The sequence below is a fragment of the Acinetobacter sp. YH12233 genome, assembly GCF_013417725.1.
GTDB lineage: Bacteria > Pseudomonadota > Gammaproteobacteria > Pseudomonadales > Moraxellaceae > Acinetobacter.
On the sequence record NZ_VPDK01000005.1, the window covers coordinates 1 to 57,671 of the forward strand.

A 57,671-nucleotide genomic window follows, 5' to 3' on the forward strand; every position below is an offset into this window, starting at 1 on the left:
TTGCTATAGACCACATTTAAGTTTAAATATGAACACCCCGAATCAGACGTATGAGCAAACTAAAACCGAGCTAATTGCTTAACTCGGTTTGAAGTGGAATACTGTCAATCTATTTCAGGACAAGACAGTTTACATATGCAGATAAGCATTTACATTGTTAAGCTGTTCAATAGAAGGCTCATGTCCTAATAGACTGCCTTTTTCCAGCCATTCACGGGCAATTGCAATATCACGTTCTACACCAATACCTTTGGTATATAAGCGCCCCAGATGACTATAAGCATCGGCATTCACCTGCGCAGCCGCTTTATGGTAGCACTGGATTGCCTGATCCAAATTAGCTTCAATACCAATGCCGTGTTCCAAAGCCTCACCTAAAGCATTTAATGCGAGACCATTATGCTGGCTCGCGGCCTGTTGCAGATATTTCAGTCCTAAAGCCGTATCCTGCTCCACCTTTTTGCCTTTTAAATACATTAAGCCTAATTCTTTCTGGGCTTGTGCATCGCCCAATTGAGCTGCCTGATGCAGATAACGTTTTGCCTGTTCCTCATTCACTTCAAAGACTGGATAAAAACCAGAATACGCTTGGTACAGATACCAGGCAGCCTTACTTGATCCTTTCGTCACCGCCTGATTCAAATATTGAATTGCCTTTTCTCGAGTCGGCAGCGGATATTCAGGCAAGCTATAAAAACGTCCGACTATATAAATCAGGTCAGCTTCAGACTGTGCTACAAGTTGCTCTTGCTGTGCAATTGCCTGAATCATTTGGGTAGCTTTAGCCGTATCTTTGGCTATACCTACTCCGTTTAAATAACAGAGTGCCAGGCCCATCTGACTGAAGCCATGATCAGGATCATTTTGCAAAGCATGTTGATAGAGTTCAAATGCTTTCTCCGGTTCATGTGCGACCAGATAGGATTCAAAATATAGTGCAGCAATCAGACTCAAGGCCTGAGAATGCTGGGTTTGTGCTGCTTCAGACCAGTAACGAAATGCCATGGTTTCATTTTTTTGTACATACCAGCCATGAAAATAAGCCAGACCGATCAGGGTTTTGGCCTGTGCATCTTTATGTTCTTTGGACTGCTGTAATAGATGCTTAAACACCCGTTGACGTTGATCAGGATCAATAGTACCGAGTAACACGCCGGCATAGTAATCATATAAACCACTCTGATCACCCAGATGAATACAGCGTTTAATGAAACTCAAAGCCTGCTGTTGATCTTTGGGCAAGATTTTGCCATTTGCATAGGCTTCGGCAATATCCTGATTGGCCGCCAAGTGGTCCTGCTGTGCTGCCAGAAACAGATAGTGAATACCCAGACTTAAATCTTGCGCTGCACCATCTGCCAAATAATATTGGGCTAACTGATACTGTGAATTGGCATGTCCCTGCTCGGCATTTTGAATTAACAGTTGCAGACGTTGCTGTTCTGCAGTGTCATGGTCAGATTCAGCCAGCTCAGTGATGCGATACTGCGCATCCAGATGACCACGCGCGACCGCATGCCGATACCAGTACAAGGCTTTTTCAGGATCATTTAATTGGTATTGATGACCATCATAGATCTGGCCTAAATGATAGGCTGCATCCTCACCACCTAAACTATAAGCTTTTTCAAGAAAGCTTATGGCTTTTTCTATGCTCTGCTCACGCCCTTGTCCGTTTAAGTGCATCAAGGCCATACCTACATAAGCCTGTGGCAATTCCTGCTGCTGGGCCAGTCCCTGATAAATTTGATAGGCACGTTCATAGTCTGGATGATGCGGATCCGTACTTAGACGCGTTGCATACTTCAATTGAGCATCAATCTGCTCAATCCATAGATCATGATGCACGGCTTTGGCCTGATCACGTTTCACCGGATCAGGACGTTTCCACATCCAGATTGCTAAAGCCCCAATCCCCAAAACCAGCACTAGCAAAAACCACATAGCTGCTCCAAAACCAAAAGATTGTTTTTGTTATATGTATAAAAATTCATTTTAAACTTAGCATAAAAAAAAGCACAGATCGTGTGCTTTTTTTTGACTCAATCAGGCTTTAAGTCTTTTACTATCGAGCTTTTTCAATACTTCCGATACCGCAACCATGGCGAAGCTAGATGTCACTACCACTGCAGACCCATAACCACCACAGCGTAAGCCTGCACTTGCACAAACATCCGCACTCGAGAATGGGTTATCGATAGAGTAGACACAAGTGATCCCAAATTTTTCTTTTGGCTTTTTACAGATGCCTTTAGCACGTAATTGCGCACGTAATTTTGCCAGCATTGGATCTTGTTCAGTTTTGGATAAATCGGCTACCCGGATTTTTAAGGGATCCAGTTTACCGCCTGCCCCACCTGACACAATCAAAGGAATCTTGTTAAAACGGCAATGCAGCATCAAGGCAAACTTTGCTTTGACGTCATCGATACAATCCAGAATGATGTCAGGATTTCCTGACAGAATTTCTTTCACATTTTCTGGTGTCAGATAATCGTCAATCAGATTGATCTTGATTCGGGGATTAATCAAACGGCAGCGTTCCGCCATGATTTCGATTTTTTCACATCCTAGCGTCGCCGTCATGGCTGGTAACTGACGGTTAATATTCGATGCTGCGACCACATCCATGTCGACCAGCGTTAGCTCGCCAATCCCGGTACGTGCCAGTGCTTCGACTGCCCATGAACCAACACCGCCAATTCCGATCACCATCACATGACTGTTTTCATAATGATGAAAGCTATCGTCACCATAAATTTTGGCTACACCCGCAAAACGGCGGTCATACTCATCATCTTGAAGCAGATCAGTCATAGGTCATCAATAGCAAGAAAAACACCAGAGCATTTTAGCAAAATCATGGACACTTTACTGCCACTAAAATTCAGATACAAAATCAGTCAAAAAAGCTTTCTTGTGCCATCGTTAACACACGTAAAATCGATCAAATTACCATCATAATAATCTTCACAATATTTCAATTATTATTGTCCTAAAGGGAGCCAGATCAGCATGCTATTTAACGCCCTTTTTGCCCTGATGGTTTTCCTGTTCCTGCTCTATCTTTACGGTTTAACCTTTAAAAAGCAGAAAAATTATTATCTCAGTATCATGATCCGTATCCTGACTTTGGGATTATTTGCTTTGATTATCTTGGATCAATATGAAACCCAAACCCATCTTGCTCTGGTGCTTCTGACCTGGGTACTGTTTGAAAGCAGTGAAAACTTTTATCACAAGAAACTTTCTGCCAAGCAATAAAAAAGAAGCTTTCGCCTCTTTTTTATTTGCTCGGATTATTTATTCATAATGAAGAAATATTCACGATAATATTTCAGTTCAGCAATCGAATCACGGATATCATCCATCGCTAGATGCGAAGCATTTTTCTTCAGACCACTCATGATTTCAGGGCGCCAGCGTTTTGCCAGCTCTTTTACTGAAGATACGTCTAGATTACGGTAATGGAAATACTGTTCCAGTTCAGGCATTAAACGGTGCAGAAAGCGACGGTCCTGACAGATCGAGTTACCACACATCGGCGATACTTTTGGATTGACCCATTTTTTCAGGAATTCAATCGTTTCACGTTCTGCATCCTGAGCAGTCAATTTACTGCGGCGTACACGCTCAATCAGGCCAGACTGACCATGCTGGCGAGTATTCCACTCGTCCATCGCATTCAGGATACGGTCAGATTGATGCACAGCTAGCACGGGCCCTTCGGCAAGAATATTTAGGTTATCGTCCGTTACAATCGTGGCAACTTCAATAATCTGGTCATTATCTGTATCCAGACCTGTCATTTCCAGGTCAATCCAAATCAGGCGGCTATCCGGGGTGCTGCTCATAAATGTGCAATCTTATTAGGCTATAAAACATTTATAGTAGCAAATTTATTACGTCGATGCTGTAACTGACACCCCGCTTCATGCTATTTTTGCCATCTCGCTCCCATGGTTTTTTAGGATTTGAATGGCTTTAATACGTAAACGTCGTTTAACTGAACAACAACAACGTCGTATTCAAAAACAGCACAAAACGCGTCAGGAAGAGATCGATACCTCTCAAGACCTGGAAGGACTGGTCGTGCAGCATTATGGCCGCCAGCTTGAAGTCCAGGCCTTGTCTGTACCTGAACAGCATCCTGAAAAACCGGTCGTGGCTGAAGGTGAACCTGAGCCATTCTGGAAGCCGATTGAACTAGGGAGTGTCTGGCGCTGCCATACCCGAACTAACCTGGAATTGCTGGTAACAGGTGACCGGGTCAAATGGCAGGCTGATCCCAATACCGGACTCGGCATTATTACAGCGATTCATCCACGTACCTCTTTGCTGACCCGTCCTGACCGTTACCACAAGGTTAAACCGGTTGCCGCCAATATTTCCCTGATTGTGATTGTCTTTGCGCCATTGCCTGAGCCAGCACCGGGTTTGATTGACCGTTATCTGGTGGCTTGCGCAGATGCAGAGATTCCAGCACTTTTAGTTCTGAATAAATCCGATTTGCTCAAGGAAAATGATCCGATTCTGGATTTGCTTAAAGAATATAAAGATTTGGGTTATGAAGTTATGCAAACCCAGTCCGATGGCGATCTGACAGAACTATCCGCTCGTCTGAATGAGGAAACTGTAGCGTTTGTCGGTCAGTCTGGTGTAGGTAAAAGCACGCTGATTAATGCGATCGTCCCGGATGCTGCACAGAAAACTAATGTCATTTCTGAAAACTCGGCACTGGGTCAGCATACGACGACCTCCACACGTCTGATTTCCTTTGGCGATGGCGCTGCTCTCATCGACTCACCAGGGATTCGTGAATTTGGTCTCTGGCATCTGACCTTGGATAAAGTCCAAAGTGGTTTTCCGGAAATTGAAAACTTGCTCGGTCACTGCCAGTTCCGTAACTGCACACATAAGCATGAAAAGCAGTGTGCCTTACGTCAGGCAGCATCAACAGGGGAAATTTTGCCGCGCCGACTGGAAAGCTATTTACGTTTAATCGGCGAAATTAACGAAGCGCAGCAAAAAAATTAATTTTCTTAAGGCTTAGCCCTTGAAGCGGTGATTTTGATCACCATATTTATGAGCTATACTCTTGGCAATTTTAAAATTGTAATTAGGTGAATTGTGGAACGTTGGTTCGAGTTTATGGGGAATCACCCCTTCTTGTTTGGAACACTCGCGGTACTCGTGGTTGTCTTCTTCATTATCGAAGGTCAACGTAATGGTCGCAAAATCTCTCCGCAATCGCTGGGAATTTTAGTTAAAGCAAAAAATGCCATGCTGATTGATTTACGTGATGCCAAAGACTTCCGTGAAGGTCACATCAGTGGTAGCCGTAACATTCCATATAGCCAAATTACAAAACACGTTGATGAGTTAAAAGCATCTGATCGCCCGTTGGTGTTCATTTGTAATCTTGGGCAAGTTGCAGGTTCTGCGCTTCAACAGGTAGGTCATGCAGATGCCTACCGTCTGGATGGCGGCATTACAAACTGGAAAGCTCAAGGTTTACCTTTGGTGAAAAGCAAATAATCTGCGAACAGGAGATTGATCATGGCTGAAGTTACTATTTATTCGACGACAGTATGTCCGTATTGTATCCGTGCAAAACAGCTCCTTGAGCGCAAAGGTGTTGCATTCAAAGAAATTAATTTATCGAATGAAGCCCCTGAAGTGCGTCTTGAATTGATGCAACGCACCAATCATCGTACCGTGCCACAGATTTTTATTAATGAACAATTTATCGGCGGTTTTGATCAACTTTATGCCCTAGAGCGTGAAGGCAAACTAGACGAATTATTGGCTTAATTTACTAAAACCTACCTCATATCAAGGATTAAAGAATGAGTGAAGAACAACAAGCTCAACCACAATTGGCATTAGAGCGTATTTACACTAAAGATATTTCTTTTGAAGTTCCTGGGGCACAAGTTTTTACCAAGCAATGGCAACCTGAGTTAAACATCAACCTTTCTTCTTCTGCAGAAAAAATTGATCCGACTCATTTTGAAGTGGCTTTAAAAGTTGTGGTTCAAGCAACCAATGAAGGTGATACAGCGTTTATCGTTGACGTGACTCAAGCAGGGATTTTCCTGATTGATGGCGTGGAAGAAGAGCGTCTGCCATACATTCTTGGTGCTTACTGCCCGAACATTCTGTTCCCGTTCCTTCGTGAAGCGGTGAATGATATGGTCACTAAAGGTAGCTTCCCGCAATTGCTGCTTACTCCAATCAACTTCGATGCTGAATTTGAAGCGAACATGCAACGTGCGCAAGCTGCTGCTGTTGAAGGTCAAGCTTAATCACTTGATCTTGAAGTTAAAAAAGACCGCAATTGCGGTCTTTTTTATGGCTTATTTAAAGGCTTGATGCCCCTGCTTTTTAATCTGATCCATTTTCACTGTGAGGGTTTGGGCTTTGGCTAGCTGATTGGCTGCAACAAGTTGCTCAGCTTGTTTAATCTCTTTCAATAAGTCAGTTAACAATCCCTGATAAGCCGTAACTTTTGCATCTTTGGATTTTAGCTTTTGTAGACCTGAGGGTAAATTTTTCTGGCAGACTTCCACAGATTTTTGCATGCCTTGCAATGCTGCCCGCGCCTCTTTGCTATCCTTGGCAGATTTGAAATTTTTTAAATGATGGTCAAGTTCATGCATATTGTCATGATAGTGATTGTCTGCTGCCATGCCCGACGTGGTGATCCCCACAGTTCCCATCACAAAAATCATGCTGATTAAAAAATTTTTAAACATCCTTAATTGTCCTGTATTGTTTTTATATTAAGCATCTTAGTGGGAAAGTCCTGAAAGATAAATTATTTTGATCCAAATTCTTGTATCACTTGTCATCAGACTTACATCATTAACAATTAGAGTTAAAAATAAAAAACCCTCAAAAACTTGAGGGTTTTTCTCTGCTGAGAATTAATCTCTTAAAGCGACTTATTCTGCATCCAGCATCAGTTCAGCACTCATGCCCACTGTATTATAACCAGCATCGACATACATGATTTCACCAGTAATCCCGTTCGCCCATGGTGAGCACAGGAACAATGCTGCATTACCGACATCTTCAATGGTCACATTGCGTTTTAGTGGAGCCACTTTTTCATTTAGGTCCAGCATTTTACGGAACGATTTAATACCAGACGCTGCTAATGTACGGATTGGGCCGGCTGAGATCGCATTGACACGAATACCTTCTGCGCCCAAGCTAGATGCCAGGTAACGTACACCTGCCTCTAAAGAAGCTTTCGCCAGACCCATCACATTGTAGTTTGGCATCACACGCTCAGAACCTTGATAAGTCAGCGTTAACAGGCAGCCTTGACGTGCAGCCAGTAATGGCTTCGCAGCGCGTGCCATCGCGATAAAGCTGTAAGCACTGATGTCATGGGCAATCTTAAAGCCTTCGCGATCCGTCACGTCAGTGAAATCACCATCTAAAGTATGTGCTGGTGCGAAACCGATTGAATGTACGACGCCATCCAGACCATCCCAGTGTTTTGCCAGTTCTGCAAATGCATTGTCAATTTCAGCATCTATGGCCACATCACAAGGAAAAACCAATTCCGAACCGAATTGTGCAGCAAAATCATCTACACGTTTTTTCAGCTTTTCATTTGGATAAGTAAAAGCGAGTTCTGCACCTTCACGATGTAATGCCTGAGCAATACCAAAAGCAATTGATAATTTACTTGCAATACCTGCGATCAAGAAGCGCTTACCCGCCAATAGTCCTTGTGCCATGTGAATCTCACTCAAAATAATTTATATGCATGATGCCAAGTCTAAAGCATTTTAGAAATTGCATAATGCACCTTTTTTCACTGGATCATACATTGAAATACGCTTTCCGACCGATGTAGGGTTTTATCTTAGATCGCCAGATGTAAAGCCTGATGGGTGTTTTTCCAGAGCTGCTGTGCCAGTTCATCCTGATCCATATGCAGACTCTTGGCCAAGCCTTGCAGGACATAAGGCAGATTGGCAGGCGTATTGCGAGTCCGCTGTTCTGTCGAATGCTGGCAACATAAGGGCGTCATGTCCGGACAATCGGTTTCAAGTACCAGATGTTCCGGTCCTACCTGCTGTACCACCTGATGCAGTTTTTTGGCATTCGGATTGGTGATTTGTCCTGTTATTCCAAGCTTGAAGCCCAGCTTGATAAAGGCTTTGGCTTCTTCAATCCCGCCACCAAAGGCATGGGCAATACCGCCCTGTTTAAACTGATGCTGTTTTAGAATCTGTAAAACATCGGCATGAGATTTGCGGATATGCAGTAACACAGGTTTATCAAACTGCTGCGCCAGTTCCAGCTGTGCAGCAAAAAAATCTTTCTGTTTCTGAAAAAGTTCCGGCTGTTTATGCCGTTTATCGAAAGTATCCAGACCAATTTCACCAATGGCAATACAAGGCTCTGTGCTTAATAACTGCTCCAGATCCTGTAAATGCTCTAGTTGATGCTGCTCAATATAAAATGGATGCAGGCCGGGTGCCAGATGACTTTGAGGCGCATTGTCTAACTGATTAATAAAATGATGCGTCTGCAATAAATCCTTAAACCGGCTCTGTAAAAAACCGATTAAAACCAGATGCTCCACCCCTGCTGCTTTGGATGCATAAGCCAGCTGTTTCCGATCATGATCAAAATCGGGAACATCAAAATGGGTATGGGTATCAAATAACGAAACCATCAGCGTGCTTTGGCAGGAGTTGCAGGCTGGGCTTCTGAAGCAGCGTTCTCTGTTTGAGGCAGATATTCAGGTTTCAAAATGCCATTCAACTGTTCATAAGGAATGACCAGACGTGGCAAACCGACCACATAAGGACCAATCTCATATTCGGCATATTGCAGTGCCAATCCATGTTTAGACAGATAGAAATTATCAGTCAGTTTGAATTTCCAAGCCTGTTCATATTCAGCTACATCATTGGCCAGTTTGGATTCCATCACCCAGGCTTTAAAAGCCTCATAAGCTTTGGCTTCAAGTTGAGCCTTTTGTTTAGGCAGAATGATATCGTCCAGCTTAATCAGCTTTTTCTGCTCAAGGTCAAAATTGTAGTAAGTCTGAGCAGAAGCGCCATGCGCACCACCGAGATAATGGGTACTGTTTAAGACCACAGTCGCGAGTGGATCGCCAGACTGCAGAATTCTCGGTTTGATCATCAGGCTGATACTATGGCTGGCACTGAGTGCTTTCAACTCCTTATCCAGATTCAGGAAAGTCTGCATATGCGGCTGAATCTGCTGTTCAAGCTGCTGTTTTGGAGTTTTGACATTGGCTAATGCGGTTTGCGGTTCGGAAGCAGCGGCTTCAGCTTCACTGGCAGCCGATGGTTTCGCCGGTTCAATCGCATCAATAGACAAAATACCCTGTAGCTGCTGCAGAATCTGCTGATCTATCCATTCATCAATAAATGGCTGATTGCTTTTCAATCGCTCAATAGAAATCTCAGGACAGTTTTTTCCTTCACATTCAGGCATGGCCAGTTTCAGCTTCTCAGTATCACCGCTCAGCTTCAGCACTTCAGGCTGAGCCTGTACCACTTCAGGCGCAGCAGGCTCTTTTGGCTCTCTTTCCTTAGGCTGGCAGGCACTCAGCAAAACCGCCGATGCCAATACTGACAGACATAAAACATTCTTATAATTTGACATGCATTAACCTTTGTTCAACATCATCATTTATCCTTGCAGGACCTACCTGTTAGAACATATTCTGATAAATATCCACTTTCAAGACTTGTTGTGTTTGTTCTTTGGTTAAATAGATGTCCAGTTGTTTGGCATCTTTGCTAATTTCCTGACTACGATAATGTAGACCAATTCCTTCCTGATCAAAGAACCAGTCCGCCTGCCCCCAATACAGTTTTTTTGGAGCTTTCTGCTGGACTTCTGCATTATTGTCCTTTAACCATTTTTGGTAAGCCTGCTGCACAATTTGGTCCATCTGCAATTGCTGCTCAGGATTGATAATATCCAGTGGACTGAGTATTTTTTGCTGCACACGGTCAGCCACAAAGAAATAGTAGCGTTCTTTGACGCGGATGTTTTCCTGAGTGCTGTCTACCCCAATTTGCATTAACACAAATTGATTGCGCTGATAAGGAATACGGGTATACAGCGATAACTCATAGGCCTTGTTCAGTTTGAGCTGGGCTTGCCAGGCATCGGATTTTTTTACATAGGCATTAACCGCCTGCTGCAGGCTCATATCCTGCTTTAGGCCAATTTGATCCTGAATCACTTTTGCCTGCTGCTTTTCAATAGACTGGTTTAGCCAGGAATCAGCTGTCTTTAAGGTCTGAATATCCAGATTAATACAGTTTTTAGTTTCACAAAATGGCAAGGCAATATCGGCCGATTTCTCCTGAATATTCAGGTAAGGCAAAACTTTGGCTTTTTCTTCAGGGGTGACTGCTGCAGATTTTTTCTGTTCTGTAGCTGGCTGTTTTTTTTCATTTTTATCACATGCTCCAAGTAACAAACTACAGCCAATGACTGAACCGAGCAGGATTTCCTTACTAAACTTCATGATTTTTTAGAGATATAAGTAATGAGTCGTCTAAATGTAGCACAAAATAAAACAGCTTCCGGAGAAGCTGTTTAACATTTTCCAAGCCTGAAGGCTTAGTGTTCGCGTGTGTTACGGAATACGATATCCGGATAACGTTCCTGCATCAGCTGTAAGTTTACTCGGCTTGGTGCAAGATAAGTCAAATGACCACCACCATCAACAGATAACTGGTCATGGGCTTTTTTCTTGAATTCATTAAATTTCTTCTCATCTTCGCAAGATACCCAACGTACTGTATTGATGCTCACCGGCTCATAAATACAGTCCACCTTGTACTCTTCTTTCAGACGATACGCTACCACTTCGAACTGCAGCACACCCACAGCACCGACAATCAGGTCATTGCTGTTTTGTGGCATGAAGACCTGAGTTGCACCTTCTTCAGACAGCTCTTTCAAACCTTTTTGCAGCTGTTTTGACTTCAATGGATCTTTCAGACGGACACGGCGGAACATTTCCGGTGCAAAGTGCGGAATACCAGTAAATTGCAGTTTTTCACCTGAAGTGAAGGTATCACCGATCTGGATGGTACCGTGGTTATGCAGACCAATAATATCGCCCGGCCATGCTTCTTCCAGATGCTGACGGTCACCGGCCAGGAAGGTCAAGGCATCACTAATGCGGATATCTTTATCGATACGCACATGCTTCATTTTCATGCCTTTTTCATACTTACCTGAACAGATTCGCATGAAAGCAATACGGTCACGGTGTTTCGGGTCCATATTGGCCTGAATCTTGAAGATAAAGCCTGTGAAACCTTCTTCATCCGCCTCTACTTTACGGTCTTGAGTTGGATGCGCTTTTGGAGGCGGTGCATATTCGCTAAATGTATCCAGAACATGGTCGACACCGAAGTTCCCCAAAGCAGTACCGAACAGCACTGGAGTTTGACGGCCTGCCAGGAATTCTTCGCGATCTAATGGCTCATTGGCCATTTGTACCAGTTCCAACGATTCTTCAAATGCCGCCCAAGCCAGCTCACCGACTTTTTCACGTAAGTCTGCATGGTCATAGCCATCACGAACTTCGATATCAGTAATCACTGAACCAAAACCGGCTTTATAGACATAGAACTTTTCTTCAAGCAGATTATAGACGCCAGCGAAGTCACGTCCTGTACCGAGTGGCCAGGTAATCGGCACACATTTAATTTTCAGGACATTTTCAATTTCATCCAGCAGCTCTAAAGGCTCACGGATTTCACGGTCCATTTTGTTGACGAAAGAAATGATCGGTGTGTCACGCATACGACACACTTCCATCAATTTAATGGTACGTTCCTCGACACCTTTTGCACCATCAATCACCATCAGCGCCGAGTCTACCGCGGTTAGGGTACGGTAAGTATCTTCCGAGAAATCTTCATGCCCCGGGGTATCCAGCAGGTTAATCATCTTGTCCTTGAACGGGAACTGCATGACGGACGTGGTGATCGAAATCCCACGCTCTTTTTCCATTTCCATCCAGTCAGAAGTGGCTGCACGATCCGATTTACGGCTTTTCACCATACCTGCAACCTGAATGGCCTGACCCCATAACAGCAGTTTTTCTGTCATGGTGGTTTTACCGGCATCGGGGTGGGAAATAATAGCAAAGGTTCTACGAGCCTTTACCTCTCTAGCTAATTGATCTTTAAACATGAGAAAAATCTACAATATGTACACAGTTATGTACACATTTCTAAATATGTACTAAAACTGAAAAAGTGGGAATTCAAAATTGGCGTAATTGTAGCAGATTTGAATAGGATTTTACTGATTGCGGATATGTCTTGATTTATCCACAATTGAAAGTATTGTTATCTTTTTAATCTATATCTTTGCTTCGGACTTTTCGGCTTATCAGGAATGGTGCGTTTAATCAGACCAGCTTCTATTGCAGGATTTAAGTAATTCCTTTGGAATGTTGCTCGATGAGTTAATCCAACCAATTGCATCAATTCAGCTAAAGTATAATCTTCTTGCTTCATTGCAGAAAGTAAACGCTGAACTTGGTCGCTCACTTGTACGTTAACTTGAGCGGTAACATGATCGCTATCTTGAGCGGTATCAGTTGAACTAAGAATGGCATCTAAAATCATGTGTAAGATGAATTCTATAAACGGGGCTGAATCAGTACGATCTGTACTTGCTTGCAACGCTTCGTAATAAGCTTTTTGATTTTGGTAAATCAAGCTTTCAACAGGAATATTGGCAAAGATTGGATTCCATCTACTTAAAATCAATGTCTGCCACAACCTCCCCATTCGACCATTACCATCTGCGAATGGATGAATAAACTCAAACTCATAATGGAATACTGAACTTTGAATCAGTGGATGTATATCGCTGTCATTCAACCAATTAAGTAAATCAGCCATCAAACGGTTAATCTGATTCGCAGGTGGAGCCATATGCACTACTCGATCACCTGACATTACACCGACACCACCATGACGATACTGACCGACTTCATCAATTAAGCCTGTCATTAAAATTTGGTGCGCTTGTAATAGGTCTTTTCCTTGGCTTGGTTGCCACTGCTGAAATGCTTCATAGGCTTTAATGGCATTACGTACTTCCTGAACTTCTTTCGGAGGTGCAATCACAGTCTTACCATTTAGAATCGCCGTGATTTGTTCTGTACTTAACGTATTCCCTTCTATTGCAAGAGAACCTTGAATAGTACGGATACGATTGGCTTTTCTGAGTTTTAAGCTGTCCTGAATTTCCTCTAAAACAGTCAAACGCCCTATATTTTCACTGATCTGAGCAATCAGATGAATGATTTTTGAGGTGATGGTATAAGGCGGTTGGTATTTCATAATAGACCTACTTTGGTAAATTTATTTTTGAATGAAGTTCACAGCTTTCACCCCAAGCAATTAAGCGTCCTTCAAACTCAGGAACTAAAAATTCAATAAATTGATTTAAATCATGTTTATAAATTTTAAACTCTTCTGGCTGTTGAACATATTTTTTATAACGCTCTTTCCATTTACCCGAACTATCTCTCTCGTTTAATAAATCGGGTTTGCCTGTTACTTTTAAAGGGCTTTGTTGCACAAAGATTTGAAATGCAAAGCGCCCCTAATTGAGCTAAATTTAAGGCGTAACTCGGGTAAGTGGTCGACCTAATTCCGTAAATCTGTTAAGGACTGCTACACGTGCATGGATTTCATTCACTTGGCTATCAAAACTCCTTGCACTGAGTTTATCTCCTAATAATTTGATGCAATGCATCTTAGTTTCAACCAAACTGCGGCGATGATAGCCTGACCATTTTTTCCATATTGTCCTGCCTAAACATTTAATTGTTCGAAGTAAGTCATTTCGCTCTAGCGAGCTACTCTTTGTATCTTTCCATGGTTTCGCATTTTTTCTAGGTGGAATCACTGCATGCCCTTGCCGATCTGCAATGACCTGACGGCATTGCTTGGTGTCATAAGCTCCATCGGTATAAACAGAGTCAATCTGCTCATCTTGTGGAATCTGATTAAGTAAATCAGTAAGCACCTGTGAATCACTGACATTATTGGTTGTAAGCTGAACTGCTCGTATTTGTAGGGTTTTAGCATCTATACCAATATGAAGTTTACGCCATTGGCGACGATATTCAGGTCCATGTTTCTTGCGTTTCCATTCGCCCTCACCTAGAAACTTCATGCCTGTAGAGTCCATGAGTAGATGCAGCCCATCGCTACTTTTTTGGTAGCTGATTACAATATCAATATGCTTTTGTCTTCTACAAAGCGTGGTGTAATCTGGAGCTATCCAATTTAATCCGCAAAGTTTAATCAGACTTTGCACAAAGCCAGTAACCATACGTAAAGACAGACGAAATAAGGATTTAATCATTAAGCAGCATTGGATGGCTGCGTCGGAGTAGGTTTGATTTCGCCCTTGTTTGCCTTTTGATGGCGCATACCATTGCGTAGCAGGATCAAACCAAATGGCAATATTTCCGCGACTCATGAGTGCTCGGTTATATGCGGGCCAATTGGTTGTGCGGTAGATTTTGTGTGTAGGCTTCTTCATTTGAAAATTATATCGCTGAAAAAGCCTTTACAGATAGGTTTGTGCAACAAAGCCCATTCTATTACTTGTTCTTTAACTGCATCCGTCACTTTGGAAATAAGCGTTGGGGAGACGTCCGCATCGTACATTTCCTTGAATGTGGCAACAATATCTCGTGTCGTCATGCCTTTAGCGTATAGGGATAGGATTTGGCTATCCATTTGTGTGATACGGGTTTTCATTTTTAATCAGCTGGGTCTTACCTTTTGCCTCTGTCGCAATACGATTTAGGGCAACACCTTGCTGAGTTAGATATTGAGATACTGCCTGCGCACGACGCAAGGACAATTTTAAATTATATTGTTCATTTGCCTGCTGATTGGTAAATCCATACAGTGTCAAGGTGTAAGCTGGATGTGCTGTTAGGAAGTTCACGATCTGATTGAGCACATTGATGGAATCTTGCGATAAAACTGCCTGATCCAAAGCAAAATGTACAACATTCGGCACAGGTTGATCAGCAACCTGGCTATTTTCAGAGATGACTGTTTTTTGTTGTGGCGACCAAATCGGCCATGTTCCGACCACACCATGACATCCCTGCTCACTGCCATTCAGTTCCTGTAAAGATGGATAACTAATTTTCGGAAGCTGTTGAGGAACATCTGCACTGCAACTAAACGCCCGACTATTTGCCTGATCAATTAAGCGCTGTGCTGATAAAAACAGCTCCCGTGAATGTCGCCAGCCCAACTCACAATGTTCAGCGGCTGCCCAGGCCAGCATCACCTCTGCCTGTGCAATCTGAGACTGGGCACAGGAAAAACCTGCATGCTGTTTCAATAATTCAGTATTTGCCCATAAATCCCGACGCATTACACTTGAGGTAGACAGAATCGGTGTGGTTAAACTTAACTGCTTAGCCTGACCTTGCTCTAATGCCACTATAATCATTTCCGCCTGGGCAAGGGCCTCCTTTCGCGCAACCGTTGCACTTTTTTCACTTCCCTCATGGGCTGCATAAGTCAACCATGCGGCTGCTTTGACAGCATGATAACGTTCAATTCCCTGTTCATTCAAAAAAGGAACGAGACGTGTTTGCAAGGCAGCAACCTGTTGATCTTTTGGATTATAAATACCTGACTGGGCTGTAGTATCTGGAGAATCTTGCGCCATAACAGGTGCAGCCAAATGATCAGGATTTTTTGCCCAAACCATCACGCTCCAGCAAACCACAACAGTTGCAGCACCACGATAAAATTGACGCAAGGCAGGTGTGACATATTTCATCTTTATGGTTCTCTTGAAGCGTTCACGGTAGAATTGTTGCGAGAAAACAGGTTCTCATCAAACTTGAATCTAAAGCGTACATATGCGCCCTGAAGAGTTGTGTCACTATCCACCAGATCATCATCTTTATAGCCAGAGAAGTTATAACCACCTGATAACCAGAGGTTTGCAGCCAGCAAATAGCCCACTTCCCCCCCAACCAAAACACGGCGGCCCGAACTCATGTTCGACCATAACACGCCTGTATGAATACCCGCATCCCAACGTTCATTGATGTCATACATTGCCCGACCACTGAGCATATGTGTCATACCACTTGACTCCAAACCAGAGAACGTTGTGTCCACATTTTTAACTGCATATTGGCCTGAAAGGGTAATATCGCGACTTGGATGATAATTCAAGTGATTTGAAAAAATATAGACATGCTTTAAGTATGGATTATTTAAATCTGACTTGTTACTGTCATAGCGGTATTCCACCTTGGTCAGCGCATCAAAACGATTGTGCTCAGTGTCACGGTAGGCAGCCCCCACCTGGAAACGATCAACCAGGCGATCACCACTGTTTTCATTCTTACTATCAGTCAGGCTAACTACATTTTTCGCCAATAAAGTCACGTCATCCGAATATTTGTAGGCAATCCCCAGATTATTCAGGATGGTGTCAGACTGGTCAGCCCAACGTGCTTCAATTCTCGCAACAGCTTTCCAGTTTGGATTGGCCAGATATTCCACACCTAAAGATGCAGCAGTGTTATCGGAATTTTGGTTATCGGTATCTGCTTTTGACAATGACTTTACCTGTTCAAAACTGGTGGTTGCATAGAAGCCTTTTTCCAGTTCCCAACGGTTACGTAAACCGATTGCAGCTTCAGCTTCGCGCGCACTGATGCCATCGCGAACACGATATTCACTAAATGCCGTACCGTTATTGTTATATTTACTGTCCAGACCAAACACTGTGACATTACGACGCTGATTGTTATTTAGGTCATACAGTCCCTGAATACTGGACACCAACTCATGGCGACCATAGGCACGTAGTTTTGAATTAATCTGGTAATTCGCACCCAAGGCAAAATTACGACGCTCAGCTTCGGAAACATCCTGCTCATATTCAGCAAAAACATTTGAACCCTGCCAAGGAAGCTGTGTGGTGATTTTTGTACGTGCGGTTAAACCATGATACGGCGCTGTTTGTGAAGCCCCCAACAATGCTGGATTCTTAGACTCATCGTAATACTTGAGACCCAGCTCAACCGCGACAATACGGCTGATCGCACGTTCGATACTGGCAGAAACACCCTGATTGACACCACTTTGCAAATCTTCAGTACGGATGGCCTCCAGTTTTGCCAAACCGATCTTACCCAGTTGCGTACGCCCTTTTATACCACTTTCCTTACGTCCAGCGGTGATTGGTGCCGCAGTGTTATAGAACCCTGTATCTGCCTGATTATGGTAGGTTTTCAGCTCCATATTCTTATAGGCATAGTTCAGTTCAACGCGAGCCGCATTCCCCGACAATTTACCTGTTGCATCTGGTGTGGTGTTAATCTGTGTTAAAGAGTTTAAACCGTCATTGATATTTTCAGAACGGGCAAACTCAGCAATGAATTTACCTTTATCATTGGCAAATTTAACGACAGTATTCACACTTGCTAACTGATCTTGAGTTAGTGGATTATTACTCTTCACATAAGAACCACCTACTTTGGCTTTATCTGTGACTTTTACAGAACCAGACACACCACCAACCGTGTATTCATCCCCACCCTGCTCAGATTCCACTGTAATACGCAGATAGACTGGATTCAGGTCAGCATCGACACTTGGTACAGGATCTTTTAAGTAAATGCTGTTGCTAAAGGTATCCACTTCATAATCGGTAAAACGTGCCAAAGTGCTACGCGAAATGATCAGGCCTGGATTATCGCGGTCACGGGTCACCACCTCAACTTTTTCACTATTGGCAAGCACATCATCGGTATTGACATTGCCCATGCTATACGGACCTGAAATCCCCATAGCACGTTGTTCATTGGTCACCTGTTGCGTATTGGTCTGCGCAGCAAAGGCCGTGACTTTATAGCGGTCTGTTTCGACAGCCCCACGAACACCTGTTAATGAACGGCTATATTGACCTAAAGCCAGGCCCTCATCATTTTCAGTACGTGTTACGTAGTCACCATACATGGCATAAGAACGGCCTTTATCCACACGCACGTAGAGCTTACTGGTTGTTTGTGCATCAAAACCTTTCGCTGCCGAGTCACCATAAACTGGATAATATTCATCTGGACGAATATCACGGAACAAGCGCTGGTTTTTATCCTTGTCAGAATCATAGGCAAGGGTCAGTAAATATTCACCCTTGACTTTCCCTTTCAGGAACATGGCTGCACGCCCTGTCACATTGCTTTTGCCATTGTCCGATGATGAAATCTCTTGCAGTTCTTCCTCAAATCCATCTTGCGAACGGATATTGCTTAACTGTTTCGGGTCAAATTTCTTAAAGTTAATTGATCCTTCTACCAAACCAACGGCGATGATCGGACGTAGATCAGGTAAGAAACGTACTGGGGTACTGCTATGAAAAATACCACTTTCAACCGACAGCGTTCCTTCCCCAGCCTCGATTGGCGCCTTTATTGGCACAACAAGTGTACCGCCCTCAACAAACACCTGAATACCAGGTTGTTTCGGGTCCAGGTCAGTCAACTCAATTTTACCAATCGAGCTGTCGAGCGTAACTGGAGTTCTGGTAGAAACCAATGTGCCATTACGGTCAACAATTTTCATGGTCACGTTAAAATAATCACGGCCGTTGGCTTGCGGCTGTACTTTGGCTGACTCAAGTAACAGCTTATCCATTTGGTCAGGGACAATCACATTGACCTGTTTGCTATCCCGAACATTACCCATCATGTCGACTTGACGAACTTCAATACTGTTTTTACCCACAGCGAGATCGACACCGATAAAATCCAGACCTGCAACCTGTAAGTCAGGCAATATTGCACGTTTACCAATGCGTTTCTCAGAAACCTGTGTGCCATTTACCCACAGTTGTAGTTGTGTGCCAGCAGCACCCTTAACCTGAACCGCTGTTTGGGCATAACCAAGAAGCTGCCCATCTTTTAAGTTGATAATTTCTAGCTGATTATTGGCAGCATTTTCCAGCACTGTTTCCAGACTAAGCATTTTCGCAGCTTGAGTGGATTCGGCTGGCACACTCTCAGTTGCTGCCAATGTTTCAGTCAGTGGCAAGGCAACTGAAGAAGCAACGCCAGATTTTTCTGGTTCAAAAGTAACCTCTTTCAGTTCCTTAGCCTGTTCCTTGGAAAAATCAAGGTTACAATTGGCCCTGATTCCCTGTGCCGAGATACAACCACTTGCTGGCTGACCTTTAACATCGGTAATCTTGGAAAAAACTGGATCAATGGTAAGGTCTGAACGTAACACCTGTTCTAAATTGGTGTTGTCCTGTTCAATGCGTTTTTTACGTTCTGCGATTTGTTGCAATAAGGCTTGCGAACATTGTCCTGTACCATTGGCAATTGCAAAATCGGCACGATGTAGTTCACCACGTTTTAAATCCACAAAACGGCTATTTGGATCACCTGCCTGACGATTGCCAATTAACACCAACTCAGAATCAACTGGCAAACTGGTACGGTCAACCTTTAGAACGTGGGTTTTGGCACTGATCCCATAAAAATCATATTTACCTTCACTGTCAGTCACCACATAGCTACCATCTTCAAGGTAAATACGCACACCTGGCACACCGACTTCACCTGCATCCTGTACCCCATTACGGTTACAGTCAGTAAAAATCTTACCAACAATAAAGCCATCAGAGATCATTGCGCCAGGAGTTACTTCTACTTTTGCAGATGCTTCGTTTGATTCGATTCCCTGACCATCTTTTGCCCGAACACGGTTAATGCCATCACCATTCAAGGCATTTGGACCAATATAGACGCGATACTGAACCTTAACTTCCTTACTTGGAGTCAGTGTACCTAAACCAAGTTTCAAATAAGGACCTTTTCCACCTAATGGGTCAGCAACCTTGGTGCCATCGATACGCATAGAACCCTGAACATAGATAAAGCCTCTAGGCAAGGTATCAGTAATCGAAACATCTTTGGAATCCACCGTGCCACGATTGGCAACCGTCACGGTATATTCTTCAAACTCACCGATTTCCGAGTTTTTATTGGTCGCAACCTTTTGTACAAATAACGGCGAGGTTGGTACAGTCAAATCAGGATCAATTGGAATATCAATATTGAGTGCTGGATCACCATTATTTAAGGTGAATTTGCCAGCATAAGACCATTCCAGATCAACAGCCTTATCCGCAGGGAAACTTGGATAAACAGATTTATCACTGACAAAACTATAACGTGTATTTCCAGGAATTGTGGTTGTATCCACAACAAAACTGTAGGTTCCTGCTTTAACAAGGGGATAAATAAATTCACCCTCGCTATTGGTGACCTGCTTGGCTGGAATTGTAACCAGCTCTCCAGTCTGCTCATCAAGTTTGTATGCAATATTGTCCGCAATTGGCTGGCCATTCTGGTCTAATAAAGTGACCGTTGCTCCCGCCACAGGTAAACCTGTCTTGGCATCAAACACTGTGCCATATGGGTCAATAAGCACCTGAGTCCTAATATCGGTAAATGTCTGGGTTGAATTACCCTGTGCATCCAGACAGTCCGTCAGGCTAACCTGTACCTGATCACGTTTGATGGTCTGCAATAACGCATCATAAGAAACCCCAACTTCCGCAAATGCGGTTGGTAGCGTGTAATGGAATACGCCTGTATTCGGGCCAGTTTCTACCCCAATGACTTCTTCAAGATCACCTGTTTTGGCTGATTTAAGCTTAATTTTCACCTTGTCGGCAGTATAACGGTCCGCATTACAGCTGGCATTTTGCGCTTCAAGATAAAGTGGTTTATTCACGCTGCCTGTGGTCAAGACATTTTGGAAATCACCAGATTTATTATTAATCACTGCAAGACCACCTACCACGGTTAAAGCAGGATTAGACAATACCTCTTTTTGGCTATTTGTGGTTGCATACGAAACTTTATAGGTATTTTTAACCGTTGTTTTGGCAATGTTACGATTCATTGTAACCGTAAGGTCAACCTGTTCCGTTGTATTGGCTTCAATTTGTGGAAAGCCAACCACCAATTGATCAACCTTGCTTAAATCACTTGGTAAAACAGTTGTATAGTTATTGCCCGTTTGTTTGTATAAAACTTTGGCCTGTGTATTTTTTAACTGGGCAGACTTGAATATCGTGTTGGCAGGTAGATCATCGACTAGAAGCACCATTTTTTGTGCCTGACCATCGATCATCACATCCACTGGTCTTGCCGCTTTTTTCCCTTGATTGGTGATGGCCAAGGTATAGTTAAGATCATAGCTAGCATTCGCTGATGGCTCAAAAGTTTTCTGGACAACCTCTTTGGTTGCAACCAGTTGTGGGCCATAGCTAATGGCACTATCTGTAGCCGTTGCGATTACACTACTATCTTCAACGAGTGTGGCTTTTATTGGTAAATTTAACTGCTGACTTTCAGTCAATGTCGCACTTGCTGTTGCAACAACCCATAAATGTACACTCTGACCTATTGCTAAGGCAACAGTAGTTGTCAGTTGCTGGTCATCAGTATCGAATTGACCGTTTTTATTGGTATCTACATAAATTTTAACGTTGCTTAGTTCATTTATTGTTAATGCTTCTAGCTGTACATTGACAGGAGCATTACTATTATTGACCAGAGTATTGGCCCAGATCACACGGGTACTTGGTTCAATTTCCTGAATCGGTGCAGTAGTTAAAGCAATTGCATAAAGAGCAGAAACATTGATTGCGACGGTATTTGAAACAGATTGTTGGGATTTACCATCGGGTGCAACATAAGTTGCATAGGCGATATTCTGGATAGAGCTACCCACTTCAGGCATATTCGCTGCATAACCATACTGCGCTGACAATATAGATACTGTCAACGTTGATAACATGAATGTCATGTTATGGAATGCGTTAGATTGCTTCTGTTGTAGCACAGCGCCGTACCCTTAACTAAAATAGTCTAAAAAAATCTTAAAAATTTATTTGAGATGAACACCTGCCTAGGCAAATGTTCACATCTTTAATTATTGATTTACATTAATGTTAATAAGTATTACTCATCAACTTTGATTACGAACTCTAATGAAGAAGTAGCATTCGGTGCCAAACTAGACTGAGTTGCTGAAACTGTACCTGTTGCACCATCAGCAGAAATACCACCAAGTGTTGCGTTGGTTGCTTTTGGAGATTCAGTCCCTGATGTTGTAACTGCTTTCAATGTAGTATATGACGGCGTATTATCACTAATCACAACATTTGTTACTGTTGCATTACCTTCATTCGTTGCCACAATACGATAACGTACACACTCACCTGGTTTTGCACTTACTGTTGCCTGTGTATAAGTTCCAGTTCCATTAATTGCTGTACCATCTGCACAGTTAGCAAGATACTGATCTTTCACCAAACGTACCTGACCTGCAGTGACTGTGGTCAAGTCAGTGTTTGTAAGTACTGGATGATTCTGCCCATTATACTGAACTGGTGAGAACGTCAATACCACTGGATTTTGCGTACCCACAGTTGCATTGACTGGTGCCTGAACCTTAACGAGTAAGTTGACTGTAGCACCCTTGGCAATACCAGCATTATTAAGGAATGTAAGAGCAGTTCCTGTGACTAGCGTATCATTCGCATCGATCAAGCCATCATTGTTGTTGTCAATATACAAACTGGCTGCCCAGTCAGTATTTGAACTAGTTAAAGTAAATGGTATACCCTCTGCGGTTGCACCTTCAACCAAGTTACTATTGTTGGTTAAAGTGTGTTTATAAACAACTGTACCCCCTGGTGCAACCTGACCAATACGATCCTGGTTTAGAACCAGTTTACGGTCTGCCTGAACGGTCACTCTATTCGATAAGGTATCGGTTAAATTGGTTGATGCCGATCTCACAGTAAAGTTCGCATCTACACCACCTGCTGTTGCACCAGCTGGTGGCGTTACAACAACAACCAGTTTAGTATTACCACCCTGGATAATATTGCCAGTATTGGTAATTGGTGAACCCGTTGGTGTCCAGTTATTTGGATTTGTCTCTAAAGGATTCGCCACTAGATAGAACTTCACATCCCAACCTGCTGGCAGGTTATGCGATAAATTGAAGTTATCGCTTACTGAACCGAGGTTATCTACACTTAATGGGAATGTTACCGAGTTACCTGGTAGAACTGATGCTTCATTCGCATATTGATTGGCATCCTTACCTGTCCCGACAGTAGCACCGACTGTACCAGTAGCATTATCTTGATTAGTGTTATTACCGTTATGTAAGTCCACAGTTGCAGGGGTGACTCTGGTAATAACCAAATCCAAAGTATCGGCAGTCTGAGCTGGATTTGACTTTGGTTTTACCAATAAAGTTGCTGTAAGGTTTGGATTTGCTTCATTTGCTGCATTTGCATAGGATGCAGGCAAGTTGATTTTTGCAATCAGCTCATACTTTCTACCTACAGCAATGGTACCTGTTGAAACAAATGGTGTTACACCATCTGCCTGATATAGAGTAATCACACTACCTGAAGGCAAAGTACCATTACTGGTTGAAACCATAAACTCATCGGCGTAATTACCTGTGTTATGGATTACGATCTTTTCAGTTGCTGCTGTACCAAAGACAGCAACATTGCCCTGAAGTAGATTAGCAATGGTAATTTGGTTATCTAAAGGAGCAGGACCAGGGGTTGGACTATCGGCATAGTTATTGCTATCACTATCGTTGATGGTACCTTTGAAAATTTTTGCGATTTCCAGTTGGTGCGTGTTAGATGGTTGAGGTGACGATGCCGTGCCTGCACCATCTACATCAGAATATGCAGTGTTTTCAATTACGCTTACAGGCGCATTTAGCGGCACACGTACTTTAAAAGTCAATATACCTGAGCTGCCTGGTGCCAAAGATGCAACCGTTAAGCTGACCTTGCCTTTACCATCATTACTTCCTGGGTTGGTCTCAATAAATTGATAGCCATCCGTATCCGCATTATCAGTTTGATTATTACCATACAACTTTGCTGAACCTGCAACGTATTCTAAACCAGCAGGTATTGTATCCTCAATGGTAAAATTCGATGCTGCACTATTCCCTGTATTGGTATAATTCAAGGTATAGGTCACTTCACGATCAGCATCAGTAGCTTTGGTTGCATCAATCAAGCTGACACTGGCCGATTTCCTCAAGCTAATGACAGCACCATTGATAATGGTCACGGTATCGGTATTTCTGGCAATGAGTGCTCCACCAGTCACAACATTAGTCAGATCACTTTTCGCAGTTAACGTCCATTGACCCTCTGCACCTACGGCTGCCGATGCATTGGTAACACCCTCAACAATCAAGTTAACCGACTGACCTGCCGCCAGGGTTATTGTACCCGTTGCAGCACCAATGAGAATTGGTGCCCCATCAGGTGTACCATCATTATTGGTATCCCGATAGACTTTAAGGCCACTAAAGTCATAGTCATCACCAGCAGCACCATTAGCAATATTCGCCACGCTTAAAGTAATGGTATCGCTACTATTACCATTGTTGGTTAAGGTATGTGATAAAGAGACCAAGGCGTTCGGGTTGGCAGTTGCGGTACGGTTTGCAACCAACGTGATACTTCCAACAGCTGAAACTGTGGTGGTTACAATGTTTGAGTTTACAGACTTACTTGCACCAGTACTATCGGTATAGGTTGCAGATGCAACGTTACTGATATTTGTACCTGCTGCTGGTGCAGCGGCATGTGCAGATGAAACAAAAGCAGCGCTACCAGCAACCAATGCAATGGAAGCCGCTAGCTGTGTGAGTTGTAGACGATTTGACACTATTTTACCCCTTATACGTAAAATGCCAATTAATTACTTGTTTTTTCACTGTTTACGCGTGTTTGAGCAGAAACCGTCACAGACTTTCCAGCAGGAAGTTCCGCAATGGTCCAACGCAATGCACGATAATCTTTCAGTGGTACATTCACCATTTGATTACCCTCTTTGCGTTTTAAAGGCATTGGGGCGAAATGTGTACCGTCGGTACTTGCTTCAGCATTTTCTGGCTGAGACTTCGCCAAAAATTGAGTTTCTACAGGTATTGGTAAAGTCGCGGCCAGATTCTTGATTTTCCCAGTGGTATTATTGGTATACGTTGCCCGATACTCAATCACATCATTGGGTTTTACCTTGGTCACCAGCTTTGAGGTTGGTTTCCCATCAGTGCCTGCACTGATCAGGAAAGTTTTGAGTTCTACTGAAACGGGCTCTTTTGTCGTTTTAGGCTCAGCGAATACACTTCCAGCCAAAACAAGAACCGCAGTACCAAGCAAACATTTCTTGTACATATTGTTCAAATACGCCATTCAATTATTCCTAGTCTTCTCTTTTATTTTTGAACAGTACATTTGCCATCCAAAAAAACGTTAACCATTTTTTACAAAAGCATATCAACAATCAACAAATTTGTTTGATTTACTTCACACTTTTACAAAATATTGTATTACTTTCAGCCAAAGCAAATTCCATACCATCTTTCCTCACCGAAGCCCTTTGCACGTTTTTCAACCTACCGATCTGTGATAGGTTCTGTTTACTGACTAACACAAAATCTTAAAGTTCCTGTGGCTGATGGTTTTAGCAAACCTGTTAAAGTCCATTCAAGAACTTCTCCAGAACGTGTTGCATTACAAGTATTTCCACTTGGTGTTAGGCCGCAACTTAGACTGCCAAAATTAGTACCAGTTGGTAAACTATCTTTTACTTTGACATTCTGTAGGTTCTTCACACTATTATTTTTATAGGTGATCTCATACTCTAAATTCTGTTGTTTTGTGGCTTGGTTATTTACTAAAAAGCCTAATGAATCAGACGGAGTTGATGAACAACTGCTTACTGCACGTACTTTTTTTGTCAATGTCAGGCCTGCACTGCCAATTAGTGTCACATCCTGACGCTGTTGGGTTTTTTGATCTGTTAGACTTAATGAACTTACTGCATAGGTTGCCTGTAATGTGCCAATATGCTGCGCTCCAGCAAATACATTGCTTGGTGCAAATACACGTTGTACAAGGCAAATATCAACACTTGGCTGTAATAGAACAGTACTTGCAGCAGTTGGGTTAAATACAACTTCACCCATATCTACCTTACCATTACAGTCACTATCCCGATAAACCAATGCCTGCCAAGGTTGATCATTGCTTGAGTTTGATTGGGTTTGTTCCAACTTTGTTACCCAAACAGGGGCCTGGGTACTTAAACGGTGGGGATAATCAGTCACTTCACCTGCGGTAATAGTATGTTGTCCATCTTCAGTTAAAAGTACATTGAGTTTAACATCAGCAAAGTTATTGTTTGGATAGCTGGTCGCACTTGTTTTTGCTACCTCTATACTATCGGCACTGACAGAAATATATTCAGGTAAATTCTGCTGAACGATACAAAAAGATGATGGTAATAAATTCTGATTAACACTAAAGCTATATTCACCATTAGCATTCGTCTTCATTGTAGCTACTTGTGCTGAGTTACAGTCATTCAGAACAATTAAACTATTCGCAATTCCAAGCTCACCATTATCTTGGATACCATTGTAAGCATTAGTAATGTTATTTGTTGTACCGCTATTATCATTAAACACTTTGCCAGAGATTATAACTTGAGTCACTCTACTATTAGTGTAAACACAAAGTACATTTGTATCATTCCCATTTATTGTGAGTGAATTACCTACTAATCCAGTTGTCCCAGAACAAGCTAATGATGAATTATAATCCGTAGGATTACCCACTATAAAATTCTCAACAATTGTTCCGACCTCTCCAGCATAAACTGTCACAACAGTACTTGTTGCTGTGTCATTTCCAGAAGTTGTTACAACCGAAGATACAGAAGCATTATTAATAAACCCTGCACTATTAACCGTCACAGAATCCGCAATCTTAGCATTCGTCCATGTCTTTCTTAAGGTAAGTGTTGCACTCTTACGAATGTTGGTATAGGTACATACCACTGAGCTATCTGAAGCATTGACTGTCAGTTGCGAACCACTTAAGGCCGTTGTATTCCCTGTACATGCTAAGCCAGCTGTATAGTTTCCTGCACCTGTTGTGATCGTTTCTGACAGTGTAATCACATCACCTGCATAAACAGTTTGTGCTGTGCCTGCATCTGTTTCATTTGCGGTATCCGCTGTTGAGCTTAAGCTAGTTAAGCCTGTCGCACTAACTGTCGCTGCATCATTGAGTTTGGCATTCGTCCATGTCTTTCTTAGTGTCAACGTTGCACTCTTACGGGTGTTGGTATAGGTACATGTTATTAATTTAGATTCATCACCAGCACCAACAGTTAAAGAGTTGCTACTCTGACCATTTGTACCAGAAAGACTATTTGCCGTTGCCCCGCCTCCTGCACTACAAGACAATACCGTATTATAATTATTGATATTTCCTGTAGTCATTGTTTCTGCAGGCAAAGTAACTGTTTCTCCCGCATATACAGTCACACTAGAACCATTCACATTGGTTGGAGCTGTACTCGTTAATGCACTGGTATTATTCGTCAAACCAGTTGTTGCTGCAATCTGAGCAACATTACCACTTATACTATTGGCTCCCCAAGCTTTTGAAATTCGGAAAGTTGCACTCTTACGATTATTGGTAAATGTACAAACAATATTTGCACCCGCCACAATATTTGCAGCAGGGATCGTCAATTGACCGGATGACAATGTACCAAATGCTGTTGCAGGATTTCCCGAGTTCGCTGCATTACTATCAATACAACTGGCAGAACTTAAATTATAGTTGGCAGGAATGGTCTCGCTTATCAAAACTGCATTATTTAAATTTGAACTATAGAGAGAGTTGCTAGATGTAACTGCACTTCCACTGGCTGTAGTAGTCACCGTATCCGTTGTTACACTATTACCACTGCTATCTTGTAAATTGGTCAGTCCCGTAAAATCAAAAGAACCAAATCCATTATTAGAGATTTTTGCAATTCGAATACGCGCTCGAATACTATCCGTATCTGTTGCACTATTATTGGTTGATACAGAATCTGTTGTATTTGCTGGTGCTGTTACAGTCGCCGTATTACTAACAGAAGTTAGTGTACTTGTATTTGCAACCGTAGCTGTAATTTTTAACTCATAAAACTCACCATTTGCCAAAGTCGGTAAAGTATAGCCTGAACCCGACTCGATCGCGGTGATGGTTGGTGTTGTACCAGAAGTACATTTATTACTTGCAATTGTGTTACATGCAATCGCTGTTTTAGTTAAGCTCGCTACCGCAGCATCTTTTAAAATCGCACCTACAGCAGCATCAGGACCATTATTTGTTACACGCACAATATAATCAGTTGATGTGCCACCAACAGCAAGACTGGTATTATTTGTTTTAGTAATCGCTAAATCTGAGTCCGGGTTAACAATACTAATATATGCAGGAAAACCTGCTGTTAAGGCATTTTGTAAATTTGCATCAGTACAAGCCCCTCCATTGAATGACATACCAACCGCACCATATTGACCTGGTGCATGCTCACCACTACTCACATTATTTTGGTTAACCATACGATAAACCAATTCATAATAACCACCACTCAAACCTGTCGTTGTGACAACATAAGCATTGACACTATCATAAGAATCTCGCGGACTTTGAACTACTGTTCGGGTACTATCCGTTGATTTCTTTAACGTTATATAAGCACCATCATCAATCATTGCACCGCTCGTGCCCACACAAAGGGAAACACTGGTGGTTGAAGCTGGGATATAAACATAACTTGAAAACTGCCATGCACGACGGTTATTTACAAAATTACTGCCTTGACCTAAAACTAATGATTTATACGCATAGGTACTAATATTCGGTACAACTTGGCTCACCGTTGGATTTGTAGTACCGCTAGTAAAATAAGTATCGTTATTATTACTTGTTGCGGCACTATTCAAATATTGCCCTGTAGGATTGACCTGATCTTTTGGCCAAGCTGACAATAAAGGATCATATTCTTCCGAGGCAGAACCTAACAAACAAGAAGATGATTTTGTATTACAATTTGCCGTGGTACTCGTCCGCCCAACCCAAAATGCGCCATATTGTGAAGCTGTTGTTTCAGCACCAATCGCACCCCAAGCATTGTGCAACATTTCCCCTGCACCACTACCTGGGTTATATTGATTACTATTTACACTCACTGCTATTTGCTGTGCTGTTCCAACAGATGCAGCAAGGCTTACATTATAGGTAATGCTTAAAGTAAAGGTTCCCGCATTCGCTACAGAACCTATACTACACGTATAAGGTCCAGATCCGCTCCCAGAACAAGATCCCACAGATGAGGTCACCGAAGCAATTGTTACACCTGTAGATAAACTTGCGTTTACTGTTGCAACAGTATTTGTTGAATTATCAGGTCCTTTGTTCTGAACTGTAATGACTTGTGTTCCTGATCCACCACGTACAATCGGTGATTGTGTTGTACCCGTAACTTCAAAACGAGCTGTAGCAGGTGTTGAATCAAATGTAACAGCAAAAATACTCTGGTTAATCAGACAAGTCGCTATGAGTACCCATAAAGCAACACAATATCGCATACTGAACTCGTATATTTTTTTATGTATATTTTGATTATTGTCCAACATAGCGTACCCCAAAATTAAATTCATAACTTTGATTTGCAGCCACACTATTTAGTGTTCCTGAAACCGTACCAGCATTACCAACTGTGGGAGCCGTCATACCACTACATGATGTGCAGATAGGCGATTGAGATAAAACTGTATAGGCTGGCGTCATATCTCTAAAAGTAAATGCAGTACTCAAAGCAGTAGCACTTGTATTGGTTAAAATCACCTTATACAAAACACACTGACCTTGTCCATTTGCTTGTTTACCGATATTTAGACTATTTGTGGTATAGGACTCATCAGCTGTGCCATTACAATCAAAGTCACGTGCCTGCAATTTTGTCAGGGTTAATTGTGACTGCTTGACTGTAGTCACGTCAGTAATAGAGGCAAAAACCTGATTGCTACTATCCGTTAAACTCACAATCGTTGTATTCGTCTGATTGAGATTGTTATTTGCAACATTCGTGACCTGTAGTAGCAGTTGAATTTGCTCATGAGCTGCCACTTTGCCACCTGGTAAGTCCGCTAATGTACGAATATTTAAATCCCCACTGCTGAACTTGCCATCCCCATCGATATCCAGAAATAGTACACTGTTAAAGCTAGACTCACTATTGTTGATGATAAAACCATAGCTCCCCGTAAAGTCTGTAGCAGCAGGGTTAGTCAGTAAATGACGATAGACCACTGTGCCCAATGGTGCAACCTGAGCATGTAAATCTGGTGTAAATTCCAATTGGGGTACGGAATTGACACTTTCAATCGTTACAGCATTTTTAATCATGTCCTGAGCAGGGTTATCCGTACCAACAAAGCTGGTTGAGATCACACGGAAATAAATTGGTACAGTCACGTCTTTATTGACTTTATCCACTTCAACAACCGCACAGACCAGTTGGGTTTCCGCATTATTTAAATAAATCGTCTTACCAATTTCATTACCCAACCCACTACAGTTTGTACCATTTGTGGATGCATAAAAACGCACACGGTTTACGCCTGCGGGTAAAGTCAGGCTAGAAAAATCACTGCTGGCATTTGCACTGAGCAAATACTCTGTTCCAACACCTGTATGTTTCACTGTTAATGGAAAAATTACCTGTCCGCCAGTCACAGCATTATCACTGGATTTTACTGTTATGGTTTTCCATGCAGCGCCACTATTATCAACCGCACCATTACCCAGCCCCGTATTATCAGCATTGGTTAAATCCACCAATTGTGAAACAGGAGTTAAAGTGCCCTGATCCTTAATCGTGCTGGTTTTACCACCATCACCCACAGACTGTGCTTGTGGTGTAACTTCAAAAACTGTATTTGTGGTTACCGTATAACTACTTGGGAAACGAACTTTGACCACAACAGGAAGATTAGTATTGGCAGCCAACAACCCTGTATCAGGAATACCGTCAGCATTACTGTCCAATAACGGAGTCACACCATCGGCACGATACAACTCAATTTGACTGCCTGCTGGAAATGTACTGTTAGTTAAAGTGAGGTTAAAACGATCTGTGGTATTCCCTATATTCCAGACATAGTTGGTAAATTTAAGTTCACCCCCCTGTGAAACCGCACTGGCCGTAATGATATTGGCATTATCATTGACGTTGCTTGCACTACCATTCATTTTGACCGCATAAATAGGGAGCACATTCACAACTGCTGTATTACTTGTATCAGTCGCTGGCCCTGTTACATTAATGACGTTCTCAATTTTCCCTGCAATGCTTTTATTAATTCTTACATTAAATTCGATATAGCCAATCGTATTCGCTGCAATATTGGTTAGGGTTGCGGTAACAACATTCGAGGTGACACTATAATTAATTCCTGTTGGATCGGCCGTCCCACTTACTGAATCATATACGGTGGTGCCATTCCATTTACCCGAATTTGCCTCATAGGTTAAATTACTTCCCAAAGTGTCAGTTAAAGTTGCGGTTGTGACAATACTGTTTGATGGATTTTGATAATCCAGACGTATAGTGACCACATCACCATTTGCAGCAGTGATTTGAGAGAATTTTTTACGCACCACCAGAGTTGACTGGTCAGTTACAGTTGCCTTGTCAACATTGCTATTTGTTCCACTCGCGCCATTCGCAGATGTCACCGCCAAAGTTAAATTTGCAAATTTTCCTGTGGTAATCGTATTCGGTATGGTTGCCGCAACAACCAGTCCAACGGACTGACCTGCACCCAATGTATAACCTGTAATTGGCGATCCATCTGGGACACCATCATTATTGGCATCCAGATAAACCGTCAAGCTACTATTCACAAAATCAAAATCATCACCAGTGGAATTATTGCTTACAGCAAAAGTATATTGGTCTGTCTCATTACTGGTATTGGTTAGAATATGATTGAAATAAACCGTTTGCCCAGCTACAGCTTTCTTATTATTTGCCGCCACCAAACTTAATGAGTACACAGGTAAAATTCTGGTTTGCACCAAGTTGGAACGTGCTACCTGTACAACCGTTGAACCCTCTTCGCTGTACTCACCAACTGCCATGTTACTGATGATCGAGTTGGTTGCAGCCCAGGCCGATTGCTGGACCATCAACACGCACAGCAAGGTCAAGACCCAATTAAACAGTTTTGGGCGGTTATTATTTAGTGTATTGATCATCTTCATGCTCTAATATCCGCTCTGTTTATGGGCTTACCCGAATAGAAAAGTACATGGAAGCCTGACCTTGTGGTGCAAGCGTACCCACATTTCCTGCAATTTGATCTGTATTTACAGTCACTGTCCCCTGCGTGATTGAAGGTGGTAAACCTGTACGTAAATTGCTATAAGCAGGCACAACGTCATTGATTACGACATTGCTGGCAGAAGTTGCCCCCTCATTTTTAAGGGTTAAACGATAGCTCACACACTGATTTGGTTTTACTTGAAGCGGCGTACTTCCGTAAGTTGCATTGGTTACCGTAGCCAAAGTTAAGGCACAATTTTCATCTTTAGTTTGTTCTTTTGTTAGGCGTAGTTGTGTTGGATCTACCGTGGTCAAGTCAGTGTTTTGTAAATCATCCAAGGTCAGCCCCTGAATGGTATTGTTTGCTTTCACCACAATATTCGCCACACTAGACATACCATTGGTTGCCGTTGTTGGTGCCTGGACTTTTAAGAGAAGTTGAATTGAAGCTTGCGGCGCTAAACCACCTGTAATGATGGATAAATCATTAATCATTGGATCAGTCGCATCAATCACGCCATTATTATTGGCATCATGATACAAAGTATAAGTAAAGGTATCATTTGGGTTTTGCGGAATAACACTAAACGTGATCTGGCCTACTGCATTCCCCTCAACCACAGTTCCTGTATTCTTTAAGGTATGTAGATAGACAACTGTGCCACCAATATTGACCCGACCCTGCCGATCATTTGCCAGTGTCATTTGTCTCTGGATAATATCAACTTGGTCCTTAATACTATCCGCCTGTGCATTCATTGGGGATTTTATCGCAAACCAAATAGGAAGATTAGCCAAGTCTGTATTAGTGGGAACAGTGACAACAGCACAATATTTTTTGGTTGCACCCGCTGCTACATTGCCAGTACTGCTGATTACATTTCCTAGGCTTTGGCAATCATCACTCGTATCATAGAATTTCACTATCCACTGGGCATGCAAACTGGTACTGATATTATTGACATCAATTTCAGCAACCGAAGCATATAAATTATAGCTATTCGTTACCGTACTCTTATTCTCTACAACCAAAGGAAATACGGCTGTTCCACCCCTAACTGCTGATTTATTTACCCATGCCTGTCCACCAGGTGATGTAACAGCACCTATACCAGTTCCTGAACTATCATTATTGTACAAGTCACTAGAACCTGCGGTATTGGTATTGTTTAATCGATTACGAGTACTATTGGTAATTGCTGTATCTGTAACTGAAGTTGCCTTAACATCAAAATCTAGTATTTCATTAGTCGCTGTAACACAATTTGCAGGGAAATAAACACCAAACACAATTTTTTTCGATACGCCTGCTGCCATCGAACCTGTATCAATAATACCGTCAGCATTACTATCTGTCAGTAAAGTACGCCCATCGGACTGGTATAAGCGTGTGACTGCACAACTTGGGACATTTGCACTTTTTGTAATGCTTAAATTATAGCTGTCTGTCGCCTGTCCTGTATTCCAAACATAATTATCAAACTGGATTTCTTTGGCTGCACCAGTAAATGTGTTTGATTTGGTGAGCAAGTCATTCGTTCCTCCATCAGTATTTCCAACAGAAGAGTTATTCAGTATCACCCCTAAGGTTTGCTGAACTGTAAAAATAACGGTATTGGTTGATGTATCTTTTAACAAGGTAGTTGTATTATTTTTATACTGTTTATAGTTAGCAGTGTTATTGATTTTTTCCGCTGCATTCGGATTAACTTTTACCTTAAAACTTAAAGTTCCTTTACTGAGCGCAGGAATACTTGCGATATCAAACTCAACCAGTCCATTGGCATATTTATATTTAACCGCCTGATTCACCCCTGTCTCCGTATCATCTGCTTCGGTGAGTGGTGTCTCCGAACCATTACCCCAAATCGCGCTATTACTTAGATAAGTCACATCATTGGGTAAACTGTCCTGCAGCTGCAAATGACCTGCTGCTGTTCCTGTATTGCTATAGGTAAATGTATAGGTAATTTCTGTGCCAGTTTTACCTGTGCTGATATTCTGGGCTTTGGTCACCTGAATAACTGCATCATCCACCACCTTTGCAACATCTGAGACAGTGGCAGATAAAATATTACCCAGATCATGTTGACTGGTTGAAGTTAAAGTAAAGTTTGCAACATTACCTGCGCTAATGTTGTAGACTGGAATGCTTCCCACCACAACCACAGCAACGGACTCACCTGCTTCTAAATTCAGAATTGCAGTATTGAGTAAATTATTATTGTCATCAGGCTCACCATTTTGATCCCGATCCGCATAAACTGCGATATTTTCTAGATCAAACTGGTCATTTGTAAGTTGATTCAGTGTAATTTTATAGCTATCAGCAATATTTCCCGTATTGGTGAGTACATGAGGAAAATTGAGTTTACTGCCAATAGTTCCGATATTCTGCTGATTGCTTTGCAGGCTCAATGAGTAAATAGGCTGAACTGTGAGGATAACGGGATTGGAGTTGATGACTTGCAAGTTGCCTTGCTCATCATAAAAGTCACCACTCGCTATGTTAGTAATGCTACTTCCCGCCTTGGGTTGAGCAAAAACCACAGGGCTATAAGTAAAAATAAATAAACTAAGACAGCAGGCAAAAGAAACTCGTGAAATAACACTTCCCTTGAATCGACTTACCATATCCAATAACCCACTAAAATCATAAAAATAAATTATTGTTGATGATTTTTTAACCAGAATACTACAAAAAGCCAACTTTTCATACAAAAATGTAGCAAGTCTATTGGTTTTTATCAAAAAAACCAACCAACACTCACTTAATTTTAAATCAGAGACCAAAAACACACTATTTATTATTAAATTTCGATTTTAAGTTAAAATTTAGAAGAATCCTATCACAATAAAAGCAAATATTTTATCTCTTTCAACACAGAAAATGACCTAGACGAATACTGTCAGTTTGAAGCATAAAACAAACATTCACTGCATAAAAATGTCATATGATCAAGATTCTCGATTAAATTGGGAGCCAAAGCTCCCTTTCTACTTATTTGTACTAATTCACTGCCCTCACACTCCCCTGCAACCCTCTCTGCATATCCTGCACAAAACCCTCACCCTGATTCGGCTGAGACTTCGTCTTAGTTCGAGCTATTGTTACAGTCTGTGTTTGTCCAACGTCTTCATTTTCCGATTCATTCGTATAAAACTCCTCCACCAAATCCAAGCCTTCCTCCCCATTCACCTCAAACTGTGCATTGCTATAACCCTGCAGAGCCATCTGATCTAAAGCATTTTGGTTAAACCCAGCCACCTTGCTTTGTTGATCAATTTCTTTCGCTGTTTGAATCGCTTCTTGTAAATGAATCCCATCTCTTAGTGTCAGGTCCACGTAATACACAGGCGTACGATAGCTTTGCGTGGTGGACTTACCTCTTAGGGTCAGTTGTAACGGTAGACATGACAGCAAACCATTCGATGCTGCATGGTAATAATTTAGCCGTGCTGCCAAAGTGCGGATACTGTTAAAACCTGTGGTTCTAAAAATGAATGTACCGAGTTCATCACTTTCATCCAAATTGACATGTAAACGCCCATAGGGCTTGCAGTTTCCTCCTTGTGCTAATGAGCATAAGTCTGGTGAAGGGCATGGTTGCTGCTCAACACCTTGATTGGTTAAACGCTGACAAGTTTGACCATCACCAACACAAATAGGTCGCCCAGTCTGTCGATCAAACAAGGTGTACTCTGCTCGTAAATTCAGATCAGGATCATTGAAGATCATCCGTACTGGAATGGTACGGAGTTTTTGATTCGGTGCTTTACTGCGTAATTGCTCATCAAGCGGATGCTTAATCCACCCCTCCTTGCTTTGGATTTGACTGGTAATGGTAAATTGGTCGTCCTTTTCAGGCAGTCGTTTACCGTTCTTTTCAACAACTTTACCAATACTGATACGTCCAAGGATCGGTGGTGTGATTGCTAAACCTTTAATCATGATAATTTTCCTCTAAATAAAATTTTACTGTTGACCCTTTGTTATGTAAGCAAATACAAAACCGTTTAAAGATCAGATGAAATGCAAAGACCGCCATTATTAGTCCACCGCTCCTTCGGGAGTCGGTGGATCGGGGTGGTTTTTTGCGCTTTTTGGAAGATTAGAAATATCGATGTTATGGATTCAGTCATCGGTATATATCTGAAAACGTCGCGTCCCTGCTTTACTTTGTGGAAACTGCTCAAGCATTTCAGGATGAAGTTTTAGTAAGGCTTTGCTATCCAAACTGATTGAATCTTTGGATTTCTTCCACGTCACCGAACCATTGGCAAAGGTTGCTCGTTCAGCATCCTTCATCAACATCTGGATTTGATGCTTAATTTCATCAAAGTTATTTTGATGCTGCTCAATGTCATGCTTTTCTTGAATCAGTTGAGCAAACAATTGATTGGCTTGTTCGTTATGACTCAAGTCTTCAACAGTTAATGGAATATGTTGCGGATAGAGCTGCTGTATAGCTTTGGCTGCCGACTCACTGGCATCCACATCAGGTGGTATATCTTTTTCCACACAATCCCATAAGTAACGTTCTGCATTGATGATATGCTGGATCACAGATTCGGAGCGCGTCACTTTGAAGATTTTGGTTTCATGACCACAGATCAGCACACAAACATGTGCTGCGCGTTTGCCTGTCACTGCCAATTGATGTTGTACCTGACACAAGACATATAAAGGCACACCCTCTCGCCAAAGTTTTGCGCCGTACTCACCTGCTGTTTTGCATTCCAGAATTTGGACTTCATTGCTACCCACAACGGAGTAGTCCAGATTGGCAAGCATAAAATGTTTATCAGGATCTGGATGCTGAAGCACTGCATTGATTCTGCGTACCTTGTTATTGGTATGCATGCTGTAGTACTCAGCGACCAATGGCTCTAGCTGCTTACCCCAATATAGTGGAGCGACACCTGAACTTTCATCTTCAATCGATTGTTTGACTCGCCCTGTCTTGATCATCCAAAGTTCGAGCATCGACATATAGGGATTCAATCCACAGGCTGCTGCACAATCACTACTGCCAACACCTTGTCGTCTGACCTCAAGCCAGTCAGATTGAGTCATATTTTTGGTATTGACCAAGCGTTTTGCTGTAAACAATTTTGGAGCATTAAAGGGTTTACTTGCTTGTTGAATGGATGGGTTTAATATTGCTGTATTCATATTGGATTCCTCATTTTTATATGGGTGATGGCAAATAAAGGGCATAAAAAAACCACACCCGAAGATGTGGTTTAATTATTTTTAAAATGTAAATTTATCTTTAGAATCGAAAGGATAGGTCTAACTTTCCATTGCAAAAACTTAACCTTCTACGCTATGACACCATGCGTAAAGCCTGTTCTAGTCCACGTTGCTTGATCGCTGCTCCTGCACCAAACCAAGCTGAATCGAGTCGATGATCTGTACTCATGGCACGACGCTCGTGATCGATAAACTCCGTAATCGAACAGAGTAATCCGTAAGCGGTATCCTTAGACGATGAAAGTGTTGCACCACGCCCCTGACCATTAAACATGTCCATTGCTTTTGTCATCGCCTTGGCATTTGGCTCAGCTTTTTCCTTGGCATTTGCCTGTGCTGCCTGAGTTGCAACATCACGGTAGAACTGAATAATATTTTCTTCCTGATCTGCAATACTCATTGTGGTGTTATTAAATACCGCATCAAAATAGGCTGCGGCTTCAGACTGGGTGACTTTACGCTGACTGAGCTGCTTCATCTCATACATGTGTTCATCCCATGCACGAACTGAAATACCCAATTGCTGTTTGACCTTATCTGCATCAAACTTGGTGCTATGCGGAACTTTCACTACACTTGCATTACTGTTCTGACCACGTAAAGCAATCGCCAAGGTGTTGTTGCAGACAACACGAATGGAAGTGAATTGTGCCGTAGTTGCCAAGGTGCCATCACAAGCGGTTGCCAACAGAATGTAGCCATTACTGACATCCTTGCCTTTAAGTGCAGTAGATTGATCTGTACGTGCCAGCGCCCAGAACTTCTTACCACCTTTAAGCACGCCTGCGGTTTCCAATTCAAAGCCTGATTGTTCAGTTAGATCACGATAGAACTCTAAGATCTCGCGAGGTTGGACTTCCTGAAAACGTTGACTGACCACTGACAAGGGTGCATGAGTATCAGAACGGTACAGTACACGCTGGTCTTCATACGGCATGATGATGCTTTGCCCACGTTCATTCTGTGCCATATAACTGACATTAGATGACTCGATACGCCAGTCCATGCCTGCCTGCTGTGCCCAGACCTCAATCGGTTGGTTTTGACTTAGTTGATTTCCTAGTCCATGCCAAGGGGTTTCACCGACATAAGCCATTTGTTCAAGTTGATGTGCCATGGTTGTATTCCTTTTAATTTGAAATTTGATTCTGTGTTAATACCAACGATCTTTAGTGCAGAAGATGCGTTGGAAATTTTTGGTAGCAGTTATGACAGAAGCACAAACTTTGCTGTGGAGGTGTGCTTTGTTCTGTAAAAGAATTAAACAAACCACCAAGTACAGTTCCTGCAATTCCTCCAACGATGGGAGGCAAATTCAAAGACTTCGCAACGGTTGTGCCTAAGGCCCCTAAAGCTGCGGGTGATGCAAGATTTGATAATGTTGAATTTGCTTGTTGCGCATTCGCTTCAACAATCATGATGTCGGTTGAATGACAAAAGGGACAATTCAAGCTCATGACTTGACTCCTAAATTTTGGGCATAAAAAAGCCTGCACGATGGCAGGCTTGATATTCATTTTTCATGTGTACTCTAAAGAGCTTCATGATTCTCATTAGGATGTTATATATCTGAAATAATTTAGAATAAGATAATTATCAGATAATTTTTATATGTCTAATTTATAATAAAAGACATTATCAGATAATTACTTCATCGCAATCAATTGGGAATTCTTAAGCTCATGACCAACATTCGTATTACTGACTTCTGTGATAAATATGGCTATACCCAAGCACAAATTACATACGCAAAGAAAACAGGGATGCTAATACCAATAAAAAGAGGAATTATTGATGAAGAGCTTTCTCTTCAGGCACTTAAAAATACTAAACCGATCAAAGCTCCAATAGAGTTAGGTCAGGATGCAATTATTTCTAATTTGCAAAATGAAATTAAAGCACTCAAGGAACAACTACAAAGCACACTAGATCTTAAAAATCATTATGAGGCTGAACTAAATAAACTGGGGATATTCCCAGCACAGGTGGCTAAAGTTCCATTCCACCCTGAAGCCTCTATGAAAAAATTAAGTAATCATCCCGTTATGTCTCAAGAGTGGATGAAAGATCAAATGCAACAAATACCTGAATCTGAAAGAATATTTAAATCACGTAAGATACCGATTCCTCAAGAGGCATTTACTTCTAGCCTTCCAAATAAAAAATAATAGTTTTTGATTCAATCATAATGCCCAATACAATTGGGCATTTACCACAAATAGCATATCTACCTTTGATTTTACTTGTTTTTTTAATATTGCTTGATTGACTAACTTAAACCTTAATTTTATCATTCAACTGCTGACCTACATCGTCAGTCGGTTTTAGCAGACCGTTTAGCCATACACTAAAAAGTTTAACTTTTTGGTGGGAATCCCTGCGTGCCCCCTCTGCGGCGGAACGGGAGGGGGACACCTTCGGGTGTGCTGATCCATTGGCTATCAGTCTGCTAACCCTCTTTCGTTTCGCCACCATTATTTAGCAGTAATGCGGTGAAACTTCTTTCATAGCCAAAGGAGTCATACCCATGACTAAGCATTTTCTATCTTTATTGTTTTCCCTAAAACGATTTTATATTTCCTTGCCGCATTAGCAGCTTTCATAATTTTTTGCTTACTTGACTGATCTAAATGCTATCTAGCTTTGGAAGGCTTTGCTGCATCTACACTTTAGTCCATACAGCAAAATTTATTACACACCAAATAACACAATAAAAATTAGGGGGAATGATGAAAATTCTTACTTCACTTGCATTCATCACACTTGCACTTATGGCATCAGGCTGTGCTAGTAAAACTGAACGTCAATTTATCAGTGGTTGTAAAACAGGCGGGATTGATGGCAGTACCTGCTCATGTATTTATGACAAACTCGAAAGTAAATATGGAGAGGATGGACTCAAAAACAATCTATACACCTTACAGCAATCTGAATCTTTCCAAATGGATATGGTCAATTCTTCCTATCAGTGCATGAAGGAATAGCCATGAGAACACTTGCAGGCATTATCTGCATTATTGCAGTGATTTGCTTTTTAGGATTGCCATTTATTGGCTTCATGATCCTAATGGGAATTTTTATAGCATTGGCAAAATTTGCCGCTGGGGGAAAGTAAATGAGTTCAAATATTAAATCATGGGTGATCAGTGGCTACTTAGTGATTGGTTTTTTCTTTGCCGTCTATCAACACTTTTGGGGACAGTATAACTATAAGCCATTTACCTACAATTTAGGACAAGGCTTAGTTTGGCCTGCGGTAATGTTTCCAACAGTAGGGAAAATCATCGGTGGTATTTTGATTCTATTATTCATTTGGTTCGTTGTTATTCGTCCCAAAATATAAGGGAGTGAAATCATTAAATCCATATTCTGTACATTTACTCCAGCGTTTCTTACTTGCTGAAATACCGTGATGATCAGGCACTGGAAAAGGAACTAATTTGGGAGTTCCTGTATTACATTTTAATCCTTTAAAAGTTTTACAATAGTCCCAACAAGGAGAGCAGCTGATTTATTCAGCTGCTCTCCTCTTAAATGAGATTAATCCATTCCTCTACGATTTTTCGAATTAGCCACCCCTCTGCCAAAACTACGCATATAGGCTGAATCTTTCACTCGGAGATGCTGCTGTTCTTTTTCGCCATTCACCAAATAAGGGACAATATAATTAAAAAAGTTATAGACTTCACTGGCATTGTTACGATGAATCATACCAATCCCTAAAGTCCCCATCGCTTCATAGATCGCCATATAGTCGGAATGGTTACAGTTAAAAATATAACCATATCCGTGTGTAATCTGCTTCCAGCACTCACCTATCCACTGCCCCATTTCAAAACCACATTGATGCATATTTCCATCGTACATAAGCAAAAGATGGCAATGGTAGCCCTTACTAACCCCATGCTCTAATGCCCATGCATAACCATATAACCCACTAAAACAAGTATCTTGATCGGCTATACGCCGTAGCAATGTTTCTAGCGCTTTATTGAACACTTGGATGTTGTATAAGGCTTGATATTCTTTCTTGATAGATAAATCCACTCGAACCACCAGTGTTCTCGCATAATGATGAATGAGTGTGGATGTATAATCAAAAAGGCTATGCTGATTCTCTAATTCACGTTGTTGAAAATCAATCAGTTGCTGTTTTACACAGCCTGATAATGATTGGATATAAGTTAGAATATGCCAGACTGTCATATCATCAATACAGACTATAAAATCATGGTCTGCCTGTGGCATTAGACGGAGTGTGTGATCAACGATGTTCACCACCTCAATGAATATCTGCACTGTATTGCAATAGAAAAAATTAGCGTTATAGATTGGCTTAAATGACTGAACTAATTTTTGTAGGTCTATCATCAGGTTTTGATGATATAAATCATAACTACCTAAGCAAACTTCTTGAATGAAATGGTCTACTGCTGCCAATACTTCTGCTTCATGGTAAAGCTGATCATATTGAATATTCTGGTACATTTAGGTTCTCACTGAAACATAAGGTTCATATGTAAGTGAGGAATATATTTTTTTACTGATCTTGTTTCTAAAGCAGGATGTTGTGATCATCCTGCTTAGCTGAATATGCTCATAGACTTTGGAACATACTATAGGGTTAGTTCTGAATATTTTAATACTGTGTTATTGATACATAGTCTATAGCCCATTTGAGTATGGGCTATACTGTGCTAAGTGCCTCACTCAACTAGATAAGATATTGTTTATGTTTGATATATTACTTATATATTACTTATAGTTAATAATATATATTACCTGTTAAGCACTCTACACTGTAGTTTCGATAAGTTCGTTCATCTACATAACGCTCATCGCCAATCTATCGGATTTTGCTTAGGCTAAAGTTACACTAATTTTTATTTTTTGGCAGGCTTCCTCTGAACACCCTGTACATTCTTTTCCCCTCAAGACGTAACACTTGATCCACTTCAGACTGTTCCTCAGAAATCATCTTAATGGATTTCAGGTATAGCTGAAGCTCGAATGGGCAGTAAAAAAATTCAGATAGTACGATGTAAGCAACAGCATGTTCACAAATCAGCCTTTTCATATTCTGATTATTCTTGCCGACTGCTAAAAAATGGGAGATAAGTTTTTTATGTGACCATGCAACTGGCAGCTCAACCGCTTCAAATCTTATCGCATCTGTGCCTGTAAATTGATATTTTTTTTCTTCTCTAATTTTATCGAAATAAACGTTTTCCCAGTAATAGCAGATATCTTCAATCCATTCTTCTGCTTCAATGCCAATATCTGGCACAATAAACATCATTCTGAAGCATAATTTATTGTCTTCTGCTAAATCCCAGAACCCCAAATACCCTGAAATCTGAGCAAGTTGCCTGTAGCCCCTCATTGCGTTCATAAAGTCTTTTTTTAGATTAATGAAGCTATCATCGTATAATTTTTGCTGTCCATGCATCAGAAACTCAATGGTAAAAATAAAACTTCTAGCACTCAGATTCATCACATTATTAAAATATTGGCAATATTCATGAAATTTTTTGACAGCCTTATTTTCTTCATTTTTTCGCTTTATAAATTCCTCATGGTTTCTGAACTTTTCAAGAAATTCATCCATATAAGCAATATTTTCGACACTCATGTCACTAAACACATCAGGGAAGAAATTCGCAGGCAAAACGTTAAATTGTGTAGGCTTGCTCCTTTCATTCAGAGTGGGACTTAATTGTTCATGCAACCTCACTAATTTCTCATTTTTAATATGTAAATCGAGAACCTCGTAATACAACTCCACCCGTGATGTCGACTCAAATAAATTGACTTTATATTCCGCATTATCAATATGCATCCTACGGGTATTCTTCAGACCAAGATCATTACTAAGAAATTTAAAAGGATAAAACTTATAAGCAGAAACTGGAAAATAGAACTTATTCCATGTGATTAAAAAATAATGTCCTTTCATCTTATCTAGTGATCTTATAAACAGTATCAATTCCAATAAAATTCCCAGATTCAACTCATCCCTGTGTTTCAGAAAACCGCTGCGATTCAGGTCGATGCCAAGGTTGTGAAAAATATTTTTAATTATTTTGTCACTGAAATAAACTAAAGACATTACTACACCTGCATTTCAACTATTTTTATAGATCAAATTTGTAGATCATATTACCAAAATTATTAGCTTATTATCCAATCTTTGTAAGGCTTGTGATTCATATAATTCAGCCAAATTTTCATTAGATATATTTTACAGGTACAGCTTAAAACAAACTTTTAGAACAAGATTTCTTTCAATATATCAGGCTGAGTTCGGAGCTCATGAATGATGGTTTCGGCAATGTATCCACCACTGTAAGGCATCTTATACCCAAACTTTTCCATCTCTTTAGAAGGATATTTTGCTTTCAGTATCTGATTAAGATTGTTAAGTTCGAGCTGTAATTTTTCTATTTTTTTCCCAATTGATGCTGGCTTTCTTCGCACGCCATCTGACTGAGCTTTAGCATACAACTGCTTACTCTCCTGCTCTAATTCACTGAGCATTTTTTGCTTAAGCACAAGTTCAGACTGAAGCCATTCAATATCGTAAACCTCAAAAGCTTTGACCAGATCATCAAGCACAAAATGAACAGCTTGATTCAAATTAACCCATTTGCCACGACGCGCCACCTGCTCTCTTAAAGTGCGATATAAAATTTCCCGTCTTGGATATAAATGCTTGTCGTAACGAGCTTTGACTGCAATGATTGCCTTTGCACTTTTGGCAAGTGTACGGTTCTGAATAAACTCCACCCCACCAAGAATTTGCACATAAGCAATTAAAATATCTGAATATTGCCTTTGGAAAATTTTGGCAGGCAAGTTATTCACCTCAGGTCTTAATGTATTTATCTGCATTAAAAGCTGTGCAATCTGGAATGGCTTGAAAGGGATTGAAACCACATCCCCCATCATTTCTAAATGAAAAGCTGACTGCTCACTCAATTGAAAATCATTCTGCTGCATTCTTTTTATGATTTTTTCTTTTTGATCAATATATGATTGATTCTCCGTTTCTATTAATTCATTATTCAATTCACACTCATAGTAGTAACAAAAGTTTAACCATATATCCTGCTCAAGCTGCTCTAACCTTGATAATTTTTTATCAATCATAATTCATTAAAATACAGATAATTACATAGCATAATACTACTATATTTTTAAAAGCTAGTACCAATCTACTTTTACAATTTTTTAAATTTTATAGTTACCCCATCAATGAACTGATCTAATAGTTTTAACATTATAGGTTGATCTCCAGCCAATATTTAAGGTTAAAAAATTAGTTCTTTTATCTAATTGCGATAATCACAAAAGGATCAAAGATATGGGCTACTTAACATCTAAAGAAATTCGCCACAAACTCAAAAATTGCTCTGCATCGACTTTATGGCGTTACCAACAACCTAATCAAAAAATGTTCGAGCAACCAATGCCTCAACCTATTAAGAAATGCGCTGGCTCTACTAGCCTTTGGGATGAAGAAACGTTTAACGAATGGCTAATCAAATATTTCAATAACAACCAAATGAGTAATCTGTCTAGATAGACAGATTACTTAATTTTTTCCACCATTTTTTATAAGCCTTCGACATCTCTTTTTGATAATCATAATAGTCATATGTCCCCTGTTCCCCAGGCATCACATGACCAACCATCAGTTCCGCAACATCCCTACTTGTAAACGCACTGAAATTTGTCCTTGCTGTACGCCGTAAATCATGCATAGACCAATGATCCATTTCAATTTTATAATTCTTCCTTGCAAATTGCATGAAGTTATAAGGGGTATCTGTTGGCCCACTACGCCCCATTGGCTCTTTGCCATTTTCATGTGGGAAAATGTATTCAGAATTACTCAAATCCATTGCAGACTGAAGCCACGGTTTGATCTCATCAATAATAGGTCGAACAATGTCCCCTTTACTTTCTCCTGTCTTATGATTTTCATACGGTACTGTCCATGTATTTTTACTAAAATCAAAATCTGATTTCCGTGCAAGCCTCAACTCACTATATCGATTACCATAAAACAAACATAACTTGAGAAATAAAACATTCCTTAATGATGTTCTAGACTCATCACAAATTTTAAAAATTAAAGACAACTCATCATCTTGTAATACTCGAACAGTTTTATTTTTCTTAATATTTAAGTCACGCTTTCCAGTGATATGTCTTATGGGATTTTGCTCAATTAATTTTCGATTAATCCCCCAATCCAAACACTGCTTTGTATTCGTAAGAATGCGATCAGTTATCGATGGCGACTGTTTAAATTGCTCTTCTAGTAAATCTAACCACATATGTAATGTGATTTGCTCAGCAGGTATGCTACCTAACTTTGGGAAAACATAAAGTTCAAATGATCTCAAATATTGATCTGCATTCTTTTTATTAGGAATACTATATTTCGCATGCCACTCACGAAATAGCGCTTCAAAAGTTATAGCCTCTGTGATCTTGTGAAGCTCTACTTTTTTATGAATACGCGGGTCATGTCCATTTTCTAAAATTGCTTTCATTTTCTGCAATTCAATACGAGCTTCTTTAAGACTCATATTTGGATAGGTTCCCAAGTCTAAACGAGCTTGCTTATCTTTATATCGAAAACGCATCTGAAAAGTGAGTTTTCCTTTTTGCGATACACGAACGCTCAATCCATCTTGATCAGACTCTGTATGTATAGCTGAACGTTCACGATCTAGATTCTTCTTAAGCCACGTATCTGTTAAAGGCATTTTACTCCACCTGTGTACATATTTTTTTCAAATAGAAAATTCTAGAAAATGTGTACACACATATGTACACAAACATACTGACTAGACTTGAAATCTATTGAATGGGGTTGAAAGATATACCAGATAAAGAATATCAATATTTTTATATTTTTACAGCACTTACAATGCTTTTATTATCATATTTGAAATAGGTTGAATGGGCTTGAATAGATATCAAACATTTGGGTGGGAAATAATGGCGAATGTACGTCGCTGAGCGACCTGTGCCGCTAACTCATCTTTAAAACTCATGGAAAATACCTACTGCAGAACCGCAGTGCTCAAGATCAAATACGATCAATATGAAAAATTGACGATATTGTAGCAGATTTCTAGAGCCAATAAGCAGCCCTATAAACTGGAGAAATCACAGTTTCCCATTCTCTTTTCTGGTTGAACTGATATTTTTTTGGCTCGTCGATTTAACGGATTTAATTCACTACCCAATCTAGAAATTATAAATCGATAACCACATAAATTTTATAATTTACAATTGATTAGTTTAATCATAAAAAATTCTAAATAGTGATTTACCGGGTTCAAGAAACAAAGGCCCTAGCTTCAAGTTGCTCGACATCCATCGGTTTACCCAGCAGATAGCCCTGCATCTGCTGACAGCCCAAACGGGTTAAAATTTCTGCCTGCTGCACAGTTTCAATTCCTTCAGCTGTCACTTTTAAACCGAGTTTAATGGCCAGCTGAATAATACTTTCAAGAATCATTTCTTCCTTGGAACCTGCACTCAGACCCTGAATAAATTCCTTGTCAATTTTCAGCTCATCGACAGGCAGGTTTTTTAAATACAGGAAGCTAGAATGCCCGGTACCAAAATCATCAATCGCCAACTGGATGCCCATTTGACGCAACTGCTGCAAAGTCCGGATACTCGAATCAATATGATGCATGGCAGTCGATTCGGTAATCTCGATCATCAAATGTTGAGGATCAATTTTATATTGATTCAGAAGTTGTTCCAGTGTGCTGATCAGATGCTTATGCTCAAACTGAACCGCAGATAAATTGACGCCGATCGGGAAAAAATCAGCATGATCAGCTTCCCAGAGCTGAATCTGTTTGCAGGCCTGCTCTAGAGCCCAGTAGCCCATCGGAATAATCAAACCGGTTTTTTCTGCTCCGGGAATAAACATATTCGGACCCAGCAAACCATGCAATGGGTGCTTCCAGCGGATTAGCGCTTCTACACCACAGATCTGCTCATCATGGGTAAATTTTGGCTGATAAACCAAGATAAATTGCTGTTCTTCTACTGCCTTATACAGATCATTGATCAGTTTACTCTGGCTTTTGCTTTCATGCTGATCGGTCGAGAAATTAAAAACAGAATAGGTATTCCGTCCCTGATACTTGGAAGTCAACATGGCGGCATCTGCATTGATCAGCAGATCCTGCAGATTCTGGCCATGCTTCGGATACATGGCGATCCCGATACTGCCCGAGATATTGATGGTCTTGCCACTGATCTGGAAACTTTCCTGAATCAGTTCCAGAATCTTTTCTGATATTTTCGAGGCCTGCTCTACTGTAGTATTTTCCAGCACCAGCAGAAATTCATCGCCACCGATCCGCAGCAGTTTGGAATCATCTCCCAGAATTTGATGAATACGATAAGCCAGCTGAATCAGTAGCTGATCCCCAACGTGATGGCCAAACACATCATTCACGGCTTTAAAGCGATCCAAATCAATATATAAAAAAGCGATTTCATGCTGAGCATCTTGCTGCCGGCCAGAAAACAGCAATTGTGCATATTTGACCAGATATAAACGGTTTGGCAGTTTGGTGAGATTATCCTGAATCGCCTGATTCGCCAGCTCTTTATTGGCCAGCATCAGCTGACGGTTACGTGATTCAAAGCGTAACTCCAGCATGGCTACGCCAAATGCAGTCACCAGTACCAGACAACTAATCAGGATGACTGAAAATAGCAAGTCATAGTGGGAATGACTGATCTGGCTCAATGGATGGGCATTTTCATAAAAACTGAGTGCCGCCATTCCCGTATAATGCATCCCGACAATGGTCAACGTGAGCATACTTGCGACCACGAGCTTCATCCGGATCGTACTTTGCACTGCCTGTCGATATTTGAATGCCACCCAGAAACTGAGTCCCGCCCCACTTGTCGCAATCAGAATCGAACAGATCATTAATAAAGGGTGATAGGCAGTCACATGATTTTTCACATTCAAACCCAGCATGCCCACATAGTGCATTCCTGACATACCCAGCCCCATCAGGACAGCCCCTAGAATCAGACGGGCACAAGGCAAAGTTTTACGGGTGGTGAGCCAGATGGCAAAGGTTGCTCCCACAAAGCCAATCACATAAGAACTTAAGGTGAGTGCAGTATCTATATCATAAGCATCAGGAAAATGAGCTGCCGTCATGCCGACATAATGCATTCCCCAGATTGCTAGCCCCAGCAAGCCACCGCTGAACAGTAAAATAAGGGTTTTCAACCTTAGCGATACATTACGAAATAGCATCTGCTCAAGCGTAAGCGTCAAATAGCAGGCAATAAATGCTACAGCCATCGATCCAATGAGCAGACTGACATCATGATGAGCATGAATCATATAAAATGTTCCATCTGGGCGATCATTTTTATTTTATTGCGCAGCTGTATTCGCACGATTCCCCGCTAAATTTACGCCCTATAAAAAATAAAATACTCTTTTCAGAGTTCATCCCGACTGCTTCAAACTTGAAGCTATATACAAAATTTATTGCAATATTTTTATCTCTTCAGTAGCTGGAGTGAAGTTTAAAATTGCCCTGAATCGATAAAATAAAAATTCAGCTTATATATTAGAAGTCTTTGAGATTTTATCAATTGATTAAATTTAATATTCCAGCTTTTTTATTCGACATAAATCACAAATTTTTCTTTTTTATTTTGTTACATAGCACTTTATATTTAATTGATATTGCATTTTATTTGCACAAAAAAACAGCCTATCGAAATAGGCTGTTTTTAGAACTTATATTACTTTATGTTAAAGTTACTGTTTTGACTGTACTTGAGCATAGTCAGCCAAGACATGTGCGGCTTCCAGCACAAAAGCTTCTTCTTCCGGTAATGCCGGACGTTCTTTGGCTTTCATTTTCGCCCGGGCTTCAACCATGGCATCCAGAGATGCCTGATAACTTTCCCAGTTTGGATAAGGTTTTAAGCCGGTTGCAGCACGGCGGGCATTTTCAGCTTCTAAAGCTTTACGCTCGATATCCAGCAACTCAGCTTTACGCTGTTCCAGATCCAGAACTACACGTTTTTGGTCTTCGACTTTTTTCATAGCCGCTGTACGCTGTTCCAGATACTTGAATTGAGGATTCTGAGCGACACGCTGTTGAGATAACTTGGCCAGTTCCGGTACATATTTTTGTACCACACCTTCACGTTTAAATGGCGCAGTTGGAATCGTATCCCACTCTAGGGCATTTTTAGCCTTACGTTCACCAAACTCTTCGTTATAGATATCGACCAGCTTGATATCCGGAATCACGCCCTTGTTTTGGGTACTACCACCGGTCACACGGTAGAACTTACGCTGAGTCAGCGTTGCCTGACCATGTGCCAAGCTATCTAGCTGAACCTGTGCAGTTCCTTTACCGGTCGTAGTACTACCAATCACGATACCGCGTTCATAATCCTGAATTGCTGCTGAATAAATTTCACTTGCAGATGCAGAAGCCAGGTTCACCATTACTGCCAATGGACCGGCATAGGTTTGTGCACCACCATCATCATCTTCAAAGACGCTGACATTACCGTTACCATCACGAATCTGAACCACAGGACCTGACTTGATCACCTGTCCCAGCATACGTGCCACTTCTTCAAGTGAACCACCCGGGTTATTGCGCAAGTCTACAATAATACCGGCAACATTCTTCGCAGCCAGCTCTTTCAGGGCCTTATTGGTATCTTCTGATACGGAACGGTAGTCGGTACCCGCACGACGGGCACGATAGTTCAGATAGAAAGATGGAATTTCAATCACACCATATTGATATTTTTTACCATCACGCTGGATTTCAACGGTACGGGTTCTAACCCCGGCATCTTCTTCCTGAATCACATCACGTACCAGACTGACATTACGCGCCTGTCCCATGGTCGCACCCGGGCCTAGTAACTTCAGTGTTACTTTGGTGCCGCGCTTACCACGAATCAGACCAACAATTTCATTGCTTGGCCAGCCGATTACATCAACCATCTGTTCGCCGTCTTGAGCAACGCCAACAATACGGTCACCTGATTTTACCTGTCCTGATTTGCTGGCAGGCCCACCTTCTACAATGGTTTCAATCTTGGTGTAATCTTCATTACCACGTTCTGGGCGAATCGACACTCCAATCCCTTCCAGCTGCAATGTAGTCTGACGGTTCAGCTCCATCGCATCTACAGGCGGGAAATAATTACTGTGCGGATCATAAGTCAGCATCATCGCATTCAGGGTTTTGTCCAACACATCATCACTCTTGATCCGGCTGAGACGCTCTAACTGACGGGTATAACGCTTAGTCAGGGTTTGAGCAGGCGTTAAATCTTCCGGCCCAGTTAGGTCCTGACCATTCGCCAGTTCAGGATTGGCTTTAAGTGCATTTTGCTTGGCCTGCTCTTCTTCCTTACTGATCGTCAGGTTAATCAGCTGAGAGACCAGCATTTTTGACCAGTGAGCACGTTGTTCAGCCTGAGTTTTAAAGAACGGCGCCTTTTCGCGATCCGTTTCAATATATACATTCTTCTGGTTCAGATTTTGCGATTTTTTCAGTTCTTCCAGCATAAAGGTATAGAACTGGGCTAAACGCTCACGATACTGCGCATGAATTTCATAAGGGCCAGACAAATTACCAGCTTTCAGATTGGCACCAAAAGTAGCGCCATAGCGTTTTTTATAATCTTCTATTTCAGATGCCAGAAAAAGACTGTGATCTGCATCCAGACTATCAATATAAAAATCAAAGATACGCTGTGAAGTCTGAGCATCCAGACGCATATTCAAATAATGTTGGCGATCAACGAGAGTTGCCAGTTGTCGGGATACCAATGCCTGTTCTTGAGAAGGTTGAAGCACTGCTTTGCTGACTACTTCTTTACCATCAGCTGCAATTGCATCATTCACCACATGGGTAAAAAATAATCCGCCTGTCGCAATCGCAACTGCACAAGCTATTGTTTGAAATTTCATAAATAATTCGTACTTCCTTGGCCTCAAGACCAATTTGACCGTGTTGCTTTTCGAGCAGAACTTAAAGTATTCAGCATCTTAAACAACTTAATATGTTTATGTCGTGTAGTTTTATCATATTCTGTGCTGACAAAGTGTAGCAAATCATTGCAGAATTCAGGTATTGTTTTCCCCGAAAATTCTAAAATGGATTCCGCATATGATTGGCGCATTGATGCTCGACATCGCAGGCACTACCCTTACTCAAGAAGATATTGAACTCTTGGGTGCACCACAAGTCGGTGGTGTGATTTTATTCGGTCGCAATATTGAATCTCCTGCCCAAGTCCGCGCTTTGACTGATCATATGCGTCAGGTCCGTCCAGATATTCTGATTGCGGTGGATCAGGAAGGTGGCCGGGTACAGCGCCTGAAACAGGGCTTTACCCTGCTGCCTGCCATGGGCAAATTTGGTGAGCTTTATCAGACGGATCGTGAAAAAGCGCTGGAACTGGCCGAGAAATGTGGCTGGTTGATGGCGACTGAAGTACTGGCTGTCGGAATTGACTTCAGTTTTGCGCCTGTACTGGATCTGAATGATATTAGTGATGTGATTGGCGACCGTAGCTTTGCCAGAAATATTCAGGATATTATTCCACTAGCTAGTGCTTTTCTGAAAGGTATGAAACGTGCTGGCATGGCTTCGACCGGTAAGCATTTCCCGGGACATGGTTCGGTTAAGGCCGATTCGCATGTGGCCGCTGCCATTGATATGCGCAGCTATGAAGAAATCCAGCAAAAGGATATGCAGACTTTTATCCAGTTACAATCCCAACTGGATGCGCTTATGCCTGCCCATGTTATCTATAGTCAGGTTGATCCAAATCCAGCCGGTTTTTCAGAATTCTGGATTCAGAAAGTGTTACGTCAAGAACTTGGATTCGACGGCGTACTGTTCTCGGATGATTTAAGCATGCAGGCTGCCTGTGTGGCTGGTGGTGCCGATGCCCGTATTCAGGCGGCATTGAAAGCAGGTTGTGATATGGGGTTAGTCTGCAATGATCGCGCAGCACAGTGTATCGCACTTGAAGGCATTCAGGAGCTACCGCTGCCAAATCAGCAGCGTCTGGAACGCATGCGCGGAAAAATTGCAGAGATTCAGATCGGCACTGAACTGAATCTTGGAGATGAGTGGTGCCAGATCCGTGATGAAATCAGTCAGTTTAAAGATCAGGTTCTGTAATTTTTAAATGACCTGAATACGACAAAGGAACACGACAAGGTGTTCCTTTTTTATTATCATGTTGAAAAGACTGCTATATTGATGAGCAGCATTGAATTAAAACAACAATAAGGTCAGGACGACATGACAGAATCTCTTTCACAACATCGCCATATTTCTTTTACTGCACACTATACCGGCTATATCTGGTACAAAATGGGGATTTCACATCCGGTATTTGCCACCTCTAAAGGTAAATTCCTTGCCAAACTGGTTCATCCATTGGAGTCATGGGCTGAGCGTCATGTAGGTGGCAGTATGCGCACCACCCTGAAACAGCGTCATCAAATGATTGACGAACACTTAGGTCAGTTAATTAGTGAATATCCTCAATTACAGGTACTGGAAATTGCCAGCGGTCTTTCTCCACGCAGCTGGAATTTTAGACAGAAATTTCCCGGGATTAATTATCGGGAATTGGATCTGCCCGATATGGCCAAGATCAAAACTAATGCTTTGCAGCAGATTGATCAGGATGCCCCGGAAGTATTGAGCGGCGATATTTTTAGTGCAGAACTGGCGAATATTTTTAAAGTCTTTGACCCGCAGCAGCCTTTAGTCATTATTAATGAAGGCCTGATCAATTACTTTGATCAAAAAATGCTGTTTACCTTGCTCAAAGGTATTAACGAATATGGTCAAGGTTTCAGTGAAGTGCATTATCTCAGTGATATTTACCCTGAACCAGTCAAAAACAGATTGGCAAGCTTTATCTGGGCCTGTAGTCGTCTGCTAAAATTTATCTCACGCAGTGCATTCACCTTTCATTTTAAATCGCCCCAAGAACTACAGCAGTTTTTTCAGCAAGCTGGGTTTATGTGGGTGGAGGTCGAACAGCCACAACGTTATTTTGCAGAACCTCGACAGCAGAGTCCTCATTATGAACAGGATGAACATTTGGGCGATTTAGTCTGGATGATTCATGCGGTGAAAAAAAACAGCGTTTAATTACGCTGTTTTTTTATGAATTCTATTGTTTAAATGACTGCATCGAATACTTCAGCCTGTTGAAGTGCTTTCTCTTTCTGGACAAAACGTAGTAAACGCTCTGCTACATCAAAACTGCCATGCTTGAACAAAGCACGTAACTGAGTGCCATCATGCTCAAAGATTAAACATTCGATCTTAAACTCGCCTTCTTCATCTTCCAGATGTAAAGCCAGATCACGTGGATATGCGGCTGCCTGATCGGTTAATCCAGGCTCCAATTCCAGCAATACTCCAAAGAAATTCATATCGACAATTTCTGCCTTGAGCACCAGATCAGAATGGCGATGACTTAAATAACGCTGTGGATCCTGAACCGTAATCCGCTCTTCACCACGTCGTTCGATCTGCTGCATCTGTTCACGGGTGAACGGGATAATACCTTCGAGCTGATCAACCGGTTCATCACGCAGGAAAGTTGCAAATAGATGCATGGTTTCTTTACGGCGCTGTAACTGAGGTACATGATCTGCAGAAGCAATCTGCACATACTGCATATTTGGACATTGCAGGGCAAAATTGGCATTTTCATGCGGCAAGGTAAAGCTGTCATACTGCCCGCAAGCCACCAAAACTTTGCATTGAGGAATCGGTACATTGGTCAGTCTTAAAAGACGGTTACAGTTGATGTCATAGCGGTCCTGTTCTGTCGCTGTAAACTCGGACATCTGCTTAAAGAACAGCCGTTTTGCTGTTGGTGACATGCGGGTTTCTTTTAAACGTGCATGATTGACCAAGTACAGAATCACCGCTTGGCCAAATTCGTCCATGCGCTGTTCTTTCATTAAATGCAGAGATTCTTCCAGCAGCATGCGCCAGCTTTTGCGGGTTTTCTGCATTACACCCATCAAAATCATACGGTCTACCAGTTCAGGACGCTGATCTGCCAGACAGGAAGCCACCACTGAACCTAAAGACATCCCTAGAATAGCCACCTTAGGCAGTTGCATCTGCTCCAGCCATTGGCCTAGCATCGCTGCCAGATCTTCCAGTTCAAGTGTTCCTGCAGATAAGCCGGTATCAACGTTAGTAATTTGCTGGTTGGCCCCCATGGAAGGTAAATCAATTAAAATAATAGGTCCCGCATCAAATAACTGCTCTACACAATATTTGTAAGAATTAAAGTTCTGAAAAGCTCCCCCAATAATCACCATTGGGCGCATATGCAAAGTATCAGGACGCGCAATGGCCATATACTCGATTTTCCAGCCATCGATCCATGTCGTACGTGCTGGTTGCTTGAAACTGTGCTTATCATAAAGATCAAAAAAACCGTAATGGCTATGTTGGTCCAATGCCTGGGCATCCATCTGGATAATGGAATTCATATTCCTTTCCTCCGTCCTTGCCTTATTTTTATTGTGCAAGTCATTATTTACAGATTTTATGCTTCAGGATTATTCCGATTATCCTGAACACGCATCCTGCGCTGTAGTAATTATATCAATGACATCTATGTCGCTACATTTCATTCTATACAGAGCGGCTTTTCACAAGCAACTGATTCGACAACCACTTATCTGCTTTTAAAGATAAAACAATTTCAAAATGTTTAGAAACAGTGAAAAGCTTATGATTTTTAAGTGTTGGGCTTCATTGTCCGGCATCAGACTGTTAATATCAAAGTGAAATTTCTAAGTGATTGAACCGCTATGCAAGAGTCTATTGAACAATATATGCAAACGGTAGGACAGCAGGCACGCCAGGCTTCTCGCATTTTGGCTCGTGCGTCTACCCAAACTAAAAACAGTGCATTGTCAGCAATTTATACCGCTTTAGAAAACAGTCAGGCTGCTATTCTGGCTGCTAACCAGATTGATATGAATAAAGCTCACCAGAACAATCTGGACAGTGCCCTGCTTGATCGCTTAGAACTCAACCCCGCACGATTTAAAGGTATGTTACAGGGCCTGAAAGATGTGATCAGCCTGAAAGATCCAATTGGTGAAATCACCGATATGGCTTATCGTCCTACAGGCATTCAGCTTGGCAAGATGCGTGTGCCTTTGGGCGTAGTGGGTATGATTTATGAATCACGTCCCAATGTAACTCTGGAAGCTGCTTCACTGGCATTGAAATCTGGAAATGCGATTATTCTGCGTGGCGGTTCAGAAGCTCTGGAATCTAACCAGGCCATTGCGACTGCCATCCAGCATGGCTTAAAAGTGGCAGGCTTACCTGAAGCGTCAGTTCAGGTGATCAATACGACTGACCGTGCTGCGGTTGGCCAGCTGATTACCCTGACTGAATATGTCGATGTGATCGTACCGCGTGGTGGTAAAGGCTTAATTGAACGCATTACTGAAGAAGCGCGTGTACCTGTGATTAAACATCTGGACGGGAATTGTCATGTCTATGTCGAAGCACAGGCTGATCTGCTCAAAGCCCTACCCATTGCTTTGAATGCCAAAACCCATCGTTATGGCGTATGTAATGCCATGGAAACTTTGCTGGTTGATGAGAAAGTGGCTGAAGATTTCCTGCCTCGAATTGCTGAGCTGTATCAGGAAAAACAGGTAGAGCTTCGTGGTTGTCGTGAAACCCAGCGTATCTTGGGCAATCAGGTAGTTGCCGCAACAGAAGAAGATTGGTACACCGAGTATCTAGGTCCGATTCTGGCAGTTAAAATCGTATCGGGTGTTGAGGAAGCCATTGAACATATCAATAAATATGGCTCGCATCATACCGATTCAATCATCACTGAAAATTACAGTATCGCTCGTGAATTTTTAGCTGGTGTAGATTCGAGTTCAGTCATGATCAATGCCTCTACCCGCTTTGCTGACGGCTTCGAATATGGCCTAGGAGCGGAAATCGGTATTTCGACGGATAAGATTCATGCCCGTGGCCCGGTTGGTTTAGAAGGTCTGACTTCCCAGAAATGGGTAGTCTTCGGCGATGGTCAGATTCGCCAGTAAATAGATAATAAAATCAGCCTTGTTCGCAAGGCTGATTTTTTATGCATTAGATGAATAAAAGACATGTTCAAGTAAATATGCAGCCTTTATAAAATTGCATATAATTTCTTCATATCCATACCTAAAAGGTGGAATAAATAAACATTATTTTTAAGAAATATAAGTTACAGTTAAATAGATCATTTTTTAGCAGTATTTTATTTATAAATGAAAACTATGAACTGATAAATTTTAATTATTATTGTCGCTATGGTCGATAATGCTTAAGTCTAATCGGCTAAAGTCTATCTAGGACAGTAAAAAAACCCATGTTAAAACATGATCACAGACCTATCTGGTGTCGCTTTTGCCAGCAGACAGGTCAACGAAATGGATGAGAATTTTAATTAGAATCGGGTAAACAATCGTGTCTAAATCAGTATTAGTTATTAATTGTGGCTCTTCTTCAATCAAGTTTGCCCTATTGCTTGAAGAAAAGAATTTCCGTATTCACGGCTTAGCTGAGAACTTAGGCACAGAAAATGCCCGTATTAAAGGTGTGACTGTCGGCAATGAACCAGTCGATATTCATATTCCTTTTGCAGATCATAAAAAAGCGTTAGAAGTAGGTTTAGAGCGTCTGGCGAACTATAAGCCGGATGCGATTGGTCACCGTGTGGTACATGGCGGCAGCCTGACCAAAGCTGAACTAATTACTGACGAGATTATTGAAAAAATTCGCGAAGCAACTCCACTTGCGCCTTTGCACAACCCGGCTCACCTGATCGGGATCGAAGCGACTAAACGTTTATTCCCAGACTTGCCACAAGTCGCAGTATTCGACACTGCTTTCCATCAAACCATGCCGGCATATGCTT

Annotated in this window: 43 protein-coding genes and 3 pseudogenes (1 of these 46 running past the window's edge); 14 read left to right on the forward strand and 32 right to left on the reverse strand. The window is 41.6% G+C overall.

All coding sequences use genetic code 11. The features are described 5' to 3' along the window. Positions 1 to 129 precede the first annotated feature (129 nt). Together FTV12_RS03740 and FTV12_RS03745 are read right to left on the reverse strand one after the other, a co-directional pair. Positions 130 to 1,944: a tetratricopeptide repeat protein gene (locus FTV12_RS03740; protein ID WP_166136346.1), complete on the reverse strand. Its 1,815-nt coding sequence runs from the start codon at positions 1,942 to 1,944 to the stop codon at positions 130 to 132. 102 nt (positions 1,945 to 2,046) lie between these two features. Next, entirely contained in the window at positions 2,047 to 2,817 is a 771-nt protein-coding gene (locus FTV12_RS03745; RefSeq protein ID WP_166136343.1) for a ThiF family adenylyltransferase, read from the reverse strand. A gap of 198 nt (positions 2,818 to 3,015) precedes the next feature. Here FTV12_RS03745 and FTV12_RS03750 point away from each other — a divergent pair, with 198 nt between their 5' ends. Then, the gene (locus tag FTV12_RS03750) at positions 3,016 to 3,264 is read left to right on the forward strand and encodes a hypothetical protein (RefSeq protein WP_159124233.1); all 249 of its coding nucleotides are present in this window, start codon (positions 3,016 to 3,018) and stop codon (positions 3,262 to 3,264) included. A 35-nt stretch (positions 3,265 to 3,299) separates the two neighbouring features. On the opposite strand, the gene orn is transcribed toward FTV12_RS03750, so the two are convergent. Beyond that, positions 3,300 to 3,854 (reverse strand): oligoribonuclease, encoded by a 555-nt coding sequence (gene orn, locus FTV12_RS03755; protein WP_004782074.1) that lies wholly within the window; start codon positions 3,852 to 3,854, stop codon positions 3,300 to 3,302. 124 nt (positions 3,855 to 3,978) lie between these two features. On the opposite strand from orn, the gene rsgA reads away from it, so the two are divergent. The 4 genes from rsgA (at position 3,979) to secB (ending at position 6,308) form a co-directional block, all read left to right on the forward strand. After that, a complete protein-coding gene (rsgA, locus tag FTV12_RS03760) occupies positions 3,979 to 5,037 on the forward strand; it encodes a ribosome small subunit-dependent GTPase A (protein WP_179992385.1) in 1,059 nt (352 codons plus the stop codon). A 93-nt stretch (positions 5,038 to 5,130) separates the two neighbouring features. Continuing rightward, positions 5,131 to 5,538, forward strand: a complete 408-nt coding sequence (locus tag FTV12_RS03765) for a rhodanese-like domain-containing protein (RefSeq protein ID WP_005232169.1) — start codon at positions 5,131 to 5,133, stop codon at positions 5,536 to 5,538. A gap of 21 nt (positions 5,539 to 5,559) precedes the next feature. Further along, complete coding sequence (gene grxC, locus FTV12_RS03770) at positions 5,560 to 5,814, forward strand: glutaredoxin 3 (RefSeq protein ID WP_004782071.1); 255 nt, start codon at positions 5,560 to 5,562, stop codon at positions 5,812 to 5,814. 35 nt (positions 5,815 to 5,849) lie between these two features. Beyond that, positions 5,850 to 6,308, forward strand: a complete 459-nt coding sequence (secB, locus tag FTV12_RS03775) for a protein-export chaperone SecB (protein ID WP_004782070.1) — start codon at positions 5,850 to 5,852, stop codon at positions 6,306 to 6,308. A gap of 51 nt (positions 6,309 to 6,359) precedes the next feature. Here secB and FTV12_RS03780 read toward each other — a convergent pair whose 3' ends face one another. From FTV12_RS03780 to FTV12_RS03880, 21 genes and pseudogenes are all read right to left on the reverse strand, one after another. Continuing rightward, the gene (locus FTV12_RS03780; RefSeq protein ID WP_180033515.1) at positions 6,360 to 6,758 is read right to left on the reverse strand and encodes a cytochrome b562; all 399 of its coding nucleotides are present in this window, start codon (positions 6,756 to 6,758) and stop codon (positions 6,360 to 6,362) included. A gap of 189 nt (positions 6,759 to 6,947) precedes the next feature. After that, positions 6,948 to 7,754, reverse strand: coding sequence for an enoyl-ACP reductase (locus tag FTV12_RS03785; protein ID WP_179992387.1), 807 nt, complete (start codon positions 7,752 to 7,754; stop codon positions 6,948 to 6,950). A 128-nt stretch (positions 7,755 to 7,882) separates the two neighbouring features. Beyond that, on the reverse strand, positions 7,883 to 8,704 hold the full coding sequence (locus tag FTV12_RS03790; protein WP_180033557.1) for a TatD family hydrolase: 822 nt from the start codon (positions 8,702 to 8,704) through the stop codon (positions 7,883 to 7,885). Further along, positions 8,701 to 9,663: an RsiV family protein gene (locus FTV12_RS03795; RefSeq protein ID WP_180033516.1), complete on the reverse strand. Its 963-nt coding sequence runs from the start codon at positions 9,661 to 9,663 to the stop codon at positions 8,701 to 8,703. The genes FTV12_RS03790 and FTV12_RS03795 overlap by 4 nt, the downstream gene beginning before the upstream one ends. Positions 9,664 to 9,712: 49 nt before the next feature. Beyond that, the gene (locus FTV12_RS03800) at positions 9,713 to 10,540 is read right to left on the reverse strand and encodes a hypothetical protein (protein WP_180033517.1); all 828 of its coding nucleotides are present in this window, start codon (positions 10,538 to 10,540) and stop codon (positions 9,713 to 9,715) included. Between the two features lie 95 nt (positions 10,541 to 10,635). Continuing rightward, the gene (locus FTV12_RS03805) at positions 10,636 to 12,225 is read right to left on the reverse strand and encodes a peptide chain release factor 3 (protein ID WP_004782060.1); all 1,590 of its coding nucleotides are present in this window, start codon (positions 12,223 to 12,225) and stop codon (positions 10,636 to 10,638) included. A 158-nt stretch (positions 12,226 to 12,383) separates the two neighbouring features. Continuing rightward, positions 12,384 to 13,388, reverse strand: a complete 1,005-nt coding sequence (locus FTV12_RS03810; protein ID WP_179990075.1) for a Fic family protein — start codon at positions 13,386 to 13,388, stop codon at positions 12,384 to 12,386. 7 nt (positions 13,389 to 13,395) lie between these two features. Further along, a pseudogene (locus tag FTV12_RS03815) lies at positions 13,396 to 13,614 on the reverse strand (hypothetical protein); the annotation flags it as partial. Positions 13,615 to 13,668: 54 nt separating this feature from the next. After that, a complete protein-coding gene (locus FTV12_RS03820; RefSeq protein WP_179990077.1) occupies positions 13,669 to 14,601 on the reverse strand; it encodes an IS5 family transposase in 933 nt (310 codons plus the stop codon). 53 nt (positions 14,602 to 14,654) lie between these two features. After that, positions 14,655 to 14,825: pseudogene (locus FTV12_RS03825) on the reverse strand (transposase); the annotation flags it as partial. Beyond that, complete coding sequence (locus FTV12_RS16610) at positions 14,794 to 15,870, reverse strand: OmpA family protein (protein ID WP_179990079.1); 1,077 nt, start codon at positions 15,868 to 15,870, stop codon at positions 14,794 to 14,796. The gene FTV12_RS16610 and the pseudogene FTV12_RS03825, both read right to left, overlap by 32 nt. 2 nt (positions 15,871 to 15,872) lie before the next feature. Next, positions 15,873 to 21,968: an SdrD B-like domain-containing protein gene (locus FTV12_RS03835; protein ID WP_179990081.1), complete on the reverse strand. Its 6,096-nt coding sequence runs from the start codon at positions 21,966 to 21,968 to the stop codon at positions 15,873 to 15,875. Positions 21,969 to 22,087: 119 nt separating this feature from the next. Then, entirely contained in the window at positions 22,088 to 24,850 is a 2,763-nt protein-coding gene (locus FTV12_RS03840) for an isopeptide-forming domain-containing fimbrial protein (RefSeq protein WP_179990083.1), read from the reverse strand. Between the two features lie 29 nt (positions 24,851 to 24,879). Beyond that, positions 24,880 to 25,377, reverse strand: coding sequence for a hypothetical protein (locus FTV12_RS03845; RefSeq protein ID WP_179990085.1), 498 nt, complete (start codon positions 25,375 to 25,377; stop codon positions 24,880 to 24,882). A 227-nt stretch (positions 25,378 to 25,604) separates the two neighbouring features. Continuing rightward, on the reverse strand, positions 25,605 to 29,669 hold the full coding sequence (locus FTV12_RS03850) for an S-layer family protein (protein ID WP_180033518.1): 4,065 nt from the start codon (positions 29,667 to 29,669) through the stop codon (positions 25,605 to 25,607). Beyond that, positions 29,656 to 32,301, reverse strand: a complete 2,646-nt coding sequence (locus FTV12_RS03855) for an isopeptide-forming domain-containing fimbrial protein (RefSeq protein ID WP_180033519.1) — start codon at positions 32,299 to 32,301, stop codon at positions 29,656 to 29,658. The genes FTV12_RS03850 and FTV12_RS03855 overlap by 14 nt, the downstream gene beginning before the upstream one ends. Before the next feature lie 19 nt (positions 32,302 to 32,320). After that, complete coding sequence (locus FTV12_RS03860) at positions 32,321 to 34,996, reverse strand: DUF11 domain-containing protein (RefSeq protein WP_180033520.1); 2,676 nt, start codon at positions 34,994 to 34,996, stop codon at positions 32,321 to 32,323. Positions 34,997 to 35,372: 376 nt separating this feature from the next. Next, positions 35,373 to 36,314, reverse strand: a complete 942-nt coding sequence (locus tag FTV12_RS03865; RefSeq protein ID WP_179990091.1) for a hydrolase or metal-binding protein — start codon at positions 36,312 to 36,314, stop codon at positions 35,373 to 35,375. A 183-nt stretch (positions 36,315 to 36,497) separates the two neighbouring features. Further along, positions 36,498 to 37,538 carry a YqaJ viral recombinase family protein gene (locus tag FTV12_RS03870; protein WP_180033521.1) on the reverse strand — a complete coding sequence of 347 codons (1,041 nt, stop codon included), beginning with the start codon at positions 37,536 to 37,538 and terminating at the stop codon, positions 36,498 to 36,500. 154 nt (positions 37,539 to 37,692) lie between these two features. Next, the gene (locus FTV12_RS03875; protein ID WP_180033522.1) at positions 37,693 to 38,736 is read right to left on the reverse strand and encodes a DUF932 domain-containing protein; all 1,044 of its coding nucleotides are present in this window, start codon (positions 38,734 to 38,736) and stop codon (positions 37,693 to 37,695) included. Between the two features lie 52 nt (positions 38,737 to 38,788). Next, on the reverse strand, positions 38,789 to 39,076 hold the full coding sequence (locus FTV12_RS03880; protein ID WP_016654406.1) for a hypothetical protein: 288 nt from the start codon (positions 39,074 to 39,076) through the stop codon (positions 38,789 to 38,791). A gap of 225 nt (positions 39,077 to 39,301) precedes the next feature. Here FTV12_RS03880 and FTV12_RS03885 point away from each other — a divergent pair, with 225 nt between their 5' ends. The 4 genes from FTV12_RS03885 (at position 39,302) to FTV12_RS03895 (ending at position 40,962) form a co-directional block, all read left to right on the forward strand. After that, positions 39,302 to 39,787 (forward strand): hypothetical protein, encoded by a 486-nt coding sequence (locus FTV12_RS03885; protein ID WP_034681928.1) that lies wholly within the window; start codon positions 39,302 to 39,304, stop codon positions 39,785 to 39,787. Positions 39,788 to 40,348: 561 nt separating this feature from the next. Continuing rightward, positions 40,349 to 40,603 (forward strand): hypothetical protein, encoded by a 255-nt coding sequence (locus tag FTV12_RS03890; protein WP_034681932.1) that lies wholly within the window; start codon positions 40,349 to 40,351, stop codon positions 40,601 to 40,603. Positions 40,604 to 40,605: 2 nt separating this feature from the next. After that, positions 40,606 to 40,734: a hypothetical protein gene (locus FTV12_RS16500; RefSeq protein ID WP_004992797.1), complete on the forward strand. Its 129-nt coding sequence runs from the start codon at positions 40,606 to 40,608 to the stop codon at positions 40,732 to 40,734. After that, positions 40,735 to 40,962, forward strand: coding sequence for a hypothetical protein (locus FTV12_RS03895; RefSeq protein WP_179989921.1), 228 nt, complete (start codon positions 40,735 to 40,737; stop codon positions 40,960 to 40,962). It abuts the gene before it with no gap. Positions 40,963 to 41,159: 197 nt separating this feature from the next. Here the strand turns inward: FTV12_RS03895 and FTV12_RS03900 are convergent, their stop codons facing one another. The 3 genes from FTV12_RS03900 to FTV12_RS03910 all read right to left on the reverse strand — a co-directional run bounded on the left by FTV12_RS03900 (position 41,160) and on the right by FTV12_RS03910 (position 44,768). Continuing rightward, complete coding sequence (locus FTV12_RS03900; RefSeq protein WP_179989920.1) at positions 41,160 to 42,107, reverse strand: inovirus-type Gp2 protein; 948 nt, start codon at positions 42,105 to 42,107, stop codon at positions 41,160 to 41,162. A 388-nt stretch (positions 42,108 to 42,495) separates the two neighbouring features. Further along, positions 42,496 to 43,728 (reverse strand): hypothetical protein, encoded by a 1,233-nt coding sequence (locus FTV12_RS03905; protein ID WP_061518812.1) that lies wholly within the window; start codon positions 43,726 to 43,728, stop codon positions 42,496 to 42,498. Positions 43,729 to 43,886: 158 nt separating this feature from the next. Continuing rightward, positions 43,887 to 44,768, reverse strand: coding sequence for a hypothetical protein (locus FTV12_RS03910; protein WP_179989918.1), 882 nt, complete (start codon positions 44,766 to 44,768; stop codon positions 43,887 to 43,889). 214 nt (positions 44,769 to 44,982) lie between these two features. Here FTV12_RS03910 and FTV12_RS03915 point away from each other — a divergent pair, with 214 nt between their 5' ends. Further along, entirely contained in the window at positions 44,983 to 45,204 is a 222-nt protein-coding gene (locus tag FTV12_RS03915; RefSeq protein WP_179989916.1) for a hypothetical protein, read from the forward strand. Here FTV12_RS03915 and FTV12_RS03920 read toward each other — a convergent pair. The 4 genes and pseudogenes from FTV12_RS03920 to FTV12_RS03930 form a co-directional block, all read right to left on the reverse strand. Next, on the reverse strand, positions 45,197 to 46,396 hold the full coding sequence (locus FTV12_RS03920) for an integrase arm-type DNA-binding domain-containing protein (protein WP_179989914.1): 1,200 nt from the start codon (positions 46,394 to 46,396) through the stop codon (positions 45,197 to 45,199). The two genes, FTV12_RS03915 and FTV12_RS03920, sit on opposite strands and share 8 nt — an antisense overlap. 219 nt (positions 46,397 to 46,615) lie before the next feature. Beyond that, a pseudogene (locus tag FTV12_RS16660) lies at positions 46,616 to 46,687 on the reverse strand (hypothetical protein); the annotation flags it as partial. Between the two features lie 287 nt (positions 46,688 to 46,974). Next, positions 46,975 to 49,032, reverse strand: a complete 2,058-nt coding sequence (locus FTV12_RS03925) for an EAL domain-containing protein (protein ID WP_159124225.1) — start codon at positions 49,030 to 49,032, stop codon at positions 46,975 to 46,977. 426 nt (positions 49,033 to 49,458) lie between these two features. Then, entirely contained in the window at positions 49,459 to 51,648 is a 2,190-nt protein-coding gene (locus FTV12_RS03930) for a carboxy terminal-processing peptidase (protein ID WP_180033523.1), read from the reverse strand. A 199-nt stretch (positions 51,649 to 51,847) separates the two neighbouring features. Between FTV12_RS03930 and nagZ the strand changes: the two genes are divergently transcribed. Next, the gene (gene nagZ, locus FTV12_RS03935) at positions 51,848 to 52,870 is read left to right on the forward strand and encodes a beta-N-acetylhexosaminidase (RefSeq protein ID WP_166136325.1); all 1,023 of its coding nucleotides are present in this window, start codon (positions 51,848 to 51,850) and stop codon (positions 52,868 to 52,870) included. A 123-nt stretch (positions 52,871 to 52,993) separates the two neighbouring features. Further along, positions 52,994 to 53,857, forward strand: a complete 864-nt coding sequence (locus FTV12_RS03940; protein WP_180033524.1) for a class I SAM-dependent methyltransferase — start codon at positions 52,994 to 52,996, stop codon at positions 53,855 to 53,857. Between the two features lie 29 nt (positions 53,858 to 53,886). Here FTV12_RS03940 and FTV12_RS03945 read toward each other — a convergent pair whose 3' ends face one another. Continuing rightward, positions 53,887 to 55,224 (reverse strand): alpha/beta fold hydrolase, encoded by a 1,338-nt coding sequence (locus FTV12_RS03945; RefSeq protein WP_180017227.1) that lies wholly within the window; start codon positions 55,222 to 55,224, stop codon positions 53,887 to 53,889. Between the two features lie 324 nt (positions 55,225 to 55,548). Here FTV12_RS03945 and FTV12_RS03950 point away from each other — a divergent pair, with 324 nt between their 5' ends. Both FTV12_RS03950 and FTV12_RS03955 read left to right on the forward strand, forming a co-directional pair. Continuing rightward, positions 55,549 to 56,814 carry a glutamate-5-semialdehyde dehydrogenase gene (locus FTV12_RS03950; RefSeq protein ID WP_034703231.1) on the forward strand — a complete coding sequence of 422 codons (1,266 nt, stop codon included), beginning with the start codon at positions 55,549 to 55,551 and terminating at the stop codon, positions 56,812 to 56,814. 406 nt (positions 56,815 to 57,220) lie between these two features. Next, positions 57,221 to 57,671, forward strand: the beginning of a protein-coding gene (locus FTV12_RS03955; protein ID WP_180033525.1) for an acetate kinase. The gene runs 773 nt beyond the window's last position; 451 of the gene's 1,224 nt are visible here — the first part of the coding sequence; the start codon lies at positions 57,221 to 57,223; the stop codon falls past the right edge of the window.

What these genes read in the sequence shown, in the direction of transcription:
- FTV12_RS03900 (WP_179989920.1), bottom strand. Translation starts at nt 42,107, where the DNA reads ATGTACCAGAATATTCAATATGATCAGCTTTACCATGAAGCAGAAGTA.
- FTV12_RS03950 (WP_034703231.1), top strand. Translation starts at nt 55,549, where the DNA reads ATGCAAGAGTCTATTGAACAATATATGCAAACGGTAGGACAGCAGGCA.
- orn (WP_004782074.1), bottom strand. Translation starts at nt 3,854, where the DNA reads ATGAGCAGCACCCCGGATAGCCGCCTGATTTGGATTGACCTGGAAATG.
- FTV12_RS03800 (WP_180033517.1), bottom strand. Translation starts at nt 10,540, where the DNA reads ATGAAGTTTAGTAAGGAAATCCTGCTCGGTTCAGTCATTGGCTGTAGT.
- FTV12_RS03875 (WP_180033522.1), bottom strand. Translation starts at nt 38,736, where the DNA reads ATGGCACATCAACTTGAACAAATGGCTTATGTCGGTGAAACCCCTTGG.
- nagZ (WP_166136325.1), top strand. Translation starts at nt 51,848, where the DNA reads ATGATTGGCGCATTGATGCTCGACATCGCAGGCACTACCCTTACTCAA.
- FTV12_RS03845 (WP_179990085.1), bottom strand. Translation starts at nt 25,377, where the DNA reads ATGGCGTATTTGAACAATATGTACAAGAAATGTTTGCTTGGTACTGCG.
- FTV12_RS03920 (WP_179989914.1), bottom strand. Translation starts at nt 46,396, where the DNA reads ATGCCTTTAACAGATACGTGGCTTAAGAAGAATCTAGATCGTGAACGT.
- FTV12_RS03890 (WP_034681932.1), top strand. Translation starts at nt 40,349, where the DNA reads ATGAAAATTCTTACTTCACTTGCATTCATCACACTTGCACTTATGGCA.
- FTV12_RS03750 (WP_159124233.1), top strand. Translation starts at nt 3,016, where the DNA reads ATGCTATTTAACGCCCTTTTTGCCCTGATGGTTTTCCTGTTCCTGCTC.
- FTV12_RS03940 (WP_180033524.1), top strand. Translation starts at nt 52,994, where the DNA reads ATGACAGAATCTCTTTCACAACATCGCCATATTTCTTTTACTGCACAC.
- FTV12_RS03870 (WP_180033521.1), bottom strand. Translation starts at nt 37,538, where the DNA reads ATGAATACAGCAATATTAAACCCATCCATTCAACAAGCAAGTAAACCC.
- FTV12_RS16500 (WP_004992797.1), top strand. Translation starts at nt 40,606, where the DNA reads ATGAGAACACTTGCAGGCATTATCTGCATTATTGCAGTGATTTGCTTT.
- FTV12_RS03740 (WP_166136346.1), bottom strand. Translation starts at nt 1,944, where the DNA reads ATGTGGTTTTTGCTAGTGCTGGTTTTGGGGATTGGGGCTTTAGCAATC.
- rsgA (WP_179992385.1), top strand. Translation starts at nt 3,979, where the DNA reads ATGGCTTTAATACGTAAACGTCGTTTAACTGAACAACAACAACGTCGT.
- FTV12_RS03820 (WP_179990077.1), bottom strand. Translation starts at nt 14,601, where the DNA reads ATGAAGAAGCCTACACACAAAATCTACCGCACAACCAATTGGCCCGCA.
- FTV12_RS03850 (WP_180033518.1), bottom strand. Translation starts at nt 29,669, where the DNA reads ATGTTGGACAATAATCAAAATATACATAAAAAAATATACGAGTTCAGT.
- FTV12_RS03860 (WP_180033520.1), bottom strand. Translation starts at nt 34,996, where the DNA reads ATGGTAAGTCGATTCAAGGGAAGTGTTATTTCACGAGTTTCTTTTGCC.
- FTV12_RS03805 (WP_004782060.1), bottom strand. Translation starts at nt 12,225, where the DNA reads ATGTTTAAAGATCAATTAGCTAGAGAGGTAAAGGCTCGTAGAACCTTT.
- FTV12_RS03910 (WP_179989918.1), bottom strand. Translation starts at nt 44,768, where the DNA reads ATGATTGATAAAAAATTATCAAGGTTAGAGCAGCTTGAGCAGGATATA.
- FTV12_RS03810 (WP_179990075.1), bottom strand. Translation starts at nt 13,388, where the DNA reads ATGAAATACCAACCGCCTTATACCATCACCTCAAAAATCATTCATCTG.
- FTV12_RS03855 (WP_180033519.1), bottom strand. Translation starts at nt 32,301, where the DNA reads ATGAAGATGATCAATACACTAAATAATAACCGCCCAAAACTGTTTAAT.
- secB (WP_004782070.1), top strand. Translation starts at nt 5,850, where the DNA reads ATGAGTGAAGAACAACAAGCTCAACCACAATTGGCATTAGAGCGTATT.
- FTV12_RS03795 (WP_180033516.1), bottom strand. Translation starts at nt 9,663, where the DNA reads ATGTCAAATTATAAGAATGTTTTATGTCTGTCAGTATTGGCATCGGCG.
- FTV12_RS16610 (WP_179990079.1), bottom strand. Translation starts at nt 15,870, where the DNA reads ATGAAATATGTCACACCTGCCTTGCGTCAATTTTATCGTGGTGCTGCA.
- grxC (WP_004782071.1), top strand. Translation starts at nt 5,560, where the DNA reads ATGGCTGAAGTTACTATTTATTCGACGACAGTATGTCCGTATTGTATC.
- FTV12_RS03780 (WP_180033515.1), bottom strand. Translation starts at nt 6,758, where the DNA reads ATGTTTAAAAATTTTTTAATCAGCATGATTTTTGTGATGGGAACTGTG.
- FTV12_RS03945 (WP_180017227.1), bottom strand. Translation starts at nt 55,224, where the DNA reads ATGAATTCCATTATCCAGATGGATGCCCAGGCATTGGACCAACATAGC.
- FTV12_RS03745 (WP_166136343.1), bottom strand. Translation starts at nt 2,817, where the DNA reads ATGACTGATCTGCTTCAAGATGATGAGTATGACCGCCGTTTTGCGGGT.
- FTV12_RS03915 (WP_179989916.1), top strand. Translation starts at nt 44,983, where the DNA reads ATGGGCTACTTAACATCTAAAGAAATTCGCCACAAACTCAAAAATTGC.
- FTV12_RS03880 (WP_016654406.1), bottom strand. Translation starts at nt 39,076, where the DNA reads ATGAGCTTGAATTGTCCCTTTTGTCATTCAACCGACATCATGATTGTT.
- FTV12_RS03905 (WP_061518812.1), bottom strand. Translation starts at nt 43,728, where the DNA reads ATGTCTTTAGTTTATTTCAGTGACAAAATAATTAAAAATATTTTTCAC.
- FTV12_RS03930 (WP_180033523.1), bottom strand. Translation starts at nt 51,648, where the DNA reads ATGAAATTTCAAACAATAGCTTGTGCAGTTGCGATTGCGACAGGCGGA.
- FTV12_RS03865 (WP_179990091.1), bottom strand. Translation starts at nt 36,314, where the DNA reads ATGATTAAAGGTTTAGCAATCACACCACCGATCCTTGGACGTATCAGT.
- FTV12_RS03785 (WP_179992387.1), bottom strand. Translation starts at nt 7,754, where the DNA reads ATGGCACAAGGACTATTGGCGGGTAAGCGCTTCTTGATCGCAGGTATT.
- FTV12_RS03885 (WP_034681928.1), top strand. Translation starts at nt 39,302, where the DNA reads ATGACCAACATTCGTATTACTGACTTCTGTGATAAATATGGCTATACC.
- FTV12_RS03925 (WP_159124225.1), bottom strand. Translation starts at nt 49,032, where the DNA reads ATGATTCATGCTCATCATGATGTCAGTCTGCTCATTGGATCGATGGCT.
- FTV12_RS03895 (WP_179989921.1), top strand. Translation starts at nt 40,735, where the DNA reads ATGAGTTCAAATATTAAATCATGGGTGATCAGTGGCTACTTAGTGATT.